Genomic DNA, 48,353 nt, shown 5'->3' with positions numbered 1-48,353 from the left:
CGCCTGCATTCTTTTGAGCAGGCGGGCCACGGGCCTCAGCCGAGGTCCGGCCTTCCTCGCGCCCTCTCGTTGTTCAGGAGGGGCATGATTGCCGCATCACCTGGGCCTCATGGGCGGCGGGAAGGCGGCGTCGTGTCTTATGGGATGTCTCGGGCACAGTGTGATGGAAGGCGCCAACCGCAACCTCAGCCGTCGTCCCGGCCTTGCGCCGGGACCCATAACCCCAGGAATTTGTGTGAGGCACGCTGGTGGATCGATTTCGCTTCGCCACCATGGCCGGTGGCCATGGGTCCCGGCGCAAGGCCGGGACGACACCGGTCGTGACGCGCGAGCTCTGGCAAACGAGACATCGACCGGCGCCACCATCGCGGTTCGCCTTACGCTTCCAGCGCCGTCCTGATCATGCGCGCGAGATCGGCGCTGACATACGGCTTTGCCAGCAGCAGCACGTCGGCATCGAGCCGGCCATGATGCACGATCGCGTTCTCGGTGTAGCCAGATGTGTAGAGCACCTTCAGTCCGGGGCGGCGCTTCTCGGCCTCGATGGCGAGCTGCCGGCCGTTCATGCCGCCGGGAATGATGACGTCGGTGAACAGCAGGTCGATGCGTTCCTGGCTGTCGATGATTGTCAGCCCATCGGCGGCATTGCTGGCCGACAGCGTGCGATAGCCGAGACGGCGCACCTGAGCCACGACGTAGTCGCGCACCAGCGCATCGTCCTCGACGATCAGGATGGTCTCGTCGCCGCGCGCGACCGCCGGCCGGCCGGGCTCTGCGGCCGGCGTCTCCGGCAGTCCGGCGGCGCGCGGCAGATAGAGCTTGACCGTCGTGCCGTGGCCTTCCTCGCTGTAGATCTTGACGTGGCCGTTCGATTGCTTGACGAAGCCGTAGACCATGCTCAGCCCGAGGCCCGATCCCTTGCCGACGTCCTTGGTGGTGAAGAACGGCTCGAACACCTTGTCGAGCAGTGGAGCCGGAATGCCCTGGCCGGTGTCGCTGACCGCGATCATGACGTAGCTTCCGGGCTTGGCGTCGCGGTTCAGTTGCGCGTAGTGCTCGTCGAGCGTGACGTTCTTGGTCTCCAGGGTCAGCTTGCCGCCGTCCGGCATCGCGTCGCGCGCATTGAGCGCGAGGTTGAGGATCGCGGTCGACAATTGGCTCGGATCGATCAGCGCCGGCGCGCTGTCATGGGCCAGCATCGATTCGATCTCGATCTGCTCGCCGAGCGTCGGCCGCAGCAGACGGCCGGCCTCGACGATGAGCGCATTGATATCGGTGGCGCGCGGCTGCAGCGGCTGGCGGCGCGAGAAGGCGAGCAGGTGCCGGGTCAGATCGGCGCCGCGCTCGGCGGCGGCGCTGATCATGCCGGCGATGCCTGCGAGCTGGGGCTTGTCCTTGACCGCATCGGCAAGGATCTCGATCGTCCCGGTGATGACGGTCAGGATGTTGTTGAAGTCGTGCGCGACGCCGCCGGTGAGCTGGCCGATCGCCTCCATCTTCTGCGCCTGACGGACCTGGGCCTCGTTGGCCTCGATTTCCTGGAATCGCCGCACCATCGCTTCCGCGGCGCGGCGCTGCCGGATCTCCTCCTCGAGCTGCGCATAGGCCTTCTGCAAGGTGATGCGCGTCGGCAGCACCAGAAGCTGCGGCAGCATCTTGATCATGATGACGATGATTCCGATCGAGGTGACGCCGAGAAAGACGTTGATGACGTCCGTGATGGTCGAGGTCGGTACCCAGAGATCGACGATCGCAAGCAGGCGGGTGACCCCGACGACGGCCACGAAGGTCGCAAGCGCCCCGACGATTCCGCGGAACATGACGTCGCGCCAGCGCCGCCGCAGGAACGTGCCGACGACGAAGGCGATGGTGAAGAAGGCGCTGGCGATCAGTCCGTTGGATACGACCTGCAGCCATGCCCATACCGGCGCTCCCTGCAGACCCGCCGCTTGCACCGTCAACGTCGGCATATGCAAATCATCCTCAACAACGCAGCGCGCCAAATCCGGGGGCGGCCCGGCCGGTCGTCGTCGCAACCCGAACGGATCATTCAGCTTTTCGTCTCCGGCGCAAGGGCAATGGCGGCTTCGACGCGCATCGCGGCAGGGCGCCCTCGCCGCGAACGCCGCTCCGCCGCGCGGCGTCAAAAGCCTGCCACACATCCTTTACCGCCCGGTCACGCGGTTGTTAACGCGCCGACCTAAGCCGCTCGACACCGTCATCACCATGGGGAATGAACGAGATGTCGAACACGATCGCGCACAACCGGCGCGAGTTCCTGCGGCTGCTCGGAGCGTCGGCTGCGACCGCCGCCCTCGGCCAGAGCATCGAGCGCGCGCATGCCATTCCGGCGTTCAACCGCCACGGCAGCATCGAGGACGTCAAGCACATCGTGGTGCTGATGCAGGAGAACCGCGCCTTCGATCACTATTTCGGCGCGATGCGCGGCGTCCGCGGCTTCAACGATCCGCGCGCCGTGAAGCTTCCGAATGGCAATCCGGTGTGGCAGCAGCCGAACGGCGCGGGGGCAGTGATGCCGTTCCGCGTCGACAATGCCGGCCAGGTCTATGTCGAGGACGTCGCCCATGGCTGGAACGACGGCCAGAAGGCCTGGAACAACGGCAACTACGACAAGTGGATCGCCAACAAGGGCACCACGACGATGACCTGCATGAACCGGCAGGATCTGCCCTGGCACTATGCGCTGGCCGACGCCTTCACGGTGTGCGATTCCTATTTCTGCTCGGTGATGGGCCCGACCGATCCGAATCGCTACTACTTGTGGACCGGTTGGGACGGCAACGACGGCAAGGGCGGCGGCCCGGTCATCACCAATGCGGAAGCCGGCTACGACTGGACCACGTTTCCGGAGCGGCTGGAGAAGGCCGGCATCTCCTGGAAGGTCTACCAGGACATCGGTCTCGGCCTGACGGCGGAAGGCTCCTGGGGCTGGACCCAGAATCCGTGGATCGGCAATTACGGCGACAACTCGCTGCTGTATTTCCATCAGTACCAGAATTCGCAAGCAGGCAGCCCGCTGTACGAGAAGGCGCTGCGTGGCAGCAACATCGCCAATGGCGGCACGTTCGAGAACCTGTTCGACGGGCTGCGCAACGACGTCCGCAACGGCACGCTGCCGCAGGTGTCGTGGATCGCAGCTCCGGAGGCGTTCAGCGAGCATCCGAACTGGCTGCCCGGGCCGGGCGCCTGGTACATCTCCAAGGTGCTCGACATCCTGACGTCGAACCCCGAGCTGTGGAGCAAGACCGCGCTGCTCATCAACTACGACGAGGGCGGCGGATTCTTCGACCATGTCGTCGGCCCGTATCCGGCGATGTCGCAGGCCTGGGGCCAGTCGACCGTCGATGTGAGCACGGACCTCTTCGCTGGCGACGGAAGCCACGTTGCCGGCCCCTACGGACTAGGCGTCCGCGTGCCGATGCTGGTGGTGTCGCCGTGGTCGCGCGGCGGCTTCGTGTGCTCGGAAGTGTTCGACCACACGTCTGTGATCCGCTTCATCGAGCGCCGCTTCCATCACAAGGCGCCCGATCTGTTCGAGAGCAACATCCCGGCGTGGCGGCGCGCAGTGTGCGGCGATCTCACCTCGGCGTTCAACTTCACTTCGCCCAACGAAGGCATGGCGCCGCTGCCGAGCACGGCCGGCTACAAGCCGCCGGCCGCCGACATCACCTCCGGTGCCCGCTTCGACGACTATCATCCGGTGCCGCCGGCCAAGCAGGCGTTGCCGCAGCAGGAGCCGGGCATTCGCCCGGCGCGCCCGCTGCCCTACGATCTCAGGGTCGATGGCGACGCCGATGCTGCGCACAAGACGTTCGCGATCCGCTTCGCCAATCCGGGGCAGGCGGGCGCCTGCTTCCACGTCCGCTCCGGCAACACCGCGACCGGCCCGTGGAGCTACACCGTCGAAGCCGGGAAATCGCTGCACGGCGTGTGGGACCTCGCGGCCAGCGCCGGCCAGTACGATCTGTCGGTGTACGGCCCGAACGGCTTCTTCCGCCACTTCAAGGGCGGCGTCGCCACCACCGCCGCGCTGGTCGACGTCGATACGGTCCATCTCTGTGATTGGGATGATGACGACGATTCGCGCAGCCTTGCGATCGCGCTCACCAACAAGGGGGCGAGCTGTGTCGTGACACTGGCCGACAACTATACGGGACGCAGCCAGCGGCACCGCCTGCAGCGTGGCCAGCGGCTGGAGACGCGGGTTCGCCTGCAGCAGACCCATGGCTGGTACGACCTGACGGTCACGACGGACAGCGATGCCAACTTCAACTGGCAGCTCGCGGGTCACGTCGAGAACGGCCGGCCCAGCATCAGCGACCCGGCGATGGGCAGGATCGCCGCGACCTGATCGCGAACGATATCGGGATGCGCCCGGAGCGATTCGGGCGCATCCTCAAGATGACGAGGTGACGAGACCTTCGGGTGCTGCGTCGTCGGCATTGGGATCGCCGGGCGCCGTCGCCCAGGCAAGTTCGACCAGGGTGACGATGCGGCGGCCGGCGCCGTCGAGCTGGCACACGATGAGCCCCTGGTCCTCGATATAGGTCAGCAGGCGCTGCGCCCGGCGCAGCGAATGCGAGCCATAGGCGCGGGCGATCGCCGCATCGCTCGGGCAGGGGCGGCCGTCCTTGGCGGCGCGGGCGATCATCATGAACACGCCCTGCATGTCCTCAGGCAGCAGCGAGGCGCGCAGCGTGACGTCCTGCCAGCCGGCATCGTCGGCCGTCTCGTCGCCGCCGAGCCCGGCGCGGGCGCGGGTCAGCATGCGGCGGAACTCGTTGAGGTCGGGCACGGCCGTGCCCAGCCCCTCGATGCGGCAGCGGACGACGAATTCCTGGTAGAGCACGCCGACGGCGCGGAAGCCGGCGTCGGGCTCGGCCAAGACCGCGCGCAGCACGCGCTCGACGCGGGCTTTGCGTTCGGCGAGCTCCTCCTCGCTGACGGCGGGTGCTGGCGGTTCGGGGCGCAGCTCGAGCGCGGCGGACTTCGCCGCCATGAGCTGGTCGAGCAGCTCCGGTTGCGGCTTGCGCTGCGGCCGCGCGTTGGTCTCGGGCGGGGGTGCGGCGAGAATCACCGCGCGGGCGTCCTCTAGCGAAGCCTCCGGCAGCGGCATCAGCCGCGGCGTTGCATTGCGCGGCTTGGTATCGGTCGGGCCGATGCGCAGGCCGAGTGGACGGCGCGACAGCGCGGGCCCCAAGGCCATGAACTGGCCGCGCTCGAGGTCGCGGAACGCCTCCGCCTGGCGCCGCTCCATGCCGAGCAGGTCGGCGGCGCGGGCCATGTCGATGTCGAGGAAGGTGCGGCCCATCAGGAAGTTCGAGGCCTCGGCCGCGACATTCTTGGCGAGCTTCGCCAGTCGTTGCGTCGCGATCACGCCCGCCAGCCCACGCTTGCGGCCGCGGCACATCAGGTTGGTCATCGCGCCGAGCGAGGCCTTGCGGGCCTCGTCGGAGACTTCGCCCGCGACGGCCGGTGCGAACAGCTGGGCTTCGTCGACCACGACCAGCATCGGGTACCAGTGGTCGCGGGAGATCTCAAACAGGCCGTTGAGAAAGGCGGCCGCGCGCCGCATCTGATTCTCGGCGTCGAGGCCTTCGAGGTTGAGCACCGTCGAGACGCGATGCATCCGCGCCCGTTCGCCGGCGACCTGCAGCGCGCGCTCGGTGTGGTCCTCGGCCGCGATCACGAGATGGCCGAATCGCTCGGCCAGCGTGACGAAGTCGCCCTCCGGGTCGATGATCGTCTGCTGCACCCAGGGCGCGCTCTGCTCCAGCAGGCGGCGCAGGAGATGCGACTTGCCGGAGCCGGAATTGCCCTGCACCAGGAGCCGGGTCGCCAGGAGTTCCTCGAGGTCCAGGGCCGCAGGCGATCCCGCCGCCGTCTGCCCCATCTCGATTGCAACCGTCATGTGCCCCGACTCAAGCCCGCTTCACGCAGAGGCTGGCGCTTAACAAGCGCGGGCGCGCACGTCGAGCGTTTGCAATGGACTGTCCCAGATTGCGGGATGGGCTGTGGATGGTTCGCAGATGGAACCCGATCGCGGGCTGCCCAGTTCCCTGTCGACGCGCCTCTTGCCGTGAGGGCCGGTGCTTGGCGCCCGCGCGCATTTGACGGTACTGTGCGGCGAAAAAGGGGCCAGGAGTGAACGAGCATTCGGATGCCGGTCACGCGACGTTCAAGGCGTTCGCGCGCGGAGCCGACTTCCTGCAGGGTGGCGGGGAGATGGGGGCGCTCATGCGCATCCATGATTGGTCGCGGACGCCGTTGGGGCCGCCCGAGAGCTGGCCACAGTCCTTGCGCACTTCGATCAGCACCTGCCTGGACTGCGCGTTCCCGATCCTGATCTGGTGGGGCCCGGAGCTCGTCATGCTCTACAATGACGAGTATCGCCTAATCCTCGGCTCGCAGAAGCATCCCGCGGCGCTGGGGGCGCCAGGGCGCGCGGTATGGTCCGAGATCTGGGAGGTCATCGGCCCGATGCTGCGGCACGTCGTCGGGCTTGGCGAAGCGACCCGCTCACGCGACATGCCGCTGTTCATCGACCGCCACGGCTACCTGGAGGAGACCTACTTTTCGTTCTCCTATTCGCCGATTCGCGATGAGACCGGCGGCGTCGGCGGCGTCTTCACCCCCGTCATCGAGACGACGGCCCGGGTCGTAGGCGAGCGCCGTATGCGGACCTTGCGCGATCTTGCCGCGCGCGGCCGTGCCGACAGTCTGGCGCATGCTTGTCGCGAAGCCACCGACGTCCTCGCCGAGAATCCGCATGATGTCCCGTTTGCGCTGATCTACCAACTCAGCGAGGATCAGCGATCGGCACGGTTGTTGAGCGCCGCGGGGGGACACCCGGACAGTGCAATCGCGCCGGCGCAGATTGCCCTCGACAGTGACGGGCTGTGGCCGATCCGGGCGGCGGCGCGCGCGGTGGCGCCGATTCGCGTCGTGCTGGATCGTGGGAAATTTGCCGGCGTGCCGACCGGCGCATGGCCCGAGCCGCCACAGCTGGCGCTGGTGCTGCCGGTTGCGACGGGCCGGGAGCAGGCGACGGCGATCCTGATCTGTGGCGTCAATCCGCGCCGCGCCCTCGATGCCGAGCACCAGGGCTTCTTCGATCTGATGGCCGCTCAGCTCGGCAGCTCCTTTGCGGAGACGCTGGCCTATGAACAGGAGCGGCGCCGCGCAGAGGCGCTCGCCGAGATCGATCGGGCCAAGACCGCGTTCTTCACCAATGTCAGCCACGAATTCCGTACGCCGCTGACGCTGATGCTCGGTCCGCTCGAAGATGTCCTGCTGCGGTCGCAGGCCTTGCCGCCTGCGGATCGCGACCGGTTGGAGATCGCCGAGCGCAATGCCTTGCGGATGCTCAAGCTGGTCAACACGCTGCTGGATTTCTCGCGGATCGAGGCCGGCAGGATGCAGGCAGTCTACGCGCCGGTCGACCTCGCGAGCCTGACCGCGGAGATCGCCAGCACCTTCCGCTCGGCGATCGAGGCCGCCGGCCTCAGGCTGATGGTGGATTGCCCGCCGCTGCCGGAGCCGGCCTATGTCGATCCCGAAATGTGGGAGAAGATCGTCCTCAACCTGCTGTCCAACGCGTTCAAATTCACCTTTGCGGGCGACATCGAGGTCCGGCTCGTCACCTGCGATCGTCATTTCGAACTGAGCGTGAAGGACACCGGGACCGGCATCCCGCAGCACGAGCTGCCGCGGCTGTTCGAGCGTTTCCATCGCGTCGCCGGCGCGTTCGGCCGCACCCATGAAGGCTCGGGCATCGGGCTCGCGCTGGTGCATGAGCTCGCCAAGCTGCACGGCGGATCCGTCGCAGCGACCAGCGAAGCCGGGCAGGGCAGCACGTTCGCGGTCAGGATTCCCAGGGGACGAAGTCATCTGCCGTTCGACCAGGTCGACGCGGCGCCAGCGCAGGAACCGATCCTTCGCGGTGCGCGGCCCTTCATCGAGGAGGCGTTGCGCTGGCTGCCGGATCCGCCGCCGCTCGACGCGCATGCCGTTCCGGACATCGACATCACCACCCCGTCAGCCGACAGGGCCGGGCCGCGCCCCCGTATCCTGCTGGCCGACGACAATGCCGATATGCGCGACTATGTCCGCCGCCTGCTCGCCACGCGCTACGATGTCGAGACCGTCGCCGATGGTGAAGCCGCGCTCGCGGCCATCGCCCGCGACAAGCCCGACCTCGTTCTGTCTGATGTGATGATGCCGCGCATCGACGGCATGCAGTTGCTTGCGCGGCTGCGCGCCGATGAACGGGTCGGCACTATCCCGCTGATCCTGGTGTCGGCCCGGGCCGGAGAAGAGAGCCGCGTCGAAGGCATGGAGGCCGGTGCGGATGACTATCTCATCAAGCCGTTCAGTGCGCGTGAACTGCTGGCGCGCGTCGAGGCGCATCTCAAGATGGCCCGTCTGCGTGCCGAAGCGACGGAGCGGCTGCGCGCCAGCGAGGAGCGCTATCGCGCTTTCGTAACCGCGAGTTCCGACGTCATCTATCGCATGAGCCCCGACTGGCGGGAGATGCGCCAGTTGCAGGGCAAGGACTTCATCGCCGATACAATGAACCCGAGCCAAGGCTGGCTCGCGAAATACATTCATCCGGACGATCAGGCGCAGGTGACTGCGGCGATCAGCAGGGCGGTCGCGACGAAAAGCATGTTCGAGCTGGAGCACCGTGTCATCCGGATCGATGGCAGCCTCGGTTGGATCCATTCGCGCGCCATCCCCATTCTCGGGCGTGACGGCGAGATCATCGAGTGGTTCGGGACGGCGCGCGACATCTCCGAGCAGAACAAGGCCGAACGGGAGTTGCGCAAGAGCGAGGAGCGCCTGCGCAGCGCGGTCGAGGTCGGTCGGCTCGGCCTGTGGGACTGGAACGTCGCGACCGGCGAGGTCTACTGGTCGGACGAGCACTTCCGCATGGAAGGCTATGGCGTTGGCGAACTGACTCCGAGCTACGAGGCCTGGGCGGCACGCATCCATCCCGACGATCGTCCCGCAGCCGAAGCCGCGCTTCACCGCGCGATGGAGGCGCACCAAGAGTATGTCAGCGAGTTTCGCGTGGTGCATCCGGGCGGCGCAATTCGCTACCTCTACGGCCGTGGGCGCTTCTTCTATGACGACGCGGGACGACCGATCCGCATGACCGGCGCCATGGTCGACGTGACCGAGCGGCGTGAATGGGAGGAGCGGCAGAAGGTGCTGGTGGCCGAACTGCAGCATCGCACCCGCAACCTGCTGGGCGTGGTCCGCTCGATGGCCGACAAGACGGCGCGCGCCAGCACCGATCTCGGCGATTTTCGAGCTCGCTTCCGTGATCGGCTGGATACGCTGTCACGCGCCCAGGGCCTGCTGTCCCGCCTCAAGGAGCATGATCGCGTCACCTTCGACGATCTGATCCGTAGCGAGCTGTGGGCTGTCGCCGGCGGTTCGGAGCGCATCGGGCTGTCGGGGCCGTCCGGCGTAAGGCTGCGGTCGTCGACCGTTCAGACCCTTGCCATGGCGCTGCACGAGCTCGCCACCAACGCGGTCAAGTATGGCGCGCTGGCGCAGCCGTCGGGCCGGCTCTGCGTGGTCTGGTCGCTCGAGCGCGAAGGCGCGGAGGGACAGCCCTGGCTGCATATCGAGTGGCGCGAAAGCGGCGTCGACATGCCGCCGCCAGCCACGATGCCCAGCGGCACGGGGCAAGGGCGCGAGCTGATCGAACAGGCCTTGCCCTATCAGCTCAGCGCGAGGACCTCGTACGCCTTCGAATCCGACGGTGTCCGTTGCACGATATCGATTCCCGTTTCGCTCACCACACTGGAGCTCGAGGATCATGCCTGAACGCTCGCTTCGCGACCGTCATATCCTCATCGTCGAGGACGAGTACATGCTTGCCGACGAGCTGCGCTGCGCCTTCGGCGACGCCGGCGGCACGATCCTGGGCCCGGTCGGAACCGTCCCCGACGCGCTCGCCTTGATCAAACGCGAGGGGCGGATCGAAGGCGCCGTTCTCGACGTGAATCTGCGCGGCGACATGGCGTTTCCGGTTGCCGATCTGCTGGTCGAACGCGGCGTGCCCTTCGTCTTCACCACCGGCTATGACGAATCGGTTATTCCGGACCGCTTCTCGAAGATCCTCCGCTGCGAGAAGCCGATTGCCGTCGATGGGATCATGCGCGCGCTCGGACGCCTGATCAAGAAGACGGCGCCGCAATGACGCGCCGGTCGGATGGAGCTGGGCGCCTCACACCTCGCGCCGGCTGAGGAAGGCGAGCCGCTCGAACAGGTGGACGTCCTGCTCGTTCTTGAGCAGCGCACCGTGCAGCGGCGGGATCAGCTTCCGCGGGTCGCGCTCGCGCAGCTGCTCAGGACCGATGTCCTCGTTGAGCAGCAGCTTGAGCCAGTCGAGCAGCTCGGAGGTCGACGGCTTCTTCTTCAGGCCGGGCACGTCGCGGACCTCGAAGAAGATGCGCAGGGCCTCCTCGACCAGTCGCTTCTTGATGTTCGGGAAGTGCACGTCGACGATGCGGCCCATCGTATCCGGATCGGGGAACTTGATGTAGTGGAAGAAGCAGCGGCGCAGGAACGCATCCGGCAACTCCTTCTCGTTGTTGGACGTGATGATGACGATCGGGCGCAGCTTCGCCTTGATGGTCTCGTTGGTCTCGTAGACGTGGAATTCCATCCGGTCGAGCTCGAGCAGCAGGTCGTTCGGAAACTCGATGTCGGCCTTGTCGATCTCGTCGATCAAGAGCACCGGTCGCTGCTCGGCCGTGAAGGCCTCCCACAGCTTGCCGCGCTTGATGTAGTTCTTGATGTCGGACACCCTGGAGTCGCCGAGCTGGCTGTCGCGTAGCCGCGAGACGGCGTCGTATTCGTAAAGGCCCTGCTGCGCCTTGGTGGTCGACTTGATGTGCCAGGTGAGCAGCGGCGCGTTGACGGCCTTGGCGACTTCCTCGGCCAGCACGGTCTTGCCCGTCCCCGGCTCGCCCTTCACCAGCAGCGGGCGCTCGAGCACGATCGCCGCATTGACGGCCACTTTGAGGTCGTCGGTGGCGACGTAGTCCTGGGTGCCGGTAAATTTCATTGCGTCTCGCTCATCGTTCGAACTTGTGTTGAGTGGCTACACAGCGGCAACGCCGCTGCGGCCTTAAGATGATGGCTGCCATCGGAAGCAGAAATAATCAAGCGCGCCTGATCAATGAGAGGATCACGAGCACGATGACGGCGCCGATCGTGGCGTCCAGGATCGCCCCCAGCGTGCCGCTGGCAAGCGCAATGTGCAGCGCCGGCAGCACGTAGCTTGCGACCAGCGCGCCGATGATGCCGATGACCATGTTGCCGATCAGGCCGAAACCTGCGCCGCGCACGATCAGCCCCGCCAGCCAGCCCGCGACGGCGCCGATGATCAGTGCTGCAATAATACCCATCAAAGCCCCCATTCCACCTGTTGTTCCAGGGATTGTAGAGCAAAATGCCGGCGGGTCCAGCGTGGGGCGTGGAGCGGCCCTTGACGCGCCCTCCCAGCCGCGCGATCTAATGGGCATGTTCCTGCAATTCTTCACAGCACTGCGCGATGCGCAGGTCCCGGTCTCCTTGCGTGAATATCTCACGCTGATGGAGGCCGTCGACGCCGACCTCGCCGAGCATTCGGTAGAGAACTTCTACTATCTCTCGCGCACCGCGCTGGTGAAGGACGAGCGCAATCTCGACAAGTTCGATCGCGTATTCGGCACCGTGTTCAAGGGGCTGGAGAACCTGCTCGACGCGATGGAGAAGGCCGAGATTCCCGAGGAATGGCTGAGGAAGCTGGCCGAGAAATACCTCACCGAGGAGGAGAAGAAAGAGATCGAGGCCATGGGCTGGGACAAGCTCATGGAGACCTTGAAGAAGCGCCTGGAGGAGCAGAAGGGCCGTCATCAGGGCGGCAACAAGTGGATCGGCACCGCCGGCACCTCGCCGTTCGGCGCCTATGGCTACAACCCCGAGGGCGTCCGCATCGGCCAGGAGAAGAACCGCAACAACCGCGCCGTGAAGGTGTGGGACCGGCGCGAGTTCAAGGATCTCGACGGCAATGTCGAGCTGGGCATCCGCAACATCAAGGTGGCGCTGCGCCGGCTGCGCAAGTTCGCCCGCACCGGTGCGCCCGACGAGCTCGATCTGGACACCACGATCCGCGAAACCGCCAACCACGGCTATCTCGACGTGCACATGCGTCCCGAGCGGCGCAATGCGGTGAAGGTGCTGGTGTTCTTCGACATCGGCGGCTCGATGGATTCCCACGTCGCGCAGGTCGAGGAGCTGTTCTCGGCCGCCAAGAGCGAATTCAAGCACATGGAATATTTCTACTTCCACAACTGCCTCTACGAGGGCGTATGGAAGCAGAACAAGCGGCGTTTCACCGACCGCACGCCGACCTGGGACGTGCTGCACAAGTACCCGCACGACTACAAGGTCGTATTCGTCGGCGACGCCTCGATGTCGCCTTATGAGATCATGGTGCCCGGCGGTTCGGTCGAGCACGTCAACGAAGAGCCGGGGTCGGTGTGGCTCGACCGCGTCATCCGCACCTATCCACACGCGGTGTGGCTCAATCCGGTGGCGCAGAAGCACTGGGACTATTCTGAGTCCACCACCATCATTCGCCGCATCTTCTCCGAGCGCATGTATCCGATCACGATTGAGGGATTGGAAGCGGCGATGAAGGAGCTGGTCCGGTAGGCAGTCCCGTCATTCCGGGCGGTTCGGTCCTGACCGACCACCCCGAATGACGAGGTCGAAACGGCGCCGCGCGACGGCTGGACACGACGAAGGAAGAAGGCATGCCCCAGACCATCACGCGCGGCATCAAGGCGCTGCTCGATGAAGCCAACGCCGAGATCGAGACGCTCTCGGCGGCTGAGGCGATCGCGGCGGCGAAGCGCGACGATGTCGTGATCGTCGATATCAGGGATCCCCGAGAGATCGAGCGCGAGGGCAGGATTCCCGGCGCGTTCTCGTGCACCCGCGGCATGCTGGAGTTCTGGATCGACCCGCAGAGCCCCTATGCCAAGCCGATCTTTCAGCAGGACAAGACGTTCATCTTTCATTGCGCCGGCGGCCTGCGCTCGGCGCTCGCGGCCAAGACCGCACAGGACATGGGTCTGACGCCGGTCGCCCATATCGGCGGCGGCTTCGCGGCGTGGCGCGACGCCGGCGGGCCGGTCGAGGCCTGGGCGCCGAAGAAGAAGGATTGATCGCTGCCCATCCCGCGCGGACTTGACCCGCGTGTCCATCGCTTCGACAAGGTGGATCGCCGGATCTCAAGTCCGGCGATGACGACTGAATGTGAGTCCGGAGCTCTTGCGCATGACCATCCACGACGACCCTCTCGTCTCCACCGACTGGCTCGCTGCGCATCTGTGCGATCCCAAGGTGAAGGTGCTCGACGCGACCTTCAAGATGCCGGGTGTGCTGCCGCTGCCGAAGGACGATTATCTGAAGGCGCACATCCCCGGCGCCGTGTTCTTCGACGTCGACGAGGTCTCCGACCATTCCAATCCGCTGCCGCACATGTATCCGAGCGCCGAGCAGTTCGGCCGCGACGCGGGCCGGCTCGGCGTCAGCAATGGCGATACGGTCGTGGTCTATGATTCCGGCGGCTGGGTCGCCGCGCCGCGCGCCTGGTGGATGTTCCTGTCATTCGGCCACACGGATGTGCGCGTGCTCGACGGCGGGCTGAAGAAGTGGATGGCGGAGGGGCGCCCGGTCGAGAGCGGACAGGTCAGGCCGGCGCTCGGCACGTTCAGCGCGAAGTTCGATGCCGCGCGCGTGCGCCGGATCGAGCAGATGGTTGCCAATCTCGCCGGCAATGCCGAGCAGGTGATCGATGCACGGCAGGCGCCGCGCTTCGCGGGCGAGGTCGCCGAGCCGCGGCCCGGCCTCCGATCCGGCCATATCCCCGGCAGCCGAAATCTGCCTTATGCGGAGCTGTTTGACGCGGCGACCGGCGTGATGAAGCCGCTCGACCGGTTGCGCGAGGCATTCGGCGCCGCTGGCGTCGATCTCGCCAAGCCGATCGTCACCTCCTGCGGCTCCGGGGTGTCGGCGGCCGTGCTGACGCTGGCGCTCTATCGTCTCGGCATCCGCGACACCGCGCTCTACGACGGCTCGTGGTCGGAGTGGGGCATCGAGAACGGTCCGCCGGTTGCGACGGGGCCGGCCTGATCGGCTGGCTCCGCCTATCGCGTGCGCGGCCCGGCAGCCTGCTGGCCGACCGCCTGCGGTTGACCAAACGGCTGCTGTCCGAATGGATCGGGGAAGGCAGTCTGTTGCTGCTGGGCGGCCGCGGCTTGCCGAGCCGACCGGAGCCGCTGGGCGATGCGCCGCTGCTTGGCGCGGCGCGCAGCGATCTGCTTCTCCCGGGCCTGGCGCTTCTTGAGGATGCTCCGGCGCAACTGAACGCTCGCGACCTTCACCGAGGCACGATGCTCGCTGGCGGCGGGCCGCTCCTGATGAGCCGGCTGTTCGGCCAGCGCGGCGAGCTTGGCCGCGATCGGATCGAGCACCGCCGGAACGGGCGCGAGCGCGGTTGAAGCGGCGGCTGCGGTCGTCATCATCGGATCGGCGCTGGCGATGACCTGAGGAACTGGCGGCGGTGGTGCGACCACGGCGGCCGCCGTTTCGCTCGACGCCCGCGGCGGGGCCGGCGCTGCAGTCTCGGGCGAGCTGTCCATGCTCGGCCTGTCGGACGCTTTTTCGACCGGAGCGACGATCGAAGCGGTCGTGTCCGGAATGGGGCGCTCCGGCTTGGTGCTCTCGATCCGGTCGTTCGTCGCGGACGCGGTCGCGACAATGGCGGAGGTGCGGGACGTGTCGACCGTTTCCGCGGGCAGCGAGGGCGTCGGCACGTCGGTGGCCACCGCAACGGGTGTCACTTCGGGCGCTTCTGTGAGCGGCGCCGCCGTCGACGGCGCGCTCGGCTGTTCGGACGTTGCCGGGGCAGCATCGGCCACGACCGGCGGCGGCGTCACCGGCGGTGTCGGAATCGAATCCACCCGCAGCACTGCGAGCACCGGCGTGGGCTCGGCCGGCGGTAGGAACGTCGTGAAGCCCGACGCCTGAGTCGTGCGCCAGGACGCGTTGCTGGCGAACTGCTCGTGGGCGGCGCGCAACAGGGCCGCGGCGCCCATGCCGAAGATGGTGAGAGAGATGGAACAGACGATCGCGGCGACCAGAAAACGAAAGCCGGGAAGCATTGACGGTAACTCTCGCCACGGCAGCGGGGACTGCCGAGACATTCGAGCCAGTAGGGAACGCGGTGATCACAGGGAATAGCCGCGTTCGCGACGAGGCCGGCTTCTGCCGTGCATCGCGAATCAGGCTCAGGTCAGAATACCGGAAGTGTTCCCGCCCGCTCGGCAAATCACGGCATCGATAGGGCCTGCGGGGGCTTCGCCGCACTTTTTCGGCGGCGTGAGACTTCCGTGCAACGACGGAGACATGATCACAAATTGCCGAAGTCGGGCCGCTCTGGCCGGAATTGTCTTGAATGCGCCGCTATCTTCGGCCATCTGGCACAGCAAAGGTCCCAATCGGCGGCTTGGGGATACTGCAAGGGCGATGATGATCAGACAAATCCTGACGGTTTGCGCGGTCGCGGCAGCGGGCGTGACGGCAACTTCGTTTGCCGAGGCACAGCAGGTCTATCAGACCGCGCCTGGAGCGTATTCACCGGCGCCGACGCCCTACCCGGCCGACGCGCGCGGGCAGGGGCAGGATTTTGACGCGCTCGACGATGAGGATGCGCCCGGCAATTCCGCGGCGTTGCCGCCACCCGGCCCGGTGATCTCGCCGGACGATCCGCGCTACGGTCGTCCAGCCAATGCGCCGGTTTATGGTGCTGCGGCTCCGACCGGTCCCATCCTTTCTCCCGACGATCCCCGATATGGACGTCCGGCCGGTGCGACGGTCTATGGGGCCGCTCCGACCGGCCCGGTGATGTCCCCGGATGATCCGCGGTATGGCCGCCCGGCTGGTCCGCCCCCGGTGATCTACGGTGATCGTCCCGCCTCCAGCCAACAGGCCTATGGTGGCGCCTATGGCAACAGCGCGCCTGGTGGCGACGCAGGCGCGCCGCGGCCGCCCGGCGCCGTCGGTGGCGCTCCCGCCGTCGCGGGCGCGGCGCAGGCCCCGTCCGCCGGAGATCGTCCGATGACGGTAGCAGCTCTGCCGCCTGAGGAACAACCCGACGCGGCGCCAGCGCCGCTGCCGGCGAACCTGCGCCGCCAGGAGGTCGACTTCGTCACCAAGGAGCCGCCGGGAACGATCGTCGTCGATACGCCCAACACCTACCTCTATCTGGTGCTCGGCAACGGCCGGGCGATGCGCTACGGCGTCCGCGTCGGCCGCGAAGGCTTCACCTGGACCGGCGTGCAGAAGATCACCAAGAAGACCGAGTGGCCGGATTGGTATCCGCCGAGCGAGATGATCGAGCGGCAGCCCTATCTGCCGCGCTTCATGGCCGGCGGTCCGGGCAATCCGCTCGGTGCCCGCGCGATGTATCTCGGCTCGACCGTGTACCGCATCCACGGCACCAACCAGCCGTCGACGATCGGCAAGTTCGTGTCCTCCGGCTGCATCGGCATGCTGAACGACGACGTTGCCGACCTGTTCGACCGGGTCAAGGTCGGCACCCGCGTGGTCGTGATGCCGGGCGGTGCGCCTCCGGGTTCCGGCAAGAACATGGCTGCTGCCGCGGCCTCTCCGGCTCCGGCGCCCGTTCAGGCCCAGGCGACTGTGCCGGCGGCTGGCCAGCCCGCCAACATGCAGCCGCTGCCGCCGCCGGTGACGATCCGCTGAGGCGGGCGTGTGCGAGCTGATCACGTTGAAAACACCCTCCTCGCGGAGGGTGTTTTGCTGTGAGGGCCGCGCTCGCCTGCTTCAAGCCAGCCGGCGCGGCGGCTCGGCTCCTGCGAGCCAGGTGGCGATACAATCGACCATCTGGCCGTAATGGGCGCGAAAACTCTCCTCGGTGACGTAGCCGAGATGCGGCGTGAGCACGACATTGCCGAGCTGGCGCAGCGGATGGGCGACGGGCAGCGGTTCCACGGAGAACACGTCGAGGCCGGCGCCGGCGATGCGCTTGTCGCGCAGTGCCTGCAGCAATGCGGCCTCGTCGACGATCGGCGCGCGCGAGGTGTTGACGAGATAGGCGGTGGCCTTCATGCGCGCGATGTCGGCCGCGCCCACCAGCCCGCGTGAGCGGTCGCTGAGCACGACGTGGACGGTGATGACGTCGGCGGCGGTGAACAGCTCCTCCTTGGTCGCGTAGCCTACTCCCGCCGCCTCGCAGCGTTCGGGCGTCAGGTTGGGGCTCCAGGCGATCACGTTCATGCCGAACGCCTTGCCGAGCCCGGCGACCTTGGTGCCGAGCTTGCCTAGCCCGATCACGCCCAGCGTCTTGCCCTCGATCTCCACGCCGCCCAGCGTCTGCCAGGGCTGCCCGGCATGCATGAGAGCATTCTCCTGGCCGATCCTGCGGGTCAGCTCCAGGATCAGGCCCATGGTGAGCGCTGCGGTGGGGTCACGGCCATATTGCGTGCCGCAGACCATGATGCCGCGCGCCTTGGCGGCCTCCAGGTCGATGGCGGCGTTGCGCATGCCGGAGGTGATCAGGAGCTTCAGCTTCGGCAACCGCTCGATCAGGGAGCGCGGCAATGGCGTCCGCTCGCGCATCGCACAGATGATGTCGGCATCGGTGAGCGCGCCGGCGGCCGCTTCCTCGTTGCCGAACGGCTGTGTGAAAGCCGTCACATCCACTCTGTCGGCCAGCCGGGGCCAGTCGGCCAACGAGAGGGCCGTATCGTAATAGTCGTCGAGGATCGCACAGCGCAGCCGTGTCATCGGCAGGGTCCATTCATCGGGGGACGGCGGCAATGGTGAATGCCGTCAGGAATGGAGCCATGCTTGCGCGCAACGCGGTGGTTGCGCAAGGCATCGTCACGCTCTCACGCGGAACCAGGAGACATCAGTCGAGGCGGGTCTTCAGCCTGAACGCGGCGTCATGGCCGTACTTGGCGCGCCAGGCGGGGCCGGGGCCGCGCATGTAGTGCAATTCTGGCCGGTACGGGTTGAAGGCGCGCGCGACGAATTCGCGCCAGAAGCCGCGGATGTCGTCCGCGATCCCAGATCGGTCTTTGCGGTGTGCCGCCGGAGCGGGCAGGGAGGCTGAGGTGAAGGCTGCCATGACGGGCTCTCGCTGTTGTCGGTCGCGGCTTTTGCCGCTTGGGCGCGCGGGGTCTTGCGGGCCGAGACCGAGTGTCCCGCCGAATTAATTAAAAGATGGTTGCAATTGTCGTGATCCGCCACACACAAGGTGATGGACCCGTATTCGTCCGTGGGCGGCAGGCCGGGCCGGCGCAGGAACGACCGTGATTCTCCCGGCATTTGTTCCCGCCGAGACCGGCTCGCCGGTTGCCCTTTGGGGACCGCGCGGTTACATCAGCGGCAACCATTTTCCGAAAATTCCGGCAGGCTTCAAGGGACACGCGATGGCGCGCCAGTTCGTCTATTTCATGCAGGGTCTGTCCAAGACCTACCCGACCCGCAAGGTGCTCGATAACATTCACCTGTCGTTCTATCCGGACGCCAAGATCGGCGTGCTCGGTGTCAACGGCTCGGGCAAGTCGACCCTGCTCAAGATCATGGCCGGCATCGACAAGGACTATACCGGCGAGGCCTGGGTGGCCGAGGGTGCCCGCGTCGGCTATCTCGAGCAGGAGCCGCAGCTCGATCCGAAGCTCACGGTGCGCGAGAACGTCATGCTCGGCGTCGGCAAGCAGAAGGCGATCCTCGATCGCTACAACGAGCTGGCGATGAACTACTCGGAAGAGACAGCCGACGAGATGACCAAGCTGCAGGACGAGATCGAGGCGCAGGGCCTTTGGGATCTCGACAGCAAGGTCGACCAGGCGATGGATGCGCTGCGCTGTCCGCCCGACGATGCCGACGTCACCAAGCTGTCCGGTGGTGAGCGCCGCCGCGTCGCGTTGTGCAAGCTGCTGCTCGACCAGCCCGAGCTGTTGCTGCTGGACGAGCCGACCAACCATCTCGACGCCGAATCGGTGTCCTGGCTCGAAGGTCACCTGCGCAATTATCCGGGCGCGATCCTGATCGTGACCCACGATCGCTACTTCCTCGACAACGTCACCAGCTGGATCCTGGAGCTCGATCGCGGCAAGGGCATCCCCTACGAGGGCAATTATTCGTCCTGGCTGCAGCAGAAGCAGAAGCGGCTGGAGCAGGAGGGCCGCGAGGATGCCGCGCATCAGCGCACTTTGGCGCGCGAGCAGGAGTGGATCGCGGCCTCGCCGAAGGCCCGCCAGGCCAAGTCCAAGGCGCGCTACCAGCGCTATGAGGAGCTGCTCAAGAAGGCCAGCGAGAAGCAGACCCAGACCGCCCAGATCATCATTCCGGTCGCCGAGCGGCTCGGCCAGAACGTCGTCGATTTCGACGGATTGTCCAAGAGCTTCGGCGACCGCCTGCTGATCGACAATCTCACCTTCAAGTTGCCGCCGGGCGGCATCGTCGGCGTGATCGGTCCGAACGGCGCCGGCAAGACCACACTGTTCCGCATGATCACCGGGCAGGAGAAGCCGGACGCTGGCACCATCACCATCGGTGAGACCGTGCATCTCGGCTATGTCGACCAGTCGCGCGACGCGCTCGATGGCAACAAGACCGTGTGGGAGGAGATCTCCGGCGGCAACGAGCTGATCCTGCTCGGCAAGAAGGAAGTGAACTCGCGCGGCTATTGCTCGGCGTTCAACTTCAAGGGCGCCGACCAGCAGAAGAAGGTCGGGGCGCTGTCCGGCGGCGAGCGCAATCGCGTGCATCTCGCCAAGATGTTGAAGTCGGGCGCCAACGTGCTGCTGCTCGACGAGCCGACAAACGATCTCGACGTCGACACCCTGCGTGCGCTCGAAGAGGCGCTGGAGGATTTCGCCGGCTGCGCCGTCATCATCAGCCACGATCGCTGGTTCCTCGACCGCATCGCGACCCACATGCTGGCCTTCGAGGGCGACAGCCATGTCGAATGGTTCGAAGGAAACTTCCAGGACTACGAGAAGGACAAGATGCGCCGGCTCGGCCAGGACAGCGTGATTCCGCACCGGGTCAAGTACAAGAAGCTGACGCGCTGATCCCTGATCTCGCGAGGCGCGACGCGGTCTCTGTTCCGAGACAAAGCGTCGCGCCCCGGCTGCGGCCAGTTGTCGCTTTTCCGCGTGCTGCGATTGCGTAGATACATGATCCGCAATCCCTCCCAGCCGCGAGATTCTTCACATGTCTTCCTCCGACGCGACCCTGTCCTCCAAGGGCGGAGCGCTGCGCCCCATTCCCATGCTGATCTTCGGCTCGCGCTGGCTGCAGCTGCCGCTCTATGTCGGGCTGATCATCGCGCAGGGCGTCTATGTCGTGCTGTTCCTGAAGGAGCTCTGGCACCTGTTCGCCCACGCCTTCGATTTCTCCGAGCAGCAGATCATGCTCGCCGTGCTCGGACTGATCGACGTGGTCATGATCTCGAACCTGCTCGTGATGGTGATCGTCGGCGGCTACGAAACATTCGTGTCGCGGCTCAATCTGCAGGGCCATCCCGACGAGCCGGAATGGCTCAGCCACGTCAATGCCAGCGTGCTGAAGATCAAGCTGGCGATGGCCATCATCGGCATCTCGTCGATCCACCTGCTGCGCACCTTCATCGAGGCCGGCGCGCTTTCGTCGGGCAAGTCGAACTACACCGAGACCGGCGTGATGTGGCAGACGATCATCCACACGGTCTTCATCCTCTCCGCGATCGGCATCGCCGTGGTCGACAAATTGTCGAATGCCGCGATCGAAGAGGCGAAGCAGGCGGGGCATTGAGCGGCAGCCTCGGGTTCCGTCGGTGGCCTGCTGACGTTCACAAGTGCCGCGGGCTATGGTAGCCCTGAGGCATGGTTCGGCAGCTGCTACTCCGTTTGCGCAGGCTCGTTCTCGTCGGTCTGGCGCTCTGCATGTTCGGCGATGGCCAAGCGAGCGCGGCTGACGCCGCCTTCACGCAGTTCATCAACTCGCTCTGGCCCGAAGCCAAGGAGCAGGGCGTCTCCCGCGCGACGTTCGAGGCGGAGACGCGCGGGTTGGAGCCTGACTACAAGCTTCCCGATCTGCTGCTGCCCGGCCGGCCCGTGACGGGGGCGCCGGCGCAGGCCGAGTTCGTGCAGGTGCCAGCCGACTACATCAAGGAAGCGTCGATCGCGCGGCTGGCCGCGCACGGCGAGAAGCTGATCCAGCAATATCGTCCGGCGCTCGCCGAGATCGAGCGCCGCTTCGGCGTGCCGGGGCCGGTCGTGCTTGCGATCTGGGGCCGGGAGACCGATTTCGGCCGCTATGCGCTGCCCTACGATGCGCTGCGCGTGCTGGCGACGCAGGCCTATGTCGGCCGCCGCAAGGACCAGTACCGCACCGAGTTCATCATGGCGCTGAAGATGCTGAGCGACGGCGTGGTGTCGCGCCGCGATCTCAGGGCGTCATGGGGCGGGGCGGTCGGGCTCACCCAGTTCCTGCCGTCGGAGTACTACAAGCACGGTGTCGATCTCGATGGCGACGGCAAGGTCGATCTCTGGCATTCGGTGCCGGACGCGCTGGGCTCGGCGGCGCTGCAGCTTGCCAACAAGGGGTGGCAGCGCGGCCTGCGCTGGGCCTACGAGGTCAAGCCGCCGGCGACTGTCGACTGCGCGATCGGCGTGCCGGAGGTGAAGAAGCCGATCGGCGAATGGCTGCGCGCCGGCTTTGTCCCGGTACGCGGCCAGCGGCTCAGCGCAGCCGAGCAGCAGCAGCCCGCGTCGCTGCTGCAGCCTGAGGGCATCTATGGTCCGGCGTTCCTGACGACGGCGAACTACTTCGTCATCAAGGAATACAATTTCTCAGATCTCTATGTGCTGTTCGTCGGTCACCTCGCGGACCGCATGACGAGCCCGGCTCCGTTCGCGACACCATGGTCGGCGTCAAAGCAGCTTCGGAGCAAGGACGTCGAGGCGATGCAGAAGGGCCTGACGCGGCTCGGTCTCTACGGCGACAAGCTCGACGGCAAGGCCGGCATGCAGACCCGCGCCGCGCTCGGCGCATTTCAGAAGAAGGCCGGCCTGAAGGTCGACTGCTGGCCGAGCGAATCGGTACTGCAGGCGATCAACGCCGCGCGCTGAGCGGCCGATTCGGCGCGAAGGCCGGAGCCGGCAGTAAAAAGCCCGGCAGCAAGGCCGGGCTTTTCGCATCGAGATGTATCGTCAGGATCAGTAGCAGACGCGAACCGGGCGGGACACCCAGCCATAGCCGTCCCAATAGCGCTCACGGCGCCACACGCACGGCGGCGGGCCCGGCGGAGGGGCTTCGACGTAGACCGGACCGCCATAGGCCGGACGGCTGGACGCGATCGCGCCGCCGAGCAGGGCGCCGCCGATCAGGCCGGCAGCCACGCCGGCACCCACGTCGCCAGCCTTGGCGGCCGGTGCCGTCACGCTCAGCGAACCGGCGATGGTCGCAACCGCAAGCACTGCGGTCAGGATCTTCTTCATGTTCCGAGATCTCCTGGAAGGCGCCCTCGCAGGCGCCGGGTTGGTGATTCACGCACGATCTGGGCCGTCAGCATCGTGAGAAAACACGACAATCCGTCAACCCTTCGTAAACTCTGTTCGACCTGATGCGACGGAAAAACGGTTTTTTCTGGCCGTGCCGGCCGCCGTTCTCGAAATTCCGGTGCAAGGTCATGGAATTAATGAAGGTGAACGGTCACTCGCAAACCCGGACGCGGCGAATCCGCCAGCCGTAGCCGTCCCAGAAGCGCTGGCGCTGCCAATAGCAGGCGTAGCCAGGATCGGCGACGTAGGCAGGCCCGCCGTAATAGGAGTAGCCCGGTTCGTAAGAATATCCGGGCCCATAATAATAGGGATTGCTGCCCGCAGCGATGGCGCCACCGATGAGGGCACCCCCGAGCAGGCCGGCAGCGACACCGGCGGCGACACGACCATTGCGCGCTTCAGCAGGAGCAGGGGCCAGCGCTGCGGTCGACAGCGTTACGACGGCGGCCAGGGCCGCAAGAGTCTTCTTCATGACCTTAACCTCTCTCACTCCAGGTCAGCGGATCGCGTATCTAGCGATACGGCAGGTTCACACATCCCGCTTGAATGATCAATGAACGGGGGCGTCCCATTGGACGACCCAAGTCCAGGATACGTTCAATGCTGCATTGCACAAAATTCACTGCCGCATTGGAGCCGGCATGACCCCCACGCTGGCGATGGTCGTGGCGATCGGATTGACGTCGGCCCTCTGCTACGCGCCGTCGGTTCGTGCCGACCGCAGGCCCAACCGCCGTCGTTCGTCCGCGGACAGCACCAGCGTCGACTCCGACGGGGGGGTCCAGCTCCAGTCAGGGAGGCGGTCTCGCAAGTTGGTTTCCAATACCTCGCCGGACGTCATGGGAAACCCGATCGACGGTGGAGGTGACAGTGGCGACGGTGGTGGAGGGGACGGTGGTGGGGGCGACTGAGTTGCGCCTGCTCGATCGCCGCCCACCATCATTATTCGGCGGTAACTTTGATCTGCGGCAAGCTCGTACAGTTGGAGGCATTCTAGATTGATCGGGAAATTGGAATAGCTTCAAAAGCGCCGTTTTCCCTTTGCGCGGGTAGCTGCGGATGACTATCGATACCTGACCAAGGACGATTGGCCGGTTTCTCATGATTGTTTGTTCCTGCAACGTCATCAGCGATCACGATATCCGCAACGCGGTGAAGTCCGCGGACGAACTGCCGCGGAACCCCAAGCAGGTCTACGGTTGCCTGGGGTGCAGCGCGGAATGCGGCCGCTGTGCGCGCACGATCAAGACGATCATCGACGAGGCGCTGGGTCCCTGTGCCCGCGCCTGCCAGGCCGGCTGTCAGCACGGCCTCCACCATGGGACGACACCGGTGAAGGCGATCGATGACGACCTTCAGAGCCGTTTCGCGCTCGCTGCCTGCTGACAGGTATTGCCGTCAGTCGCGTCGTTCTCCGCCCGAAAAATGCACATGAACGGGGGTCGTCTCCGCACTTCGAACCTGTTATTGAGCGCCTGCGGCCTCTAACTTTTTCGGAGCTTATCCATGCAGGGCGACCCCAAGGTCATCGAATATCTCAACAAGGGATTGCGCAGCGAGCTGACTGCCATCAACCAATATTGGCTGCACTATCGTCTGTTGAACAATTGGGGCCTTCTCGACATGGCGAAGGTCTGGCGCAAGGAATCCATCGAGGAGATGGAGCACGCCGACAAGTTCACCGACCGCATTCTCTTCCTCGACGGCTTCCCCAACATGCAGGTGCTCGATCCCCTGCGCATCGGCCAGAACGTCAAGGAGATCATCGAATGCGATCTCGCCGCCGAGATCGGTGCGCGGACGTTGTATCAGGAAGCCGCAACCTATTGTCACGGCGTCAAGGACTACGTGTCGCGCGACCTGTTCGAGCAGCTGATGAAGGACGAGGAGCATCACATCGATTTCCTCGAGACCCAGCTCGACCTCATCAACCGCATCGGTCTCGAACTCTACACACAGAAGCACGTCGGCGGCCTCGAGAGCGAGCACTGACGGCGTCGGCGAGGCGGCAGTCCGCTTCGGAACGGGAGGCGATTCAGGGCTGGTGTTTCAAGCCTTGAATCGACTGCCCCTGACGTCGAACCCGCTCACGCGATAATGCCGAAGGCGGTGACGGGTACGACCCAATAGACGAGCTGCGTTCCCGCAAACGCGCTTCTGAGCCGCTCGATGAGCCGCTCGAGATCCTCTTCCGGCAACACGATCCGCACGACGACCTCGTCGGCATGTCCTTTCACCCGCTCTGCAGCGCTCCGTAGCCGGACGCGCGCACCGTGTCCGGCTGCTTCCGAGGCGGTGAAGCCCGTCACGAGATCGGTCTGCTCGCTCAGATGGTCGAGCACCTCGCTGTGAAGTGCATCCGGCACGATCAGGGTCAGGCAGACGGCTTGGCTGCTCATGTGGCTTCCTTCGCAGCGGCGCCGTAGCGGCGATACAGGATCGGCAACAGGATCAGCGTCAGCAGCGTGGACGACAGCAGGCCGCCGATCACGACGATCGCGAGCGGACGCTGGACCTCCGATCCGGGCCCCGATGCAAACAGCAGCGGGATCAAACCCAGCGCCGTGATGCTCGCCGTCATCAGCACAGGCCGCAGCCTGCGCTTGGCGCCTTCGACCACGATGCGCTGCTCGGGGACCCCGTGAGCGCGCAACTGGTTGAAATAAGACACCAGCACGACACCATTGAGCACGGCGATTCCGAGCAGTGCGATGAAGCCGACGGAGGCTGGAACGGAGAGGTATTCACCGCTCGAGACCAGCGCGAACACGCCGCCGATCAGCGCAAACGGAATGTTGACGAGGACGAGCAGGGCCTGGCGCACCGAGCCGAACGTGGTGAAGAGCAGCACGAAGATCAAGCCGATCGCGACCGGCACCACGACCGATAGACGCGCGGCCGCACGTTGCTGGTTCTCGAACTGCCCGCCCCATGTCAGCCGATAGCCGGACGGCAGCGGCAGCTCGGCTGCGACCCTTTGCTGAGCCGCCTGGACGAAACCGACCATGTCGCGGCCGCGAACATTGCTGCGAACCACGCTCATGCGGTTGCCGTCCTCACGATCGATCTTCACCGGGCCATCGACCCGCTGGATGCGTGCGACCTGCGAGAGCGCAACATGCTGGCCGGACGCAAGCGTCAGCGGCAGCCCCGCCAGCATCGTCGGCGCCTGCCGCGTGGCCTCGCCGCCGCGGACCAGGATCGGCGTCCGGCGTCCCTCCTCGAGCGCGGTGCCGATCGTTCGGCCTTCGATCTGCGTGCGCAAGGCGGCCGAGATCGAATCCACCGTGAGCCCGAGCCGGCCCGCCTCCATTCGGTTGACGGCGATCGTGTAATATTGCGCGCCTTCGTTGAGCGTCGTGTAGACGTCCTGGGCTCCATCGATATCGGATAGAATCGCCGACAGTTTCGCTGCGATCTCGTTGAGCTTGGCGATGTCCGGGCCGAAGATCTTGACCGCGACGTCGCCGCGGACGCCGCTGATCATCTCCTGCACGCGCATGTCGATGGGCTGCGTGAAGCTGAGCGAGACGCCGGGGAAGCCGGTCAGGACCTCGCGAAGCGTCTCGAGCAGGACATCCCGGTCGCTGGTCTGCCGCTGGTCTGCCGGCTTGAGCACCAGGAACGTGTCGGTCTGATTGGGTCCCATCGGATCGAGCCCGAGCTCGTCCGAGCCGGTGCGTGCGATGATGCCGGCGACGTCGGGCACCTTCATCAGGGCCGCCTGCAGCCGGGCATTGATGGCGAGGGACTCGTCGAGATTGACGGATGGCAGCGTCTCCACGCTGACGATGACGTCGCCTTCGTCCATCGTCGGCATGAAGGTCTTGCCCAGCCGGGTGTAGCCATATCCCGCGGCAACGAGGCAGACCAGCGCCGCGACGATCACCTTGCGCTCGTTGCCGAGCGCCCAGTCGAGCGCGGGCGCATAGACGCGCTGCGCTGCGCGGATCAGCAATGGATCGTCATGCGACGCGGATGTGAGCACGAAGGATGTTGCGACCGGAAGCACCGTCAGCGCCAGCAGCAGCGACGCGGCCAGGGCGAAGATGATCGCCAGCGCGACCGGAATGAAGAGCTTGCCCTCCAGCCCCTGCAAGGTCAGCAGCGGAACGAACACGATGATGATGATCAGGACGCCCGAGGCGACCGGCTGCAGAACCTCGCAGACCGAGCGGTAGACGATGTGGATCAGCGGCGTGGTGCTTGCGTGATCGTGCTTTGCGAGATTGCCGACGATGTTCTCGACCACCACGACCAGCGCGTCGATCAGCATGCCGATGGCGATCGCAAGGCCGCCGAGACTCATCAGGTTGGCGGACATGCCGACAGCCCGCATCACGATCAGCGCCATCACGATCGCGAGCGGCAGGCTGAGCGCAATCACCAGCGAGGCGCGCCAATTGCCGAGGAACAGCAGCAGCAGCACGACGACGAGCACCGTGGCTTCGCCCAGCGCCCGCACCACCGTGCCGACGGCGCGGTTGACCAGCCGGCTGCGGTCGTAGAACACGTTGATGGTGACGCTGCTCGGTAGCGATGGCTTCAGCTCATCCAGCCGCGCCCGAACGTCGCGCACCAATTGTCCGGCGTTGGCCCCGCGCAAGCCGAGCACGAGCCCCTCGACCGTCTCGCCCTTGCCGTCTTTCGTGACGGCGCCATAGCGGGTGAGGGCGCCGATCTTGACCCGGGCGACGTCGCTGACCCGGATCGGGATTCCGTCGCGGGTGTCGACGATGATCGCGCGGATGTCGTCGATGCCGCGGATGCTGCCCTCGATGCGGACCAGCGCGCTGTCCTCGCCCTGGTTGACCCGCCCGGCACCGTCGTTGCGGCTGTTGGCCTCGATGGCTTTGCGAAACAGCTCGGACGAGATGCCGCGCGCCGCCAGCGCATCGTTCCGCGGCACGATTTCGAAGGCGCGAACATAGCCGCCGAGCGCGTTGACGTCGGCAACCCCGGGCACGGTGCGCAGGGCCGGGCGGATGACCCAGTCGAGCAAGGTCCGGCGCTCGGCCAGCGACAGATCGGGACTGTCGATCGTGAACATGAACATCTCGCCGAGCGGACTCGTGATCGGCGCAAGGCCGCCGCTCACGCCCTCGGGGAAGTCGCGCGAAATGTTGGAGAGCCGCTCCGAGACCTGATTGCGGGCCCAGTAGATGTCGGTGCCGTCCTCGAAGTCGACGGTGATGTCGGCCAGCGCATATTTCGTCGCCGAGCGCAGGATCTTCTTGTTCGGCAATCCGAGCAGCTCCAGCTCGATCGGGACCGTGATGCGCTGCTCGACCTCTTCCGGCGTCAGACCGGGGGCCTTCATGATGATCTTCACCTGGACCGGCGAGACGTCCGGAAAGGCATCGATCGGCAGGCTCGGCAGGACGACGGCGCCAGCGCCGATCACCAGCAGTGTGCTCAGGATGACGAAGAGCCGCTGCGACAGCGCGAATGCGACAAGCCGCTGTAGCATCTACTGCCCCAGTCGCGAGAGGATGCCGCGCAGCGCCGAGATGCCGCCGATGGCGATCTCGTCCTTGTCCGTGAGGGGGCCGGCGATGACGACGTGATCCTGATCCTCCGCGAGCAGCGTCACGGGGACGAGCCGGAAACCGCCTTCCGTGGCGACGAACACCGAGGTCTGCTCGCCGCGACGGACGAGGCCGCTATAGGGAATCTCCCATGCGCTTTCGCCTGCCGAGATGAAGCCGATGCGAGCGGCCGCCATCTGTCCGGAATGCAGCTCACCGTTGTTTGGAATCTCGGCGCGGACGAGAATGGTCTGCGTGGCGGCATCTGTCGTCTCGGACACCAGGATGACCTGGCCCGGTGTCGCATAGCCTTCGATGTCGACCTTGGCGCCGGTCTTGATGGCGCCGATGTTGGTCGCGGGGATCGCGATCTCGGCCCATAGCGGCGACAGCCGCGCAAGCTTTACCAGGGACGCGGCCTGCTCAAGGCGCTGGCCCGGCGATACCGCGATCTCGACCACGGACGCGGCGCGTGGCGCCGTCACGGTGAGTGTCGCGCTGATCGCCGCCTCATTGCTGAGCCGGGCGATGGCTTCGTCCGACAGCCCGCTGATGTGCAGCATCTGCCGTCGTTCGGCGACGACGATGCTGGCCTGGCGTGCTTCGGCCTGGCTCGACTCCAGCACGCGTTGCGGGATGGCTTTGCCTTCGAACAGGTCGGCGTTGCGCTTCAACTGCTGAGCCGCGAGTCCCTCCTGTGCCAGCGCGTGCAGGTAATCGCGCTGGAGCGAGACGAAGCTCGGACTCTCCAGCGTGAGCAGCGGCTGTCCGACGGTCACGCGATCGCCGCGGGCAACAGCGAGGTTGGTGATCATCCCCGCGACCGGCGCGCTGACGACCCATAGTTGAGGCGTGGGAATGACGATCTGCGCGGGATAAGGCAGGGTCCTGTCCATCCGGCTGGAGATCGGATGCGTCACGCGCACGCCGAGGTTCTGCGCCTGGCTTGGCGTGAGCTTCAGCTCATCATCGGCCGACGCAGCGCAGGGCGCGACGACGAGAGCCAGCGCGAGAGACGCGCGGGCCAGACGGCCTGCGGACCGGAAAAACAATCGCTTGAGCATTTCGATCAGGAATCTTCGCGTTCATGCATGACGCATTCTGCACACTATTTCGGCCAATTTCCGTATTTGTTGACCTGCGTCAACAGGGGCCGGTCACGAGCCCGCGAGCCGAGCTGAAAATCTCGCTTGAGACCTGTCTTGTCGCTAACGACTCGCAGCAGTCGCAGTCAGATGGCGCACATGCGCATCATACCGCATCGGCGGGAACGAAACAGCTGATGATGATGTCGCCGCGGTGATGGACGTACCACACCACGGCTTTGCCGATCGGGTTGCCGCGGTCGCGGATGATGGCGCGTTCCGGCACTGGCATCCACCGGCCTTCGATCGGTACCCAATAGGTGCCGTCACGGACGTCATAGGTGGTGCGGTGGCCGTCGGAGACATCGCAGCATGGCACGCCGTTCGGCGCGATCACGCTCTTGAACCACGCGCGGATATCGGGCGGGACGTTGTCGAACTGCCCATTGTCGAAGGCCGGCGCGACGGTCGCGCAGGCGAACGAGCCGATCGTGACAGCGGCCAGCATCGTCCTGCGCATTCGTTCGCTCCCTCCGCCGATCTACATGCCGCGCTGCGGCGCCGTCGCCAGCAATTCGCGCAGCGGCTCGGCGTAGAACTTCGCGTTTCCCGTGGTCAGGTGGCCGCGCGTTTCGGCCGAGGTCGGGATGAGGAAGAGCTTGCCGTTGGCGACGCGCTTCATCGCGTCGACCGTGACGCCGGTCTCCGGCGGATTGCGCTCGTCGTCGGCCGAGTTGATCAGCATCACGGTTGCCTTGATCTTGTCGAGATCGGCGGACGGATTGTAGTCGTGCGAGGAGTCCCACTGATAGATGAAGTCGTTGGCGTCGGTGGGGATCGGCGTGGCGAGCCGCTCCTCGATCAGCTTGTCGGCCTTGGCGGCGGTCGGTGCCGCGAGCTGGTAGGCGATGGTGCCGCCGGCCGAGGCGGTGGCATAGGCCGTGACGGCGTATTTCATCATGCGCGGCTGCGCGGTGTAGTTGCCGCCGTTGTAGTCGGGATCGTTGCGGATCGTCTCCAGCATCAGCCGGCGCAGCATCCAGTTGCGGGCCGCCATTTCGGTCGGCTGCGAGGCCATCGGCACCGCGACGTCCATGAAGTCCGGATAGCGCGTGGCCCACACCCAGCTGTGCATGCCGCCCATCGAATTGCCGATCACGAGCCGCAGGTGCTTGATGCCGAGGCCCTCGGTCAGCAGGCGGTGCTGCGCGTCGACCATGTCGGCATAGTCATAGGCGGGAAATTTCGTCTTCAGCCCGTCGGAGGGTTTTGACGATTTGCCGTGGCCGATGCTGTCGGGAATGATGATGTAGTATTTGCTCGCATCGAGCGGCTGGTCCTTGCCGAACAATTCGCCGGCGAAGGTCGGCACCAGCATGCTTCCGCCTGAGCCGCCGGTGCCATGCAGCACCAGCACCGGCTGCCCGGTCGGCTCGCCGACGGTCGTATAGTGCAGCCTCAGCTCCGGCAGCGTCTCGCCGGTGTGGAACTTGAAATCCTTGACGACGAAGTCGCCCTGCTTCGGGGCGGGATAGTCGGCGGCGCGGGCCGGCGCGCAAACAACGACGACGGCGGCAAGAACGGCGGCAAGCGGTCGAAACATGGACTCCCCCTGATCATGCGCGACTCTTCCGGCCGCGTCGGAGGCATGATAGCACGGTCTGCGACCTGGTTCAGTACCGTATTGATGGGACTCATCATGTGCCGCAACATCAAGACGCTGTTCAATTTCGAGCCGCCGGCGACGGAGGCTGAAATTCAGGCCTCGGCCCTGCAATTCGTGCGCAAGCTGTCCGGCTTCAACGCGCCCTCCCAGGCCAACGAGGCCGCCTTCGCCCGCGCGGTCGAGGAGGTGGCCGACGCCGCGCGGCGGCTCCTGACCTCGCTGCAGACCCAGGCGCCGCCGCGCGACCGCGAGATCGAGGCGGCCAAGGCGCGGGAACGCTCGGCGGCCCGGTTCGGCCCGCGCTGAGGCCTATCGTGCCCTGACGGAGGGCGAAGCTCAGAAACCCTCGTCGTCGTGGTCGCCGCGCCCCTGGGCGTGCTTGTCGTGCTTCTTCTTTTTCTTGCCCTTCTTCTTTTTCTTCTTCTTCGGGAGGTCGATGTCGTGCGGATCGTCGTCCTCGAAGGCCTCGTCCAGTGCATCGTCATGCGTGGTGGCGGCGAAGATGTCGCGCACCGCGACCAGCTCGGCCTCACGCTCATGCGCCTCGCGATCGCGGTTGCGCTTGTAGTCGTCATAGGCGGCGAAGATCTGCTCCAGCCAGGGCATCAGCTGATCGATCGTCGGCAGAGTGCCTGGCGCTCCCGGCTCGCCCTGCGGACCTTGCGGTCCGGCAGGTCCCGGCTTGCCTGGCGGACCGGCCTCGCCGCGGGGCCCCTGCGGACCGGGCCTGCCTTGCGGACCCGCCTTGCCGTCGGGACCGGGCTTGCCGCGCTGACCATCCGGTCCGCGCCGCCCGGGCTGCCCTTGCGGGCCACGTGGACCCACCGGGCCCTGCAGGCCGCGTCCGGCCGGATTCCTTGCCACTACCGCAACTCCGCTACACGTCTTTGATTCGCAGCGAAGCCTAACAGAGCCGCGACGACGGCAGCAATTGCAGCAGGGCTGCGAGGCCGATTGATCAACATCAATCGGCGCCGCATCCTGATGAGTTCCACGCGATGGGATATCGCGTGGCCGCCGTCGGATCAGGCAGAATAGGCCGGCACCGCGATGCCGTCGGCCGTGTAGATGCGGATCTTGTTGCGCAAGGTACGCACGGGCATGCCGAGCAGCCTTGCGGCGTGGGTACGATTGCCGTTGCAGCGCGCCAGGGTCTGCACGATCAGCTCGCGCTCGATCTCGGACAAGGGCGTGCCGATCAACAGCGGTAGGACCTCCGCCGCGGAGCGCGACGGTGGCATGGCAAGCGGCACGAGTGACGGACTTGCGGCTTCGGATGACAACTCTTGCGACATAACTCCTCCCGATCAACGCCCGCGCCGCCACTGAAACGACGCGTAAACATCGAGACCAACTAAACATCCAGCCCGTAAATCACCGTGGTCGGACAAGGTTAATGGGGCCTTAACGCCGGCGTCCGGCCGCCTCCAGCGCGCCAAATACCCTGAAATCGCCTTGGTTCTGCGCGGGTCTCGACCCATTTCACCGGCGCTGGCGGCACATCACGGCCCGCCCGGCCGGCATGCCCTCCGACAGCCATCGTCAATGTCGGCGGCGGGCCGTTTGCATCGCCAAATTCCTGCGGTGAGAGCGCGTCATTTCGAACACACCGGCGGCGGCGCATGCGCGGTGCCGCGCAAAGGGCTAAATTCGGCCCGATCGATTCGCTTGGTGGGGCACGATCGTCACACACGGCCATCGAATGACCTCAAGCCCAAATTCACTTCGCTGGAGACTTCATCCATGACAATTGCATCCTCGCTTCGCGGTCTGCTGGTGGCACTGACGGCTGCTTGCGGCGCCGTCATTCCGGCCACGGCGCACGCGGATGGCGGCTTCATCACGCTGACCATCTACAAGGCGGGGTGGATCATCGGCGGCTCCGGCGGCAGCGGCGTGTTGAACTTCCACGGCCGCGCCTATCCGCTGTCGACCGGCGGCCTCGACTGGGGCCTGGTGTTCGGCGGCTCGCGCACGGTGCTGCGCGGCCGCGTCAGCAACATCTGGCGTCCGTCCGACGTCGAGGGCGTCTACGGCGCCGCCGGCGCGGGCCTCGCCGTCGGCCGCGGCGTGCGCGGCATCGTGCTGACCAACCAGAAGGGCGCGGTGCTGGAACTCTCGGGTGAACAGATCGGCCTCTTGGCGAACGTCGATCTGTCCGGGCTCGCGATCACGATCAGGTAGTTGCGTCATCGTCGTCGTCATCGTGGCTGCGTAGCAACTCACAACAGGTGTCATCGCCCGCCTGCGCGGGCGAGGACCGTCGTTGCGTGCTGAGCACTGCCAACACCATCTCCCTCCCTCGCTCCTGCTCATAAGTCCGCGTTCTCGCCGCACCGCGTGCGCGAGGGATGCATCGTGCGAGCCCCATCGAAAATTGAGAGGGGCAGGGAAGGCCGGGAGCTCGCCGCTCCCATGGTCCGCGTGCAACAGATAAGCACGCGGCAGAACCACAGGTTCGGCGGAGACATCCCGGCCTTCCCTGCGCGCATGGTCTGACGGCTTATACGTGGTCTCCCTGGCGCGCCGGCTTGTTGGCCGCCATTGCACGCGTCACGCTTCCGCATGAGCACGCACGTGATACCAGCTTCGGGGTATCAGGACATCACGACTTCACCGCACGTGACAGCCGCGCTCGTCGGGCGCAGCGATCACGTCCACCGCGGCCCACCTCTACGTATCGTGACGACGCGTACGTCCCTCTGCATGAGGCGGGTTGAGCGGAAACATCGTCCTGATTTGCCCGACATGGCAAGCGCGCGGACGTGCGACAAACTAACACGACGGGCAGTTGGTGCATGGCGGGGATGCGGAGATTGCCCGTCGGGTAAGGGTCGAAAATGATAGGGCCGTTCTGAGATCGGGGCACATCAGTCGTTTGCGCTCGAGCGTTGCGCTGTACAACACAGCGCCATCGCCCCTTGTGGGAGAGGGTATCGCCGGCCCACCAACGTAATCGGTTGGGTGAGGGGGGCTCCTCCGCAAGTTGAACTCGTCGAGGTAAACCCCTCACCCAAGCGAGTTTGCCGCTCTGTCCTACATGCCCTCTCCCACAAGGGGCGAGGGCGCAGTCATTGGCACTGCGCGGAGGTCGCCAGTAGTTTGCTCGCAGTGATGATGATGTTACTCATCATCATGGGATCTGAGGTCATCATGGGATCTGAGGCAAAATCGCTTGCCTCAGATCTTTGCCACATGCGCCGCCAGCTCCAGCCACGGCTGCTCCGTCCACGCACCCGACGCCGCGCCGGACGGTGAGGCGAGGACGAACACGGTCGGGAAATCATCCTGCTCCCGCTCCGGCTGCCGCCCCAGCGCAATCGTGCCGGTCGGCTTGCCATAAAACAGGCTCGCGGCCTTCTTGCTGGTGAAGGCGACGGTTGCCGGGCGATGGTGTCGGATCTTTGCGGCGAAACCGGCGACGTCGACGCCGGCCTTCAGCGCGACATGGTCCATGCCCGCGCCCAGCTTGCACAGATCGGTGAAGCCGATGCCGAGCGACAGCAGCGCCGGAAATTCCTGCGGCTGGTACAGCCGCGGTGTCAGGCCGACCGCGAACAGCGTGCGCCAGAAACGGTTGCCGGGATGGGCGTAGTAGTGCCCGGTCGCCGCCGAGCGTTCGCTCGCGGCGGTGCCGACGAAGACGAGGCGCAGGCCGGGCTGGAGCTGGTCGGGCAGGCGGTCCATGGCTGGCGTTGTCGCATTGTTGCAGCCGCTGCAACAGCCTGTTGCAGGGAGGCCGCATTGTTGCTGCGGCGTCCCTGGTCTAGGTGACGCGGAGCCACGGGAGCACCTGATGTCGCAACGTCGTCTGTACTATTTCGCCCTCTCCGGCCACGCGCATCGCGCGCGGCTAATGCTGAGCCTGCTCGGCCTGCCTTGCGAGCTCGTCGAGGTCGACCTCAAGGGCGGCGCGCACAAGCGGCCGGACTTCCTCGCGCTCAATCCGTTCGGCCAGGTGCCGGTGCTGGTCGACGGCGACGCCGTGATCCCCGATTCCAATGCGATCCTGGTCTATCTCGCCGGCCGCTATGACGGCTCCGGCACGTGGCTGCCGCGCGATCCGCTCGGCCAGGCCCAGGTCCAGCGCTGGCTGTCGGCCGCGGCCGGTCCGCTCGCGTTCGGCCCGGCGGCGGCGCGGGTTGCGACCTTGTTCGGCGTGCCGCTGGACATGGCGCGGGCGCACCAGCTCGCCAACAGCCTGTTCGGGGTGATGGAATGCGAACTTGCCGCGCGACCCTATCTGACCGGCGCGACGCCGACCATCGCCGACGTCGCGCTCTATAGTTACACCGCGCATGCGCCCGAAGGCGGCGTATCGCTGACGCCGTACCCCAACGTGCAAGCATGGCTGGCGCGGATCGCCGATCTGCCCGGCTTCGTGCCGATGCAGGCGAGCGCGGTCAGCGCAGCCTGACCGCCGCCATGCACGACTGCGTGCGAACGCCGCTTACAGGAAGCAGCGGCGCTCGTCGCGCAGCTTGAGCTGGATGTTGGTCGCCTCGACGAAGGTCGGCACCGGCTTGGACACGATCCTGTAGGTCGACGGCCACTCCACCGGCTTCGATTGTAGCTCGGTGTTCCAGATCTGGCAGATGCCGGTGTTGTCCCAGCGGATCACGTAGTAGCCGGACTTGGGCGCAGGCGCGGCGAAGGCGGTGGGCGCGATCGAGGCGGCTGCAATGGCCGCGGCGGCAGCGAGCGTGGTCAGGCGACGCATCATCAATCTCCTCAAACGAAACAACGATAATCGCCCGCTCGCGCGGGCCACCGGCCTTGCGGCCGGACCAAGGCCAAAGTGGTGCGACAAAAGCGCACGCAACGCAAGCCGCGCGTGCCGTCATTCACAGCGATGTCCGGGATGTGAACGACGGCATGCCGCCGTCACGTGATGCCATCAGGCGCGGGCTCACAGGGTGCAGCGGCCCTGCTGGCGCAGCCTGATCTGCCGGGTCACGGCGTCGTTGAACGTCGGCACCGGCCGGCTGATGACCTGATAGCTCGACGGCCATGCGACCGGCTTGAAGGCGAAGGCCTCGCTCCAGACCTGGCAGATGCCGGTGTTGTCCCAGCGGATGATGTAGTAGCCGGCCTGGGCGGGCGCGGCGGCGAGCAGCGCGGCCGCGAGAGATGCAGCAAAAAAGATTGTGGTGAAACGAGGCATCGTCAACTCCGGCAACGAACTGGCCCGGCCAGCGGGTGGCCCTATGTCGGAGCGGTCTCGTTCATTTTGAAGGCAAGTCTGCAGAACGCGTGCGTCAAAAGCGCGCGATCGTGGTCACCTGACGATCCCGGCGGAAGGGGAGGCGGGTCTGCAGGCTCGGCGCGTCGACTTGATTGCGGGGCCGACGCGGTCGTTTCGGCGACCTCGGCGCACGGCTCAGGGGCGGACGCCTTCGGTGCTCGCATGCGACGAGAAGCGGAGATCCGCGCCGAAGCTCGCTGCCGGAACCAGCACCGGAGACGCGCCCGTGACGATCGGCGGCGAGGTGACCGGCCGCGCGCGCCGGCGCAGGAAGTGGCGCTCGAGATAGGCGTAGGACAGCGTCGCCGCCACGATCGACAGCGGCAGCCCGATCGCGAGCCGCAGCGGCCACCACACGCCGTAGCTGTCCAGGAAGTTCAGGATCGGCAGGTGCCAGAGATAGATGCCGTAGAAGATCCGGCCGAGGAAGATCGCCACCGGCCATTCGAAGATGCGATGGCAGATCGTGCCGTGGCTCCGCCCCAGCATGGTCAGCGCGAGGATGCCCGGAAGCACGCCGCACACCATGCTGCCGAACAGATAGTAGTTCATGCTCGGCCCGTCCGCCGGCCAGAACAGGAAGGTGACCGTGATCCAGTAGATCAGCAGCGGCCATGCGAGCTTCGGCCACAGGCGATCGAGCGCGGGGGAGGCGCCCTGCGGCACCAGCCTGAGCACGACGGCCATGGCGCAGCCTGCCACCAGCGCATCGGCGCGGGTATCGAACGCGGTGTAGAGCCGACGCCACTCCGCGCCATCCATCACTTGCGCCACGCGCCAGGCCCAGATTGCGGCTGCGATGGTGCAGATGGCCCCGACCAGCCGCCGGGTCACGCCGAACCGCTTCACCAGGATTGCGAAGGTCAGCGGCCACAGCAGATAGAACTGCTCCTCGGTCGACAAGGTCCAGGTGTGGCCGATGTCCTCGATCGTCTTCGGGTCGAACACGTACCAGTAGTTGGCGATGTAGGAGAGCGCGATCGCGGCGCGCTCGACCGCCGACAGCAATGGCGGCCGAAGCAGCCAGGTGAACAGCAGATAGGCCGCGAGCATCAGGAGCAGCGGCGGCACGATCCGGGCGAAGCGCCGGGCGTAGAACTGGCGGAACCTGATGTGGCCGTGCTTGTCGATGTCCCGCAGCAGCAGGCCGGTGATGTAATAGGCGCTGGCGACGAAGAACAGGTCGATATAGAGCACCGCGCCCGGCACGAGGCTGTGGGAGACATGCGCCGTGACGACGCCCAGGGTCATCAGCCCGCGCATGCCGTCATGCGAGGGGACGTAGCCGAGCGGATAGACCTGGGCCTGGAAGGCCTCCCGGATCGCCTCCCGCAATGGCGCCGTGGCGGCGGCCGCGAGGCGGAACAGGGCATGAATCGGCCATGGATAAAACATTTATCGTCAGATTTTCGGAGATAATGTTTCGGACTATTAAATCCTATTTAAAAGTTAAACCGTCCGCAAGTGACGAAAATCGCGGGCCGGGGACCATCACGACGCAGGGTTGCAGCAGAATGAGGCGGGCCGCCCGCGGTGGCGGCAAACGGCGGGCGTCAGTGCAGGTGATGCGAAGGGAAGCTCGCGGTGCTGCTGCGGAGCGCAACGGCGTGTTGCTCGGCCGGCATCTTCCGCTCGTCGAGGTCGCGTGAACGGCAGAGCGGCGTCCGTTGATCGGCCGCACGATCGCTGGACGACGATCATAGTCATTGACTGTCGCCTCATCGGCAAAACCGTAGGGCGGACGAAGCGACGTCTCGCTGGATCGCCGCGCGCCGGCTGACGCGTGCCCACCATGCCCTCCGCGGTGGGCACGCCTCCGCCGCCGCTCTGCGAGCGCCGACGGCGCCTTTGCCCACCCTGCGGTGTCGCGGCCGCCGCGACGCCCTCGATCAGCATCTTCTGGAGTGCGGGCGCTAGACGGGTGAATGCGCGTCCACGACGGTGTCGGTGTCACCAACATGGAGTTACACTCAGTAGTTGTAATTCGCGAAATTGAAGTCTAAAATTCGCGATTGTTTTAGTGCGGTGAATTTTTGAGTTTCATTTCAACGGAGCTTGTCATGGAAGAAGCGCACCTCAAGGCATTCGAGGCTCTGCCCCAGTCCACATCGTGCAGGATCATCACGTTCGACAGCGCGACCGTGGTGCCCGGCATCGTTCCGGACACCTACTTCCTGATCGTCACCGGCACCAAGCCCTGGATCACGATGAAGGTCGAATTGCATCCGCTGATCTATATCCGGCAACCCGAATATTGGGGCATCGAGGTGGTCGGCTGCCAAAGCGGCATCGGCTTGCCGCAGACCGCGCCGTATCACGTTGTCCTCGACATCACACACGTGCGCGGCACGAAGGGGATCGAAGTGATCGGCGCCACGAGCAGGAAGCAGATCAACGTGCCGTAGGTCGGTCGACGGTCGGGTGCGGGGGCATTCGCGCGCTCCGAAGCGGATCGCGCAAAGCCCTCGGCCTGACCAGCTCACGTTACGACGAGCGCCGCGACACCCTCGATCTCGATCAGCATCTTCGGATCGGGCAGAACGTAGGGCGGGTTAACGCCCGCGGGACGATTTCACCGCGCAGGGGAATGTTTGCCAGGGCGCGTAACCCGCCGCCTGCGCGGAATGGTGGGTTACGCGAACGGCCTTCAGCCATGTGCGAGCATGGAGAGATCGTCGGTTGCCGTCCGCTAACCCACCCTACCGTTTCACGACCGCCGCGACGCCCTCGATCTCGATCAGCATCTTCGAATCAGGCAGCGCTGCGACCACGCAGGTGGTGCGCGCGGGGTAGGGTGCCGGCCCGAACGCCTCGGCATAGAGCCGGTTCATGGTCGCGACGTCAGCGGCTCGCGTCAGCAGCACGTTGACCTTGACCAACTCGCGGATGGTCGCGCCGCCTTCGGTCAGGACGCGGGTGAAGTTGGTCACGACATTGGCGAACTGCGCGTCGAACTCGGCGGGCAGGTTGCCGTGGGCATCGAAGCCGGGAATGCCGGAGATGAAGAGGAGGTCGCCGATCCGGGTGCCAAACGACAGCGGCGGGGCTTTGATGTGGGGTGGGGCGAGGATGTGGTGGATGGGCATGAGACGTCCATTTTTTTTTGAAGTATGTGATGTTCACCAGAGCCGCAAGACACGCGTTAGGACCTCAGCGGTAGATATTGGAAGGCTTCCGAATATGCCTACCAATGCAAAGGCGATTGGCCACAAGCAGGCTGCTAGACCGAACAACCAGTGCTGCTTCGACTCGCGGGGAGATCGTTCAGGCATATGATTCTCCTGTTTCGTCCGCGAAGTTGATGTGCTCTCCTACGAAGTGCAATGATCAAAGACCATGATCGACAATCGCCTTAGTGGACCATTAAGGTGATATTTGACCTAAACGCTTGGCACTGCTCACTCGCGTTCTCTGTGGATATCTGAAAATGAAGGAACGCGGAGTGAGTCCAATAATCCGTTCTCTGCATGCTGAGCATGAGAAAGGCTGACAATAGTCAGCAGGCGATATGTCGCGACGAGCGGCAGCCGACTGTCAATCGTGGATCGGAAGATATAGCAGCCGTCAAAGAAAAGCCGGGCTTGCGCCCGGCTTGATGGATGGCCGGGTCAAGCCCGGCCATGACGATGGAGAGTTGAGCGGGCTTCAGGACAACGCCTTGTTGCTCTCCTTCACCTTCTCCGCATCCAGATACACGCTGCCGCCCATTTCCTTGAACTTGGCGCTCATCTGGGCCATGCCGTCCTCGATGGTGCCGCTGATGGTCATGCCGACGGTGGTCGGGTCGTTCAGCGTGGCGGCGTAGTCGCGGACGTCCTGGGTGATCTTCATCGAGCAGAACTTCGGGCCGCACATCGAGCAGAAATGCGCGACCTTGTGGGCTTCCTTCGGCAGGGTCTCGTCGTGGAAGCTCTTGGCGGTGTCCGGGTCGAGGCCGAGGTTGAACTGGTCGGTCCAGCGGAACTCGAAGCGGGCGCGGGAGAGGGCGTCGTCGCGCAGTTGCGCGGCAGGATGGCCCTTGGCGAGATCGGCGGCGTGGGCGGCGATCTTGTAGGTGATGACGCCGGTCTTGACGTCGTTGCGATCCGGCAGGCCCAGATGCTCCTTCGGCGTCACGTAGCACAGCATGGCGCAGCCGAACCAGCCGATCATGGCGGCGCCGATGCCCGAGGTGATGTGGTCGTAGCCCGGTGCGATGTCGGTGGTCAGCGGCCCGAGCGTATAGAACGGCGCCTCGCCGCACTCCTTGAGCTGCTTGTCCATGTTGATCTTGATCTTGTGCATCGGCACGTGGCCGGGACCCTCGATCATGACCTGGCAGCCCTTGTCCCACGCGATCTTGGTGAGCTCGCCAAGTGTTTCCAGCTCGGCGAACTGGGCGCGGTCGTTGGCATCCGCGATCGAGCCCGGGCGCAGGCCGTCGCCGAGCGAGAACGAGACGTCATACTTGCGCATGATGTCGCAGATCTCCTCGAAATGGGTGTAGAGGAAGCTCTCCTTGTGATGCGCGAGGCACCACTTCGCCATGATCGAGCCGCCGCGCGAGACGATGCCGGTGACGCGGCTCGCGGTGAGGTGGATGTAGGCGAGACGCACGCCGGCGTGGATGGTGAAGTAGTCGACGCCCTGCTCGCACTGCTCGATCAGGGTGTCCTTGTAGAGCTCCCAGGTCAGCGCGACCGGGTCGCCGTTGCACTTCTCCAGCGCCTGGTAGATCGGCACGGTGCCGATCGGCACCGGCGAGTTGCGCAGGATCCATTCGCGGGTGGTGTGGATGTTGCGGCCCGTCGAGAGGTCCATCACGGTGTCGGCGCCCCAGCGGATCGCCCACACCATCTTGTCCACTTCCTCTTCAACGGAGGATGTCACCGCCGAGTTGCCGATATTGGCGTTGATCTTGGTCAGGAAGTTGCGGCCGATGATCATCGGCTCCAACTCGGCATGGTTGATGTTGCAGGGAATGATGGCGCGGCCACGCGCGATCTCGTCGCGCACGAACTCCGGGGTGATGAAGGCGGGCACGGATGCGCCAAAACTCTCGCCGTCGGCAAGTGCGGCTTCGGCGCGCTCGAGCTGGGTCTTGCGGCCGAGATTCTCGCGCTCGGCGACGTAAATCATCTCCTTGGTGACGATGCCGGCGCGGGCGAATTCGAGCTGGGTGATCTTGTGGCCGTCGAGGCCGCGCAGCGGCTTGTGATGCGCGGTGAACGACTTTGCGGCCTTGTCGGCGCCGACATTGCCGTTGTCCTCAGGCTTGATGTCGCGGCCTTCGTACTCCTCGACGCCGCCACGCTCGCGCACCCAGGCGGTGCGGGCGCGCGACAGGCCGGCATTGACGTCGATCGTCACGGTCGGATCGGTGTAGGGGCCGGAGGTGTCGTAGACCGGCAGGTTCGGCTCGGAGGCCGCTTCCGAGAGGATGATCTCGCGCAGCGGCACGCGCAGGTCGGGCGCGGAGTCCGGCGTTGCGTAGATCTTGCGCGAGGACGGCAGCGGGCCGGTGGTGACGGCGGGCAGGGTGGTGTCGGGATTGGAGCGGATGTTCATGGGATCCTCCTTCTCAATTGTTGTTATTCCGGCCAAAGCGCCCGGCGTTCAGAGGCGATGTGTTGGCGGGAGGTCTTGCGGCGAGTGCAGTGCGCCCCCCTCCCCCTTGCGGGGAGGGGTTGGGGGTGGGGGTGCCCGGAATGCGATGCTGATGAGTTGGGCGATTCCTTAGAGCTGCAGCGTGCCGGACGTGACGTCACATGGAGAGCTGTGCGCGTGGACCCCCACCCCCGACCCCTCCCCGCAAGGGGGAGGGGGGCACACCGCGTTCGCGGAGGTGATCTCCTGCAACAATTCTCAGACGCATTCGCAAAATCCGCGCGCATCATGCCGGCTCCCTGGTCGCATCGAGCCAGGCGCGGACGCGGGCGTCGGGGTCGGGGTTCTGCGTCACGTCGCTGACGACGGCGATGGAGTCGGCGCCGGCGGCGAAGATCTCCGCGGCCTGCTCCAGCTTGATGCCGCCGATCGCGACCAGCGGGATGGTGCCGACGCGCTTCTTCCACTCGGTGATCTTCGCGATGCCCTGCGGGGCGAAGCGCATCGCCTTCAGCGTCGTCGGGAAGATCGGGCCGAGCGCGACGTAGTCCGGCTTAGCGGCGAGCGCGGTCTCCAGCTCGGCATCGTCATGCGTCGAGAGGCCGAGCGTCAGGCCGGCCTCCTTGATCGCGGCGACGTCGGCGTCGGCGAGGTCCTCCTGGCCGAGATGGAGGTGCTGCGCGCCGGCAACGATCGCGGCGCGCCAGTAGTCGTTGACGATCAGCTTCGTCGCCGTGCCCTTGGTGATCGCCAGCGCGTCGGTGACGATCTGCAGCGCCTCGCCGTCGTTGAGGTCCTTCGCGCGCAGCTGCACGGTGCCGACGCCGAGCCTGGTCAGGCGCTCGACCCAGGCGAGGCTGTCGACGACGGGATAGAAGCGATCAGGATACGGCATGCCAGAACGGTGTCCCAACGACAGGGGTGGAGGGCGAGGCGAAATCGCGGGCGTCGATCAGCCCGGCCTCGTAGGCGGTGCGGCCGGCTTCGACCCCGAGCCGGAAGGCGCGGGCCATCGCCACCGGGTCGGCAGCCTTGGCAATCGCCGTGTTGAGCAGCACGGCGTCGTAGCCGAGCTCAAGTGCTTCCGCCGCGTGGCTCGGCGCGCCCAGGCCGGCGTCGACCACCAGGGTGATATCGGGCAGGCGGTCGCGCAGCAGCTTCAGCGCGTCGCGGTTGATGATGCCCTTGGCCGAGCCGATCGGCGCCGCCCAGGGCATCACGACCTTGCAGCCGGCATCGACCAGCCGCATCGCGACCGTGAGATCCTCGGTGCAGTAGGGGAACACCTCGAAACCGTCCTTGATCAGGATATCAGCGGCTTCGACGAGACCAACCACGTCGGGCTGCAGGGTGTCGTTGTCGCCGATCACTTCGAGCTTGATCCAGCTCGTGCCGAACAATTCGCGCGCGAGCTTCGCCGTCGTCACCGCCTCGCGCACGCTGCGGCAGCCGGCGGTGTTCGGCAGCACGGTGACATCGAGCGCGTTGATCAGCTTCCAGAACGCATCGCCGGTCTTGCCGCCGGCGGCCTCGCGCCGCAGCGACACGGTGACGATCTGCGCGCCCGAGTCGCGGATCGCGTCCTGCATGATCGCAGGCGAGGGGTAGAGCGCGGTGCCGATCAGCAGGCGGGAGGCGAAAGTCTTGTCGTAGAAGGTGGGCATCAATGGTCTCCGTCATGTCGGACGGTGGTCGCCGCAACGAAGCCTGTCATCCCCGCGAAAGCCGGCGATGACAGTGGTGGTTGTGGCGCGAGCTCCATGAGCATCACCCTCCCTGCCGGGGGGTGATGATCTCGATCTCGTCGCCGGTCTTGAGCTGCGTCTCGGCCCAGCGACTCTTCGGCACCACGTCGTAGTTCAGCGCGATCGCGAAATGGGTGCCTTCGTAGTCGAGCTCGGAGAGCAGCGCGGCGACGCTGGTCGCGCTGATGTCGCGGGCCTCGCCATTGACGGTCACGCGCATCGCATCACCTCGTTGTCGATCTGGCCGTGCGCGAGATAGTTCAAGGTCGCCTGCGCCAGCGCCGGCGCGATCAGGAAGCCGTGGCGGTAGAGGCCGTTGACGCGGATCTCGCGCTCGCCCTTGATGGTGATGCGCGGCAGATTGTCGGGATAGGCCGGCCTGAGCCCCGAGCCGAATTCGAGGATGCGCGCCTCGCCGAACGCCGGATGCACCGAGTAGGCGGCACCGAGCAATTCCAGCGCCGAGCGCAGGCTGACGCCGGTGTCCTCGGCCTCGAGTGACGTCGCCCCCAGCATGAACAGGTTGTCCTCGCGCGGGATCAGATAGAGCGGGAAGCGCGGATGCATCAGCCGCACGGGCCGCGCGAGCTGCACCTCGGCGGTCTCGATCAGGATCATCTCGCCCTTGACGCCGCGCAGCTCGGGCTCGGCGTCGCGCGCCTCCAGCCCGCGGCAGTCGATCACGAGGCCGTCGAGATCGTCAGCCGTGACGTCGCTGTTGAACAGCACGCGGCCGCCAGCCTCGACGATGCGCTGATGCAGCTTAGGCAGCACGCGGCGTGGCTCGACATGGCCCTCGGTCGGATAGAACAGGCCCTCGCGGAAGCGGCCCTCCAGCGACGGCTCCAACGCCGCAAGCTGCTGCGCGTCGAGCCGCTGATAGCCGGAGGTGCGGCGGGCGAAGCGGTCGTAGTCGGCGCGGTCGCGGGCATGCGCGATCACCAGCGAACCGTTGAACGGCGTGTCCGGCAGCTCGCGCCGCCAGATGTCGAGCGAGGCGAGCCCGAGCCGGCTGATGATCGGCTCGGCGACCTCGCTCTCGCAATAGGGCGCCAGCATGCCGCCGGCCCAATGGCTGGTGGAGAGCATCAGATCGGCGTCGCTGCGCTCGTGCAGCGTGACCTCGCGGCCCGCGCGCGCGAGCAGCAAGGCTTGCCAGGCACCCGCGATGCCCGCACCGATGATGGAAACGGGGACATCCCCGCGCGTGGTTGTCTGCTGCATCCCTGTCCCTTCGCCGGCATGACCCGGATCAGGTTCAAAGGGTCACCGCATCACGCTGCGGTATCTCAGCTCCCCTCGGAGCTCCCCTCGGAACGCACTTAAAATAGACCGATATCCCTCCGTGTCAACGGAGTGTCACGGAAAGACAAAGCCGGTGTCCCTTGGAACCAATGGCGATCAGTGCGCCCGCGCGTGGCGGCCGGTTGCAATCTTCGGGGTGATGTCGAGCGGGCCGCTCGTCCGCTCGGAGCGGCCGGCGGGCCGCGCGTCGGCCAGGCGCTGCCGCTTGGCCTCCTCGTAGTAGCCCCTGGCGAAGTAGAGCACGGCGCGGTCGTGATCGCCGCGGGCGGCACGATAGGCGCCGGCGAGATAGCGCACGCCATAGGTGAGATTGGTGTTCGGATCGTGCAGGCCCTGTGCGTCGCCGGTGTAGCCCAGGCCGCGCGCGGTGCCGAGCTTGATCTGCATCAGGCCGATGCAGCCGCAGCGGCCGACCAGGTCCTTCTGGTATTTGCTCTCGCGCACGATGACGCGGTGGATCAGCGATTCCGGAATGTTGTTGGCGGCGGCGTGCACCGCCACCAGCGCGTCGATGTGCGGATGGCCGGTGTCGATGTGGCGGGGCTTGGCCTCGGCCGCCCCGCGCTCGGCCTCGCGGGGCTCGGCCGCAGCGGCCGGGATGGCATCGGTGTCGGCGGGGGCTGAGGCATTGGCGTCCATCGGCGGCGAGGTGTCGGCGCTGCTGACGGCCTCGATCGCCTCGACCTCGCGCGCGGCCTTGGTCACCGCGCTGCGTGCCGCCAGCTCCCTGGTTCCGTCAGAGCGGACATGGGCGAGCTTGACCTTGCCGGCTTTCGGTTTGGCCGCACTGTCCGATGCGGTGCTCGCATCATCGGCAGCCATTGCAGGCGGCACGGGACCAGCCATCGCGAAGCCTGCAATGCAGGCCGTCAGCACAAGACGTCTCATGTGTCAGGATCCCCCGGGAACCACACGCATGCCGAGTAGCCCCCCAGCACGCGCTTTACACTTTGCACACCGTAATTGGCGCAAACGCCGGGCGATAATGTGGCAAGAATGGGGCGGTGACTCCGGGCAAGTGCGGATGCTCCGGTGGTTTACCGCGAATTATGCCGTTCATGCTTGGCTGGCGGCGCAATTTTGCGAACGGGGCCCTGCCGCGATGACGCTGTCCGTCACCCACACCGAAGCGACCGCCGGGCGCGCGCAGGCGCTGCTGCCACTATGGGTCGGCGCCGGCGTCTATGCGCTGCTGCTGATCTCCGGCAACCGGCTGCTCAACGATCCCGACACGCTGTGGCAGATCACGGTGGGGCAGTGGATCATCGACCATCGCGCGGTCCCCGAGGTCGACGTCTATTCCTTCACCATGCGCGGCGCGCCCTGGATCTCCACGCAGTGGCTGGCGCAGGTCGCCTATGCCGCCGCTTACACGTTCGCCGGCTGGACCGGGCCGGTGGTGCTGGCGGCCTCGGTGACCGCGCTGTCCTTCGCGCTGTTCGCGCGCGCCCTCGGTCGGCATCTGCGCGACGCCACGACATTGGTGTTCGTGGTCGCGGCGTTCCTGCTCTGCCTGCCGCATCTGCTGGCGCGGCCGCATGTGCTGGCGTTTCCGATCCTGGTCGCCTGGATCGCCGGACTTGTCGATGCGGCCGATCGCAGGGCTGCGCCGCCATGGCAGCTGGTGCCGTTGATCGCGCTGTGGGCCAATCTGCATGGCGGATTCGTGTTCGGCCTGTTCTTCATCGCGCCCGCCGCGCTCGACGCGCTGGTGAATGCCGATCGCTCGGTCCGCTCCGGCCTTGCGCTGCGCTGGGCCGGGTTTGCGGCGCTCGCGCTGGCGGCGAGCTGCTGCACGCCCTATGGCTGGAATGCGCTGCTGGCGTCGCAGAAGATCCTCTCGCTGGGCCAGGCGTTGCCGTTGATCGTGGAATGGAAGGCGACCGACTTCCAGGGGCTCGGTCCGTTCGAGATCTGCCTGCTGATCGCCATCGGGGTCGCGCTGTTCCATGGTCTCAGGCTGCCTCCGGTGCGGATCCTGATGCTGCTCGGCCTGCTGCACATGGCGCTGGCGCAGGCGCGCGCGGCGGAGATCCTGGCGTTGGTCGGCCCGCTGGTGCTCGCCGCACCGCTCGCGCGGCAGGCGGGCGCGTCGCCCGTGCTGCCGCCGGGGCGCGCGTCGGGAGCGGCGCTGACGGCGGCAGTGATGCTCGCGCTCGGCGCCGGCACGGTCGCCTCGGCTTCGATCCTGAACTACACGCCGAACATGCGCGGCACCCCGGTCGCGGCCGTGACCGAGCTGAAGAAGCTCAACCTCACGCGGGTTCTCAATGACTATGATTTCGGCGGCTACCTGATCTCAGCCGGTGTCGCGCCGTTCATCGACGGCCGCACAGAGCTCTATGGCGAAAAGTTCTTCGTCGATCACAACGCCGCGTCCGGCCTGATGGAGCCGGACAATCTGTTCCGCCTGCTCAAGGACTACGGCATCGAGGCGACCCTGCTGCGCACGCAGAGTGCTGCGACCAAGCTGCTCGATCACGTCGACGGCTGGCAGAAGGTTTATGCTGACGACATCGCCACCATCCATCTGCGCAAGGCGGGTGCCCGTCATGTCGCGGAACCGGCGGTCTCTCCGGCGGCAATTGAATCAAACGCGTTGATCCCATCTCCGTGAGGTCGGATGTCGCGCGGCATCCCGGCGCGTGCAAAACAACCGCCGCGCGGCTAAGATCAGGGCCGTCAGTTCGACAGCATGCCTGACTCATTCAAGAAGACTGAACAGAGAGGGAGCGCGTCATGGCCGTGAAGGCAGCCGACGATCATTCACCCAGCATCGACCATTCATTCGATATCGACGCGATGCCATCCACGGTTCGCGTCGTGGATCTGCCGCGCAACAATCCCTGCGCCCAATGTGGCGAGGCGATCGCATTGCCGTCCTGGGTCGAAAAGGATGGCCGCCGCACCGCCTATCTCTGGCACTGCCGCCTCTGCGACTATCGCTACGAAACCATCGCCTTCTATGCCGAGTCCGTCGACGAGAACGGCGCGATGGCGGCGTAGGCTCGATTGACTATTGCGGGTCGTTGCAGCGCTGACGGTCGGCTCCCTCTCCCCGTTCTTACGGGGGCGCGACGAGCTTCGCTCGCGCTGAGAGGGTTGGGGGGAGGGCAGACCCACGGGAAGCGCCGATGGGGAGATCTGTACCCTCTTACCCGGATCGCAACTGGCGATGCAATCCGACCTCACCCCGCAGGCGGGGGAGAGGTGAAACCGAGCTAGCAGCAATAGGCTTACACCAGCTCCAGCCAATGTAGACCTGTTAGTCGGGCTCCCGTGCTAGGCGCGGCGGTGCGGCTTGGCGATGTGAGCGACGTCACCCGGATCCCCCGAACGTCACAAAGTGACACTGCCGCGGCGCACTGAGGCTGCTTGTCGCGCAGCATGACGAAATCGTGGTTCCCGCGGAACGCCGACTGTCCATTGCCGTTCTCTCGTCACCATCCACCTAGAGGAGACACCACATGATGATGAAGACTGTTGCGGCCGGCCTCGCCGGTTCCCTGCTGCTCGCGACCGC

General features: G+C 65.9%; 46 protein-coding genes and 1 riboswitch (1 of these 47 only partly in view). Of the genes, 19 read left to right on the top strand and 27 right to left on the bottom strand.

Annotated features, from left to right (window positions below; all coding sequences use genetic code 11):
* Positions 1-377: 377 nt before the first annotated feature.
* The gene (locus ACQR0U_RS25115; RefSeq protein WP_315717857.1) at positions 378-1,970 is read right to left on the bottom strand and encodes an ATP-binding protein; all 1,593 of its coding nucleotides are present in this window, start codon (positions 1,968-1,970) and stop codon (positions 378-380) included.
* Positions 1,971-2,242: 272 nt separating this feature from the next.
* Between ACQR0U_RS25115 and ACQR0U_RS25110 the strand changes: the two genes are divergently transcribed.
* The gene (locus ACQR0U_RS25110) at positions 2,243-4,372 is read left to right on the top strand and encodes a phosphocholine-specific phospholipase C (RefSeq protein ID WP_315827126.1); all 2,130 of its coding nucleotides are present in this window, start codon (positions 2,243-2,245) and stop codon (positions 4,370-4,372) included.
* A 45-nt stretch (positions 4,373-4,417) separates the two neighbouring features.
* On the opposite strand, the gene ACQR0U_RS25105 is transcribed toward ACQR0U_RS25110, so the two are convergent.
* A complete protein-coding gene (locus ACQR0U_RS25105; RefSeq protein ID WP_315750236.1) occupies positions 4,418-5,932 on the bottom strand; it encodes an ATP-binding protein in 1,515 nt (504 codons plus the stop codon).
* Between the two features lie 233 nt (positions 5,933-6,165).
* Between ACQR0U_RS25105 and ACQR0U_RS25100 the strand changes: the two genes are divergently transcribed.
* Together ACQR0U_RS25100 and ACQR0U_RS25095 are read left to right on the top strand one after the other, a co-directional pair.
* Positions 6,166-9,858 (top strand): PAS domain-containing protein, encoded by a 3,693-nt coding sequence (locus ACQR0U_RS25100; RefSeq protein ID WP_434872307.1) that lies wholly within the window; start codon positions 6,166-6,168, stop codon positions 9,856-9,858.
* Positions 9,851-10,234 carry a response regulator gene (locus ACQR0U_RS25095; protein ID WP_315717853.1) on the top strand — a complete coding sequence of 128 codons (384 nt, stop codon included), beginning with the start codon at positions 9,851-9,853 and terminating at the stop codon, positions 10,232-10,234. The genes ACQR0U_RS25100 and ACQR0U_RS25095 overlap by 8 nt, the downstream gene beginning before the upstream one ends.
* 27 nt (positions 10,235-10,261) lie before the next feature.
* Here the strand turns inward: ACQR0U_RS25095 and ACQR0U_RS25090 are convergent, their stop codons facing one another.
* Entirely contained in the window at positions 10,262-11,104 is an 843-nt protein-coding gene (locus tag ACQR0U_RS25090) for an AAA family ATPase (protein WP_315717852.1), read from the bottom strand.
* A 97-nt stretch (positions 11,105-11,201) separates the two neighbouring features.
* A complete protein-coding gene (locus ACQR0U_RS25085) occupies positions 11,202-11,447 on the bottom strand; it encodes a GlsB/YeaQ/YmgE family stress response membrane protein (RefSeq protein WP_315717851.1) in 246 nt (81 codons plus the stop codon).
* 115 nt (positions 11,448-11,562) lie between these two features.
* Between ACQR0U_RS25085 and ACQR0U_RS25080 the strand changes: the two genes are divergently transcribed.
* The 3 genes from ACQR0U_RS25080 (at position 11,563) to sseA (ending at position 14,223) form a co-directional block, all read left to right on the top strand.
* A complete protein-coding gene (locus tag ACQR0U_RS25080) occupies positions 11,563-12,738 on the top strand; it encodes a vWA domain-containing protein (RefSeq protein ID WP_315827124.1) in 1,176 nt (391 codons plus the stop codon).
* Positions 12,739-12,839: 101 nt separating this feature from the next.
* Complete coding sequence (locus ACQR0U_RS25075; protein ID WP_315717849.1) at positions 12,840-13,253, top strand: rhodanese-like domain-containing protein; 414 nt, start codon at positions 12,840-12,842, stop codon at positions 13,251-13,253.
* A 112-nt stretch (positions 13,254-13,365) separates the two neighbouring features.
* The gene (gene sseA / locus ACQR0U_RS25070; RefSeq protein WP_434872306.1) at positions 13,366-14,223 is read left to right on the top strand and encodes a 3-mercaptopyruvate sulfurtransferase; all 858 of its coding nucleotides are present in this window, start codon (positions 13,366-13,368) and stop codon (positions 14,221-14,223) included.
* A 14-nt stretch (positions 14,224-14,237) separates the two neighbouring features.
* Here sseA and ACQR0U_RS25065 read toward each other — a convergent pair whose 3' ends face one another.
* Positions 14,238-15,254 carry a hypothetical protein gene (locus ACQR0U_RS25065; protein WP_315750240.1) on the bottom strand — a complete coding sequence of 339 codons (1,017 nt, stop codon included), beginning with the start codon at positions 15,252-15,254 and terminating at the stop codon, positions 14,238-14,240.
* A gap of 364 nt (positions 15,255-15,618) precedes the next feature.
* Here ACQR0U_RS25065 and ACQR0U_RS25060 point away from each other — a divergent pair, with 364 nt between their 5' ends.
* Positions 15,619-16,857: a L,D-transpeptidase gene (locus ACQR0U_RS25060; RefSeq protein ID WP_315717846.1), complete on the top strand. Its 1,239-nt coding sequence runs from the start codon at positions 15,619-15,621 to the stop codon at positions 16,855-16,857.
* Between the two features lie 81 nt (positions 16,858-16,938).
* Here ACQR0U_RS25060 and ACQR0U_RS25055 read toward each other — a convergent pair whose 3' ends face one another.
* Positions 16,939-17,901 carry a D-2-hydroxyacid dehydrogenase family protein gene (locus ACQR0U_RS25055; RefSeq protein ID WP_316171678.1) on the bottom strand — a complete coding sequence of 321 codons (963 nt, stop codon included), beginning with the start codon at positions 17,899-17,901 and terminating at the stop codon, positions 16,939-16,941.
* Between the two features lie 124 nt (positions 17,902-18,025).
* Positions 18,026-18,244: a hypothetical protein gene (locus ACQR0U_RS25050; protein WP_315717844.1), complete on the bottom strand. Its 219-nt coding sequence runs from the start codon at positions 18,242-18,244 to the stop codon at positions 18,026-18,028.
* Positions 18,245-18,548: 304 nt separating this feature from the next.
* On the opposite strand from ACQR0U_RS25050, the gene ettA reads away from it, so the two are divergent.
* The 3 genes from ettA (at position 18,549) to ACQR0U_RS25035 (ending at position 22,238) form a co-directional block, all read left to right on the top strand.
* Entirely contained in the window at positions 18,549-20,198 is a 1,650-nt protein-coding gene (gene ettA / locus ACQR0U_RS25045; protein WP_315717864.1) for an energy-dependent translational throttle protein EttA, read from the top strand.
* 142 nt (positions 20,199-20,340) lie between these two features.
* Entirely contained in the window at positions 20,341-20,919 is a 579-nt protein-coding gene (locus ACQR0U_RS25040; RefSeq protein WP_315750243.1) for a TIGR00645 family protein, read from the top strand.
* Positions 20,920-21,050: 131 nt separating this feature from the next.
* On the top strand, positions 21,051-22,238 hold the full coding sequence (locus tag ACQR0U_RS25035; protein ID WP_316173042.1) for a lytic murein transglycosylase: 1,188 nt from the start codon (positions 21,051-21,053) through the stop codon (positions 22,236-22,238).
* Positions 22,239-22,325: 87 nt separating this feature from the next.
* On the opposite strand, the gene ACQR0U_RS25030 is transcribed toward ACQR0U_RS25035, so the two are convergent.
* Positions 22,326-22,607 carry a hypothetical protein gene (locus ACQR0U_RS25030; RefSeq protein ID WP_257169446.1) on the bottom strand — a complete coding sequence of 94 codons (282 nt, stop codon included), beginning with the start codon at positions 22,605-22,607 and terminating at the stop codon, positions 22,326-22,328.
* A 214-nt stretch (positions 22,608-22,821) separates the two neighbouring features.
* Entirely contained in the window at positions 22,822-23,142 is a 321-nt protein-coding gene (locus tag ACQR0U_RS25025; RefSeq protein ID WP_434842848.1) for a hypothetical protein, read from the bottom strand.
* 629 nt (positions 23,143-23,771) lie between these two features.
* Here ACQR0U_RS25025 and ACQR0U_RS25020 point away from each other — a divergent pair.
* Together ACQR0U_RS25020 and bfr are read left to right on the top strand one after the other, a co-directional pair.
* Positions 23,772-24,056 (top strand): (2Fe-2S)-binding protein, encoded by a 285-nt coding sequence (locus tag ACQR0U_RS25020; RefSeq protein WP_434842849.1) that lies wholly within the window; start codon positions 23,772-23,774, stop codon positions 24,054-24,056.
* A 120-nt stretch (positions 24,057-24,176) separates the two neighbouring features.
* Complete coding sequence (gene bfr / locus ACQR0U_RS25015; protein WP_315717837.1) at positions 24,177-24,662, top strand: bacterioferritin; 486 nt, start codon at positions 24,177-24,179, stop codon at positions 24,660-24,662.
* A 95-nt stretch (positions 24,663-24,757) separates the two neighbouring features.
* Here the strand turns inward: bfr and ACQR0U_RS25010 are convergent, their stop codons facing one another.
* The 5 genes from ACQR0U_RS25010 to ACQR0U_RS24990 all read right to left on the bottom strand — a co-directional run bounded on the left by ACQR0U_RS25010 (position 24,758) and on the right by ACQR0U_RS24990 (position 30,886).
* On the bottom strand, positions 24,758-25,069 hold the full coding sequence (locus tag ACQR0U_RS25010) for a DUF3240 family protein (RefSeq protein ID WP_434842850.1): 312 nt from the start codon (positions 25,067-25,069) through the stop codon (positions 24,758-24,760).
* The gene (locus tag ACQR0U_RS25005; RefSeq protein ID WP_434842851.1) at positions 25,066-28,140 is read right to left on the bottom strand and encodes an efflux RND transporter permease subunit; all 3,075 of its coding nucleotides are present in this window, start codon (positions 28,138-28,140) and stop codon (positions 25,066-25,068) included. The genes ACQR0U_RS25010 and ACQR0U_RS25005 overlap by 4 nt, the downstream gene beginning before the upstream one ends.
* Complete coding sequence (locus tag ACQR0U_RS25000) at positions 28,141-29,262, bottom strand: efflux RND transporter periplasmic adaptor subunit (protein ID WP_316171681.1); 1,122 nt, start codon at positions 29,260-29,262, stop codon at positions 28,141-28,143.
* A gap of 187 nt (positions 29,263-29,449) precedes the next feature.
* Positions 29,450-29,803, bottom strand: coding sequence for a hypothetical protein (locus ACQR0U_RS24995; protein WP_410051259.1), 354 nt, complete (start codon positions 29,801-29,803; stop codon positions 29,450-29,452).
* A gap of 21 nt (positions 29,804-29,824) precedes the next feature.
* The gene (locus tag ACQR0U_RS24990) at positions 29,825-30,886 is read right to left on the bottom strand and encodes an alpha/beta fold hydrolase (protein WP_316171682.1); all 1,062 of its coding nucleotides are present in this window, start codon (positions 30,884-30,886) and stop codon (positions 29,825-29,827) included.
* 96 nt (positions 30,887-30,982) lie between these two features.
* Here ACQR0U_RS24990 and ACQR0U_RS24985 point away from each other — a divergent pair, with 96 nt between their 5' ends.
* On the top strand, positions 30,983-31,255 hold the full coding sequence (locus ACQR0U_RS24985) for a DUF2277 domain-containing protein (RefSeq protein ID WP_315717862.1): 273 nt from the start codon (positions 30,983-30,985) through the stop codon (positions 31,253-31,255).
* Positions 31,256-31,285: 30 nt separating this feature from the next.
* On the opposite strand, the gene ACQR0U_RS24980 is transcribed toward ACQR0U_RS24985, so the two are convergent.
* Together ACQR0U_RS24980 and ACQR0U_RS24975 are read right to left on the bottom strand one after the other, a co-directional pair.
* Entirely contained in the window at positions 31,286-31,813 is a 528-nt protein-coding gene (locus ACQR0U_RS24980; protein WP_315827118.1) for a collagen-like protein, read from the bottom strand.
* A 161-nt stretch (positions 31,814-31,974) separates the two neighbouring features.
* On the bottom strand, positions 31,975-32,244 hold the full coding sequence (locus ACQR0U_RS24975) for a helix-turn-helix domain-containing protein (RefSeq protein WP_315717831.1): 270 nt from the start codon (positions 32,242-32,244) through the stop codon (positions 31,975-31,977).
* Between the two features lie 448 nt (positions 32,245-32,692).
* On the opposite strand from ACQR0U_RS24975, the gene ACQR0U_RS24970 reads away from it, so the two are divergent.
* Positions 32,693-33,133 carry a hypothetical protein gene (locus ACQR0U_RS24970; RefSeq protein ID WP_315717830.1) on the top strand — a complete coding sequence of 147 codons (441 nt, stop codon included), beginning with the start codon at positions 32,693-32,695 and terminating at the stop codon, positions 33,131-33,133.
* A 996-nt stretch (positions 33,134-34,129) separates the two neighbouring features.
* Here the strand turns inward: ACQR0U_RS24970 and ACQR0U_RS24965 are convergent.
* On the bottom strand, positions 34,130-34,636 hold the full coding sequence (locus ACQR0U_RS24965; RefSeq protein ID WP_434841295.1) for a mismatch-specific DNA-glycosylase: 507 nt from the start codon (positions 34,634-34,636) through the stop codon (positions 34,130-34,132).
* A gap of 109 nt (positions 34,637-34,745) precedes the next feature.
* Between ACQR0U_RS24965 and ACQR0U_RS24960 the strand changes: the two genes are divergently transcribed.
* On the top strand, positions 34,746-35,366 hold the full coding sequence (locus ACQR0U_RS24960; protein WP_315717828.1) for a glutathione S-transferase family protein: 621 nt from the start codon (positions 34,746-34,748) through the stop codon (positions 35,364-35,366).
* 33 nt (positions 35,367-35,399) lie between these two features.
* Here ACQR0U_RS24960 and ACQR0U_RS24955 read toward each other — a convergent pair whose 3' ends face one another.
* The 3 genes from ACQR0U_RS24955 to ACQR0U_RS24945 all read right to left on the bottom strand — a co-directional run bounded on the left by ACQR0U_RS24955 (position 35,400) and on the right by ACQR0U_RS24945 (position 37,589).
* Positions 35,400-35,669, bottom strand: coding sequence for a hypothetical protein (locus ACQR0U_RS24955; RefSeq protein WP_434872309.1), 270 nt, complete (start codon positions 35,667-35,669; stop codon positions 35,400-35,402).
* Positions 35,670-35,858: 189 nt separating this feature from the next.
* The gene (locus ACQR0U_RS24950; RefSeq protein WP_315717825.1) at positions 35,859-36,113 is read right to left on the bottom strand and encodes a hypothetical protein; all 255 of its coding nucleotides are present in this window, start codon (positions 36,111-36,113) and stop codon (positions 35,859-35,861) included.
* Between the two features lie 216 nt (positions 36,114-36,329).
* Positions 36,330-37,589, bottom strand: a complete 1,260-nt coding sequence (locus ACQR0U_RS24945) for an acyltransferase family protein (RefSeq protein WP_434872305.1) — start codon at positions 37,587-37,589, stop codon at positions 36,330-36,332.
* 665 nt (positions 37,590-38,254) lie between these two features.
* Here ACQR0U_RS24945 and ACQR0U_RS24940 point away from each other — a divergent pair.
* Positions 38,255-38,599 carry a hypothetical protein gene (locus ACQR0U_RS24940; RefSeq protein WP_434872304.1) on the top strand — a complete coding sequence of 115 codons (345 nt, stop codon included), beginning with the start codon at positions 38,255-38,257 and terminating at the stop codon, positions 38,597-38,599.
* A 294-nt stretch (positions 38,600-38,893) separates the two neighbouring features.
* On the opposite strand, the gene ACQR0U_RS24935 is transcribed toward ACQR0U_RS24940, so the two are convergent.
* The 7 genes from ACQR0U_RS24935 to ACQR0U_RS24905 form a co-directional block, all read right to left on the bottom strand.
* Positions 38,894-39,280: a RidA family protein gene (locus tag ACQR0U_RS24935; RefSeq protein ID WP_316193142.1), complete on the bottom strand. Its 387-nt coding sequence runs from the start codon at positions 39,278-39,280 to the stop codon at positions 38,894-38,896.
* A 559-nt stretch (positions 39,281-39,839) separates the two neighbouring features.
* Positions 39,840-41,741 carry a phosphomethylpyrimidine synthase ThiC gene (gene thiC / locus ACQR0U_RS24930; RefSeq protein ID WP_316226427.1) on the bottom strand — a complete coding sequence of 634 codons (1,902 nt, stop codon included), beginning with the start codon at positions 41,739-41,741 and terminating at the stop codon, positions 39,840-39,842.
* 325 nt (positions 41,742-42,066) lie between these two features.
* Entirely contained in the window at positions 42,067-42,675 is a 609-nt protein-coding gene (locus ACQR0U_RS24925; protein ID WP_434844527.1) for a thiamine phosphate synthase, read from the bottom strand.
* The gene (locus tag ACQR0U_RS24920; RefSeq protein WP_434872303.1) at positions 42,662-43,444 is read right to left on the bottom strand and encodes a thiazole synthase; all 783 of its coding nucleotides are present in this window, start codon (positions 43,442-43,444) and stop codon (positions 42,662-42,664) included. The genes ACQR0U_RS24925 and ACQR0U_RS24920 overlap by 14 nt, the downstream gene beginning before the upstream one ends.
* Positions 43,445-43,547: 103 nt before the next feature.
* Positions 43,548-43,745 (bottom strand): sulfur carrier protein ThiS, encoded by a 198-nt coding sequence (gene thiS, locus ACQR0U_RS24915; RefSeq protein WP_315750253.1) that lies wholly within the window; start codon positions 43,743-43,745, stop codon positions 43,548-43,550.
* A complete protein-coding gene (locus tag ACQR0U_RS24910) occupies positions 43,736-44,749 on the bottom strand; it encodes an FAD-dependent oxidoreductase (RefSeq protein ID WP_315717817.1) in 1,014 nt (337 codons plus the stop codon). Before ACQR0U_RS24910 ends, thiS begins: the two co-directional genes overlap by 10 nt.
* Positions 44,737-44,847, bottom strand: a riboswitch (TPP riboswitch). (Overlaps the previous gene by 13 nt.)
* 79 nt (positions 44,848-44,926) lie before the next feature.
* Positions 44,927-45,718 (bottom strand): lytic transglycosylase domain-containing protein, encoded by a 792-nt coding sequence (locus ACQR0U_RS24905; protein WP_315827106.1) that lies wholly within the window; start codon positions 45,716-45,718, stop codon positions 44,927-44,929.
* Between the two features lie 214 nt (positions 45,719-45,932).
* On the opposite strand from ACQR0U_RS24905, the gene ACQR0U_RS24900 reads away from it, so the two are divergent.
* The 3 genes from ACQR0U_RS24900 to ACQR0U_RS24890 all read left to right on the top strand — a co-directional run.
* On the top strand, positions 45,933-47,447 hold the full coding sequence (locus tag ACQR0U_RS24900; RefSeq protein WP_434872302.1) for a hypothetical protein: 1,515 nt from the start codon (positions 45,933-45,935) through the stop codon (positions 47,445-47,447).
* 122 nt (positions 47,448-47,569) lie between these two features.
* On the top strand, positions 47,570-47,836 hold the full coding sequence (locus ACQR0U_RS24895) for a hypothetical protein (protein WP_315717814.1): 267 nt from the start codon (positions 47,570-47,572) through the stop codon (positions 47,834-47,836).
* 461 nt (positions 47,837-48,297) lie between these two features.
* Positions 48,298-48,353, top strand: partial view of a PRC-barrel domain-containing protein gene (locus tag ACQR0U_RS24890; RefSeq protein WP_315750256.1) — the 5' portion only. 475 nt of this gene lie beyond the right edge of the window; the window shows 56 of its 531 coding nt (coding positions 1-56); the start codon lies at positions 48,298-48,300; its stop codon lies off the right edge, out of view.

Source organism: Bradyrhizobium sp. HKCCYLRH3097, from assembly GCF_051167875.1.
In the GTDB taxonomy this organism is placed as follows: Bacteria; Pseudomonadota; Alphaproteobacteria; order Rhizobiales; family Xanthobacteraceae; genus Bradyrhizobium.
The sequence above is the reverse complement of the archived record's forward strand: the minus strand, read 5'-3'. Positions and strand labels throughout refer to the sequence as shown.

Coding starts and splice junctions, on each gene's coding strand:
- ACQR0U_RS25115 (WP_315717857.1), bottom strand. CDS start 1,970: ATGCCGACGTTGACGGTGCAAGCGGCGGGTCTGCAGGGAGCGCCGGTA.
- ACQR0U_RS25110 (WP_315827126.1), top strand. CDS start 2,243: ATGTCGAACACGATCGCGCACAACCGGCGCGAGTTCCTGCGGCTGCTC.
- ACQR0U_RS25105 (WP_315750236.1), bottom strand. CDS start 5,932: ATGACGGTTGCAATCGAGATGGGGCAGACGGCGGCGGGATCGCCTGCG.
- ACQR0U_RS25095 (WP_315717853.1), top strand. CDS start 9,851: ATGCCTGAACGCTCGCTTCGCGACCGTCATATCCTCATCGTCGAGGAC.
- ACQR0U_RS25090 (WP_315717852.1), bottom strand. CDS start 11,104: ATGAAATTTACCGGCACCCAGGACTACGTCGCCACCGACGACCTCAAA.
- ACQR0U_RS25085 (WP_315717851.1), bottom strand. CDS start 11,447: ATGGGTATTATTGCAGCACTGATCATCGGCGCCGTCGCGGGCTGGCTG.
- ACQR0U_RS25080 (WP_315827124.1), top strand. CDS start 11,563: ATGTTCCTGCAATTCTTCACAGCACTGCGCGATGCGCAGGTCCCGGTC.
- ACQR0U_RS25075 (WP_315717849.1), top strand. CDS start 12,840: ATGCCCCAGACCATCACGCGCGGCATCAAGGCGCTGCTCGATGAAGCC.
- sseA (WP_434872306.1), top strand. CDS start 13,366: ATGACCATCCACGACGACCCTCTCGTCTCCACCGACTGGCTCGCTGCG.
- ACQR0U_RS25065 (WP_315750240.1), bottom strand. CDS start 15,254: ATGCTTCCCGGCTTTCGTTTTCTGGTCGCCGCGATCGTCTGTTCCATC.
- ACQR0U_RS25060 (WP_315717846.1), top strand. CDS start 15,619: ATGATGATCAGACAAATCCTGACGGTTTGCGCGGTCGCGGCAGCGGGC.
- ACQR0U_RS25055 (WP_316171678.1), bottom strand. CDS start 17,901: ATGACACGGCTGCGCTGTGCGATCCTCGACGACTATTACGATACGGCC.
- ACQR0U_RS25050 (WP_315717844.1), bottom strand. CDS start 18,244: ATGGCAGCCTTCACCTCAGCCTCCCTGCCCGCTCCGGCGGCACACCGC.
- ettA (WP_315717864.1), top strand. CDS start 18,549: ATGGCGCGCCAGTTCGTCTATTTCATGCAGGGTCTGTCCAAGACCTAC.
- ACQR0U_RS25040 (WP_315750243.1), top strand. CDS start 20,341: ATGTCTTCCTCCGACGCGACCCTGTCCTCCAAGGGCGGAGCGCTGCGC.
- ACQR0U_RS25035 (WP_316173042.1), top strand. CDS start 21,051: ATGTTCGGCGATGGCCAAGCGAGCGCGGCTGACGCCGCCTTCACGCAG.
- ACQR0U_RS25030 (WP_257169446.1), bottom strand. CDS start 22,607: ATGAAGAAGATCCTGACCGCAGTGCTTGCGGTTGCGACCATCGCCGGT.
- ACQR0U_RS25025 (WP_434842848.1), bottom strand. CDS start 23,142: ATGAAGAAGACTCTTGCGGCCCTGGCCGCCGTCGTAACGCTGTCGACC.
- ACQR0U_RS25020 (WP_434842849.1), top strand. CDS start 23,772: ATGATTGTTTGTTCCTGCAACGTCATCAGCGATCACGATATCCGCAAC.
- bfr (WP_315717837.1), top strand. CDS start 24,177: ATGCAGGGCGACCCCAAGGTCATCGAATATCTCAACAAGGGATTGCGC.
- ACQR0U_RS25010 (WP_434842850.1), bottom strand. CDS start 25,069: ATGAGCAGCCAAGCCGTCTGCCTGACCCTGATCGTGCCGGATGCACTT.
- ACQR0U_RS25005 (WP_434842851.1), bottom strand. CDS start 28,140: ATGCTACAGCGGCTTGTCGCATTCGCGCTGTCGCAGCGGCTCTTCGTC.
- ACQR0U_RS25000 (WP_316171681.1), bottom strand. CDS start 29,262: ATGCTCAAGCGATTGTTTTTCCGGTCCGCAGGCCGTCTGGCCCGCGCG.
- ACQR0U_RS24995 (WP_410051259.1), bottom strand. CDS start 29,803: ATGCGCAGGACGATGCTGGCCGCTGTCACGATCGGCTCGTTCGCCTGC.
- ACQR0U_RS24990 (WP_316171682.1), bottom strand. CDS start 30,886: ATGTTTCGACCGCTTGCCGCCGTTCTTGCCGCCGTCGTCGTTGTTTGC.
- ACQR0U_RS24985 (WP_315717862.1), top strand. CDS start 30,983: ATGTGCCGCAACATCAAGACGCTGTTCAATTTCGAGCCGCCGGCGACG.
- ACQR0U_RS24975 (WP_315717831.1), bottom strand. CDS start 32,244: ATGTCGCAAGAGTTGTCATCCGAAGCCGCAAGTCCGTCACTCGTGCCG.
- ACQR0U_RS24970 (WP_315717830.1), top strand. CDS start 32,693: ATGACAATTGCATCCTCGCTTCGCGGTCTGCTGGTGGCACTGACGGCT.
- ACQR0U_RS24965 (WP_434841295.1), bottom strand. CDS start 34,636: ATGGACCGCCTGCCCGACCAGCTCCAGCCCGGCCTGCGCCTCGTCTTC.
- ACQR0U_RS24960 (WP_315717828.1), top strand. CDS start 34,746: ATGTCGCAACGTCGTCTGTACTATTTCGCCCTCTCCGGCCACGCGCAT.
- ACQR0U_RS24955 (WP_434872309.1), bottom strand. CDS start 35,669: ATGCGTCGCCTGACCACGCTCGCTGCCGCCGCGGCCATTGCAGCCGCC.
- ACQR0U_RS24950 (WP_315717825.1), bottom strand. CDS start 36,113: ATGCCTCGTTTCACCACAATCTTTTTTGCTGCATCTCTCGCGGCCGCG.
- ACQR0U_RS24945 (WP_434872305.1), bottom strand. CDS start 37,589: ATGTTTTATCCATGGCCGATTCATGCCCTGTTCCGCCTCGCGGCCGCC.
- ACQR0U_RS24940 (WP_434872304.1), top strand. CDS start 38,255: ATGGAAGAAGCGCACCTCAAGGCATTCGAGGCTCTGCCCCAGTCCACA.
- ACQR0U_RS24935 (WP_316193142.1), bottom strand. CDS start 39,280: ATGCCCATCCACCACATCCTCGCCCCACCCCACATCAAAGCCCCGCCG.
- thiC (WP_316226427.1), bottom strand. CDS start 41,741: ATGAACATCCGCTCCAATCCCGACACCACCCTGCCCGCCGTCACCACC.
- ACQR0U_RS24925 (WP_434844527.1), bottom strand. CDS start 42,675: ATGCCGTATCCTGATCGCTTCTATCCCGTCGTCGACAGCCTCGCCTGG.
- ACQR0U_RS24920 (WP_434872303.1), bottom strand. CDS start 43,444: ATGCCCACCTTCTACGACAAGACTTTCGCCTCCCGCCTGCTGATCGGC.
- thiS (WP_315750253.1), bottom strand. CDS start 43,745: ATGCGCGTGACCGTCAATGGCGAGGCCCGCGACATCAGCGCGACCAGC.
- ACQR0U_RS24910 (WP_315717817.1), bottom strand. CDS start 44,749: ATGCAGCAGACAACCACGCGCGGGGATGTCCCCGTTTCCATCATCGGT.
- ACQR0U_RS24905 (WP_315827106.1), bottom strand. CDS start 45,718: ATGAGACGTCTTGTGCTGACGGCCTGCATTGCAGGCTTCGCGATGGCT.
- ACQR0U_RS24900 (WP_434872302.1), top strand. CDS start 45,933: ATGACGCTGTCCGTCACCCACACCGAAGCGACCGCCGGGCGCGCGCAG.
- ACQR0U_RS24895 (WP_315717814.1), top strand. CDS start 47,570: ATGGCCGTGAAGGCAGCCGACGATCATTCACCCAGCATCGACCATTCA.